Source organism: Streptomyces sp. NPDC056480, from assembly GCF_042795405.1.
GTDB lineage: Bacteria > Actinomycetota > Actinomycetes > Streptomycetales > Streptomycetaceae > Streptomyces.
On sequence record NZ_JBHTSA010000009.1, the window covers coordinates 56,012 to 113,682 of the forward strand.

A 57,671-nucleotide genomic window follows, 5' to 3' on the forward strand; every position below is an offset into this window, starting at 1 on the left:
TGTGGCTCCCGGGGTTAGGCTAGGGGCGACACACGCACGATCGCGTGTGCCGCCCTTCCGTACAACGGACAACGGCGCTGTCTACCGCCCGTTGAACGCGTCCTTCAACCGCGAGAACAGCCCCTGCTGCCCCGGCTGACTGTGCTGACCCGGGGGGCCGACCCCCGGACCCCCAGCAGAGCGCCTACCGCCCGTTGAACGCGTCCTTCAACCGCGAGAACAGCCCCTGCTGCCCCGGCTGACTGTGCTGACCCGGGGGGCGACCCCCGGACCCCCAGCAGAGCGCCTACCGCCCGTTGAACGCATCCTTCAACCGCGAGAACAGCCCCTGCTGCCCCGGCTGGAACTGCCCCGTGGGCCGCTCCTCGCCGCGCAGCTTGGCCAGTTCGCGCAGGAGGCGCTCCTGCTCCGCGTCGAGCTTGCCCGGGGTCTGCACCTCGACGTGCACGATCAGGTCGCCCCGGCCGTTGCCGCGCAGATGCGTGACGCCGCGGCCGTGCAGCGGGATCGACTGGCCGGACTGCGTGCCCGGCCGGACGTCGATCTCCTCGAGCCCGTCGAGGGTCTGCAGCTGCACCTTGGTGCCGAGCGCGGCCGCCGTCATCGGGAGGGTGACCGTGCAGTGCAGGTCGTCGCCGCGCCGCTGGAAGGTCTCGTGCGGGGTCTCGTGGATCTCGACGTACAGGTCGCCGGCGGGGCCGCCGCCGGGGCCGACCTCGCCCTCGCCCGCGAGCTGGATCCGGGTGCCGTTGTCGACACCGGCCGGGATCTTGACCGTGAGGGTCCGGCGGGACCGGACCCGGCCGTCGCCCGCGCACTCGGGGCACGGGGTCGGGACGACGGTGCCGAAGCCCTGGCACTGCGGGCAGGGGCGCGAGGTCATGACCTGGCCCAGGAAGGACCGGGTGACCTGCGAGACCTCGCCGCGGCCGCGGCACATGTCACAGGTCTGCGCGGAGGTGCCGGGAGCGGCACCCTCGCCCGAGCAGGTCGTACAGACGACCGCCGTGTCGACCTGGATGTCCTTGGTGGTGCCGAAGGCCGCCTCGTTGAGGTCGATCTCCAGACGGATCATGGCGTCCTGGCCGCGGCGGGTCCGCGAGCGCGGGCCGCGCTGCTGGGACGTGCCGAAGAAGGCGTCCATGATGTCGGAGAAGTTGCCGAAGCCACCGGCCCCGAAGCCGCCCGCGCCGCCACCGCCGGAGGCCGAGAGCGGGTCGCCGCCCAGGTCGTAGACCTGCTTCTTCTGCGGGTCCGAGAGGACCTCGTAGGCGGCGTTGATCTCCTTGAAGCGTTCCTGCGTCTTCGGATCGGGATTCACATCCGGGTGCAGCTCGCGCGCGAGCCTCCGGAAGGCCTTCTTGATCTCGTCCTGGGAAGCGTCGCGGCGCACGCCGAGTACGGCGTAGTAGTCCGTGGCCACTTACGACTCCGCCAGGATCTGTCCGACGTAACGTGCCACTGCGCGTACCGCTCCCATCGTTCCGGGGTAGTCCATGCGGGTCGGTCCGACCACGCCGAGTTTGGCGACTGCCTCGCCGCCCGAACCGTAGCCGACCGAGACCACGGACGTGGAGCTCAGCCCCTCGTGGGCGTTCTCGTGCCCGATGCGTACGGTCATGCCCGATTCCTTGGCCTCGCCGAGCAGCTTGAGGAGCACGACCTGCTCCTCCAGAGCCTCCAGGACGGGCCTGATCATCAGGGGGAAGTCGGGTCCGAAGCGGGTGAGATTGGCGGTGCCGCCGATCATCAGCCGCTCCTCGTGCTCCTCGACGAGGGTTTCGAGGAGGGTCGCGAGCACGGTCGAGACCGTGGCGCGGTCCTCGAGCTCCTCGAAGGATTCGGGGAGGTCCTGCACCAGCTGCGGCACGTCGGCGAACCGGCGGCCGACGACCCGGCTGTTGAGCCGGGCCCGCAGGTCGGCGAGCGAGGTCTCGCCGAAGGGCGCGGGGCAGTCGATGACCCGCTGCTCGACCCGGCCGGTGTCCGTGATGAGCACCAGCATCAGGCGGGCGGGGGCCAGCGAGAGCAGCTCCACGTGCCGGACGGTCGAGCGGGTCAGCGAGGGGTACTGGACGACGGCGACCTGACGGGTCAGCTGGGCGAGCAGCCGGACCGTACGGCCGACGACGTCGTCCAGGTCGACCGCGCCGTCGAGGAAGTTGTGGATGGCCCGGCGCTCGGGCGTCGACAGCGGCTTGACGCCGGCGAGCCGGTCGACGAAGAGGCGGTAGCCCTTGTCGGTCGGGATCCGGCCGGCGCTGGTGTGAGGCTGGGCGATGAAGCCCTCCTCCTCCAGGACGGCCATGTCGTTGCGCACGGTGGCGGGCGAGACGCCGAGCTTGTGGCGCTCGGTGAGCGCCTTGGAGCCGACGGGCTCCTCCGTCCCGACGTAGTCCTGGACGATGGCGCGCAGGACTTCGAGTCTGCGTTCGCTGAGCATCGTGCGCACCTCCAGCTGTCGTCGTCGTTCCGGTTGCTCCGCTTTTGGCACTCGCCCTGTTCGAGTGCCAGCGATCCCCCGGCCAGTGTACGGCGGCGGGCGTCGCTCCTGGCAAGGTGGCGACGCCTCCACCGGCTAGCGTCGCGGCATGGACGTGGATTGGGAAGCGTACGGATGGGAGCGGCTCGCGGACGGGGTGGGCCGGCGACGGCTGCCCGGGTGGGACGCCACGGTCGGCCTGGTACTGGGTGAACGGGCGGTGCTGCTGTACGACACGGGCTCCTCGCTCGCGGAGGGCGCCGAGCTGCGGACGGGGATCGCGGACCTCACGGGCGGCCGCAGAGTGACGCACATCGCATTGAGCCACCCGCATTTCGACCACGTTCTCGGCACTGCGGCGTTCTCGGGGGCGGAGGTCTTCGGCGCGGTCGGCTCGGACGAGCTCCTCGGCCGGGTGCGGGACCGGGAGGCGCTGCGCGCGGACGCGGTACGGCACGGGCTCGACGAGGCGGCGGCGACGGAGGCGGTGGACGTCCTGGTGGCCCCGCGGCACGTGGTCTCCGGCGAGTGGACGCTCGACCTGGGAGGCCGGCAGGTCCTCCTGGCGAACGTCGGCCCCGGCCACACGGGCCACGACCTGGTGCTCCTGGTGCCGGGTGAGCGCGAGGTGGTCTTCTGCGGCGACCTGGTCGAGGAGTCGGGCGAGCCGCAGGCGGGCCCGGACGCGATCCCCTCCCGCTGGCCGGACGCGCTCGACCGGCTGCTGCGGCTCGGCGGCGAGGACGCGGTGTACGTGCCGGGGCACGGGGCGGTGGTGGACGCCACGTTCGTACGACTCCAGCGGGAGGAACTGGCAACGCGCTTCTCCGTCGCATAACGTCGCCCGAATGCGCAGCTACAACCCGGACTTGACGCCCCCTTGACCGCATCTCCCGGGGGGCGACCCCCGGACCCCCGGCAGTACCCCCCGACACCGCGCCGCCCTGGACAGGATCGAGCCCATGCGCAGCTACAACCCGGACTTGACGCCCCCTTGGAAGCGCTCGGCGCCCGTTCCCGAGGTCCCGGCCGACCGTGATCTGGTCGTCGAGGAGGTCACGACGGGCTTCTGCGGGGCGGTGATCCGCTGCGAGGCGGGCACGGTGACCCTGGAGGACCGCTTCGGCAAGCACCGCGTGTTCCCGCTGGATCCGCGGGGCTTCCTCCTGGAGGGCCGGGTGGTGACCCTGGTCCGCCCGTCGGCCGGTCCCGCCCGCCCCATCCGTACGGCGTCGGGCTCCGTCGCGGTCCCCGGGGCGCGGGCCCGGGTGGCGCGCGCGGGCCGGATCTACGTGGAGGGCCGCCACGACGCGGAGCTGGTGGAGCGGGTCTGGGGCGACGACCTCCGCATCGAGGGTGTGGTCGTGGAGTACCTGGAGGGCGTCGACGACCTCCCGTCGATCGTCGCGGAGTTCGCCCCCGCCCCGGACGCCCGTCTGGGCGTCCTGGTGGACCATCTGGTCCCGGGTTCGAAGGAGTCGAGGATCGCGGCCCAGGTGACCTCGCCGGACGTGCTGGTCGTCGGCCACCCGTACATCGACGTCTGGGAGGCGGTGAAACCGGCGTCGGTGGGCATCCGGGCCTGGCCGAAGGTTCCCAGGGGCCAGGACTGGAAGACGGGCGTGTGCGAGGCCTTGGGCTGGCCGCCGAACACCGGCGCCGCCTGGCAGCACATCCTGTCGAGGGTGACGACGTACAAGGACCTGGAGCCGGAGCTGCTGGGCCGGGTGGAGGAACTGATCGACTTCGTGACGGCGCCGTAGGGGCGTTCCGCTCCTGGTGACGGGGTGCCCCGGCGGGACGCGGTCCGGTAGCGTGCGCGGCATGTCGAGCCCCGAGTCGGACACGTCGGGGGCTTTCGGTCACGCCGTCAGCCCCCTGGACCCCCGAGTTCTCACGGACCACTGAGTCCGCTCCGTACGGCCCTCCCTGTGGTCGTACGGGCCACTGGTTCGCTCCGTACGGCCCCTGCGGTCGTACGGACCGCCGGGTTCGCTCCGTACGGCCCTCGCGGTCGTACGGATCGCTGGGTTCGAAGTCCCTGCCGCCCTGCCCGCCCGCCGCCCCTCCGCGGCCGGACGCGTGGGCCCGTGGGTGCTGACCGCGGTGACGAGATGCCTCTGTCGTCGTTTCCTCACCCCGGAGCCACTCGATGCCCCTCCCGCTTCTTCTGCTCGCCCTGGCGGTCTTCGCCATGGGCACATCCGAGTTCATGCTCGCCGGCCTCGTGCCGGACATCGCCTCCGACCTCGGCGTCACGGTCGGGAGCGCGGGTCTGCTCACCTCGGCCTTCGCCGTCGGAATGATCGTCGGCGCGCCGCTCCTGGCCGCGCTCGCCCGCGCCTGGCCGGTCCGGGCGAGCCTGCTCGGGTTCGTCCTCGTGTTCGCCGCGGCGCACGTCCTGGGCGCCGTCACCGGCAGCTTCGCCGTCCTGTTCGCCACCAGGGTGGTCGCGGCCCTCGCGAACGCCGGGTTCCTCGCCGTCGCCCTGACCACCGCCACCCGGCTCGTGCCGCCGGACCGGAAGGGGCGCGCGCTCGCCGTGCTGCTGTCGGGCACGACGCTGGCCACCATCGCCGGAGTCCCCGCGGGGTCGCTGCTCGGCACGCTGATCGACTGGCGGGCCACGTTCTGGGCCGTCGCCGCCCTCTGCCTGCCCGCGGCCCTCGGCGTGCTCCGGGGCATCCCGGCGCGGCCCGCGCGGGAGGGCACGGCCGAGGGGCCGGACCTGCGCGCGGAGCTGGCGCGGCTCAGGCGTCCGCGGCTGCTCCTGGTGATGCTGCTCGGCGCCCTGGTGAACGCGGCGACCTTCGCGAGCTTCACCTTCCTGGCGCCCGTCGTGACCGGCACCGCCGGGCTCGGCGAGCTGTGGGTCCCGGTGGCCCTGGTCCTCTTCGGGCTCGGCTCCTTCGCCGGGATCACCCTCGCGGGGCGGTGGTCCGACCGCTACCCGGGCCTGGTGGTCGCGGTGGGCGGTCCGCTGCTGCTCGTCGGCTGGCCGGCCCTGGCCGTGCTGGCCGAGCAGCCGGCCGCGCTGCTGGGCCTCGTGTTCCTGCAGGGCATGGCGTCGTTCGCGCTGGGCGGCACGCTGATCGCCCGGGTGCTCTACGAGGCCGCGGGAGCCCCCACCATGGCCGGCTCCTACGCGACCGCCGCGCTCAACGCCGGGGCCGCGACGGGACCGCTCGTCGCCGCCCTCGCCCTCCGGACCGGAGCGGGCACGCTCGGCCCGCTGTGGGCGAGCGGCCTCCTGGTCCTGGGCGCGCTGCTCGTCGCCCTGCCGTCCCGCAGGGTGCTCACGGCGTCCTAGGGGTGTCCGGCCGGGGTCCGGTGCGATCCGCGCCGGACTAGTCCACGAGGTCCCGCACCACCGCGTCCGCGAGCAGCCGTCCGCGCAGGGTCAGGACCGCCCGCCCCGCAGCGTACGGCCCGGCGTCGAGCAGCCCGTCGGCGAGGGCCTTGCGGGCGGCGGCGAGGCCCGCCGGCTTGAGGAGGGACAGCTCGACGCCCTCCTTGAGCCGCAGCTCCAGGAGCACGCGCTCGACTCTGCGGTCCTCGTCGGAGAGCAGCTCCCGTCCGGCCCCCGGCGACCTCCCCGCGGCCAGCGCGGCGGCGTACGCACCGGGATGCTTCACGTTCCACCAGCGGACGCCGCCGACGTGGCTGTGGGCGCCGGGGCCCGCGCCCCACCAGTCGGCCCCGCGCCAGTACAGCTCGTTGTGGAGGCAGCGCCCGGCCTCGGAGGTGGCCCAGTTGGAGACCTCGTACCAGTCGAAGCCGGCCCCGGAGAGGACGTCCTCGGCGATCAGGTACCGGTCGGCGTGGACGTCGTCGTCGGTCATGGGGACCTCGCCGCGACGGATGCGCCGCGCCAGCTGGGTACCCTCCTCGACGATCAGGGCGTAGGCGCTGATGTGGTCGGGCCCGGCGCCGATGGCCGCGTCGAGCGAGGCCCGCCAGTCGTCGTCGGTCTCGCCGGGGGTGCCGTAGATCAGGTCGAGGTTGACGTGCTCGAACCCGGCGGCCCGCGCCTCGCCGACGCAGGCCTCGGGGCGGCCCGGGGTGTGCGTCCGGTCGAGGATCTTCAGGACGTGCTGCTTGGCGCTCTGCATGCCGAAGGAGATCCGGTTGAAGCCACCGGCCCGCAGCTCCGCCAGATAGGCCGGGTTCACCGAGTCGGGGTTGGCCTCGGTCGTCACCTCGGCGTCGTCGGCGAGCCCGAACTCCTCGCGGACGGCGCCCAGCATCCGTACGAGATCACCGGCGGCGAGCAGCGTCGGCGTGCCGCCGCCCACGAAGACGGTCCGCACCGGACGCGGGTCGTCCCCGAGCACCTTGCGGGCGAGCCGGATCTCCTCGACGACCTGCTCGGCGTAGTTGTCCCGGGAGGCGAGCACGCCACCGGTCCCCCGCAGCTCACTGGCCGTGTAGGTGTTGAAGTCGCAGTACCCGCAGCGCGTCGCGCAGTACGGCACGTGCAGATAGAACCCGAGCGGCCGCTCCCCCGCCCCTTCGAGGGCGTGCGGGGGCAGCGCCCCGTCGTCGGGAACGGACTCACCATCGGGCAGTACGGAAGGCATGAGCCCCATTGTCCCGTACTGCCCGAGGTGAACGCCCGGCCTGTGGACAACCTCTCCACAGGGGCGAGGGCCGCGTCCGCGGCGGCGGGGGTCAGGACTCCCGCGACCCCGCGTACATCTCCTCGATGAGCCCCTTGTACTCGCGCTCCACCACCGGCCGCTTCAGCTTCAGGGACGGGGTCAGCTCGCCGTGCTCGATGTCGAGGTCGCGCGGCAGCAGGCGGAACTTCTTGATCGTCTGCCAGCGCTGGAGACCCTCGTTGAGGCGGTCGACGTAGCCCTGGACCATCGCGACGGTCTGCGGGGCCGCGACGACCTCGGCGTACGGCTTGCCCGCGAGGTCGTGCTCGGCGGCCCAGCCGAGGAGGGTGGGCTCGTCGAGGGCGATCAGAGCGGTGCAGAAGTTCCGGTCGGCGCCGTGGACGAGGATGTTCGAGACGAACGGGCAGACGGCCTTGAACTGGCCCTCGACCTCGGCCGGCGCGATGTACTTGCCGCCGGACGTCTTGATCAGGTCCTTCTTGCGGTCGGTGATCCGCAGGTAGCCGTCGGCGGACAGCTCGCCGATGTCACCGGTGTGGAACCAGCCGTCGGACTCCAGGACCTCGCTCGTCTTCTCCGGCAGGCCGTGGTAGCCCTCCATGACGCCGGGGCCGCGGAGCAGGATCTCGCCGTCGTCGGCGATCCGGACCTCGGTGCCGGGGAGCGGCTTGCCGACGGTGCCGGTGCGGTAGGCCTCGCCGGGGTTGACGAAGGAGGCGGCGGACGTCTCGGTGAGTCCGTAGCCCTCCAGGATGTGGATGCCGGCGCCGGCGAAGAAGTAGCCGATCTCGGGGGCGAGCGCGGCGGATCCGGAGATGCACGCGCGCAGGTTGCCGCCGAAGGCCTCGCGGATCTTGGCGTAGACGAGGGCGTCGGCGACCTTGTGCTTGGCGGTGAGGCCGAAGGGCGCGGAGGCGGTCCCGGTGCGGCGGAAGTTGTCCTGGCTGGCCTTGGCGTAGTCGCGGGAGACGCCGGCCGCCCACTGGAAGATCTTGTACTTGGCTCCGCCGGCGGCGCGGGCCTTGGCGGCGACGCCGTTGTAGACCTTCTCGAAGATGCGGGGCACGGCCGCCATGTAGGTCGGCTGGACGACCGGCAGGTTCTCGATGATCTTGTCGACGCGGCCGTCGACCGCGGTGACGTGCCCGACCTCGATCTGGCCCGAGGTGAGGACCTTGCCGAAGACGTGGGCGAGCGGCAGCCACAGGTACTGGACGTCGGCCTGGGTGACGAGACCGGTGGCGGCGATGGCCTTGGCCATGTACGACCAGTTGTCGTGCGGGAGGCGGACGCCCTTGGGGCGGCCCGTGGTGCCCGAGGTGTAGATGAGGGTGGCGAGCTGCGTGGCGGTGATCGCCGCGACCCGCTCCTTGACGGCCTCGGGGTGCTTCTCCAGATAGGCCTTGCCGCGCGTCTCCAGCTCGGCGAGCGTGAGGACGAACTCGCCGTCGCTCTCCACGCCGGTGGCGTCGATGACGACGACATGGCGGAGGTTCGGCAGCTCGGCGCGGCGCTCGACGGCCTTCGCGAGCTGGGCGGCGTCCTCGGCGATCAGGACCCGCGACTCGGAGTCGGAGAGGATGAACGCCGACTCCTCGGCGTTGGTCTGCGGGTAGACCGTGGTGGTCGCGGCGCCCGCGCACATGACACCGAGGTCGGCGAGGATCCACTCGACCCGGGTGGCGGACGCGAGGGCGACCCGCTCCTCGGACTCGACGCCGAGGTCGACGAGGCCGGCGGCGATCGCGTAGACGCGCTCGGCGGCCTGCCCCCAGCTGAGCGACTTCCAGTCGTCCGGGCCGGTGCCGGAGGCGGCGGGCACCGGGTACCGGTACGCCTCCGCATCCGGAGTCCGCTCGACGCGCTCAAGGAAGAGGGACGCCACGGAGGGCGGCCGGTTCTCGATCTGGGTCTGTGTGTCGCTCACGACGTCCTCCGGGCGGCGGCGGTGCCTTCTGGTGGTTCGTAACTAACTGGCGAGTAACCTTCGAGCCGGGATCAGAGTAAAGGCCCGAGGTCCGGCGCGTAAGGGCCTACGGGGCGCCGCTTCATAACGAACGGGCCCACGCGCACCTGGCGCGTGGACCCGTTGCATGCACAGGACAGCTACGTGGGGCGCCCTGCTCTACTTCTTCTTGCCGGAGGACTCGTCGCTCGACAGAACGGCGATGAAGGCCTCCTGGGGCACCTCCACCGAGCCGACCATCTTCATGCGCTTCTTGCCTTCCTTCTGCTTCTCGAGCAGCTTCCGCTTACGGGAGATGTCACCGCCGTAGCACTTGGCGAGGACGTCCTTGCGGATGGCGCGAATGGTCTCGCGGGCGATCACCCGGGAGCCGATCGCGGCCTGGATCGGCACCTCGAAGGCCTGCCGCGGGATGAGCTCGCGCAGCTTGGCGACGAGCCGCACGCCGTAGGCGTACGCGGCGTCCTTGTGGGTGACGGCCGAGAAGGCGTCGACCTTGTCGCCGTGCAGCAGGATGTCGACCTTGACCAGGCTGGACGCCTGCTCGCCGGTGGGCTCGTAGTCGAGGGAGGCGTAACCGCGCGTCTTGGACTTCAGCTGGTCGAAGAAGTCGAAGACGATCTCGGCGAGGGGCAGGGTGTAGCGGATCTCGACCCGGTCCTCGGAGAGGTAGTCCATGCCGATCAGGGTGCCGCGACGGGTCTGGCACAGCTCCATGATCGCGCCGATGAACTCACTGGGGGCGAGGATCGTGGCGCGTACGACGGGCTCGTACACATCGTTGATCTTGCCCTCGGGGAACTCGCTCGGGTTGGTGACCGTGTGCTCGCTGCCGTCCTCCATGACCACGCGGTAGACCACGTTGGGGGCGGTGGCGATGAGGTCGAGGCCGAACTCGCGCTCGAGCCGCTCGCGGATGACGTCGAGGTGGAGCAGACCGAGGAAGCCGACGCGGAAGCCGAAGCCCAGCGCGGCGGAGGTCTCCGGCTCGTAGACCAGCGCGGCGTCGTTGAGCTGCAGCTTGTCGAGGGCCTCGCGGAGGTCCGGGTACTCCGAGCCGTCCAGCGGGTAGAGGCCCGAGAAGACCATCGGCTTCGGGTCCTTGTAACCGCCGAGAGCCTCGGTGGCGCCCTTGTTCAGGGAGGTGATCGTGTCACCGACCTTGGACTGGCGGACGTCCTTCACGCCGGTGATGAGGTAGCCCACCTCACCGACGCCGAGACCGTCGGAGGGCGTCATCTCCGGAGACGAGACACCGATCTCGAGCAGCTCGTGGGTGGCGCCGGTCGACATCATCTTGATGCGCTCGCGCTTGTTCAGCTGACCGTCGACCACTCGCACATAGGTCACGACACCGCGGTACGAGTCGTACACGGAGTCGAAGATCATCGCGCGGGCGGGCGCGTCGGCCACACCGACAGGGGCGGGAACGTCCCGGACGACCCGGTCGAGCAGCGCGTCGACACCGACGCCGGTCTTCGCGGAGACCTTGAGGACGTCCTCCGGCTGGCAGCCGATGAGGTTGGCCAGCTCCTCGGAGAACTTCTCCGGCTGGGCGGCCGGCAGGTCGATCTTGTTCAGCACGGGAACGATCGTGAGGTCGTTCTCCATGGCCAGGTAGAGGTTGGCCAGCGTCTGCGCCTCGATGCCCTGGGCCGCGTCGACCAGCAGGACCGTGCCCTCACAGGCGGCGAGCGACCGGGACACCTCATAGGTGAAGTCGACGTGCCCAGGGGTGTCGATCATGTTCAGGATGTGCGTGTCGCCCTGACCCGGACCCTCGGTCGGCGCCCACGGCAGCCGGACCGCCTGGGACTTGATCGTGATGCCGCGCTCCCGCTCGATGTCCATGCGGTCGAGGTACTGGGCACGCATCTGCCGCTGGTCGACCACACCGGTCAGCTGGAGCATCCGGTCGGCGAGCGTGGACTTGCCGTGGTCGATGTGCGCGATGATGCAGAAGTTGCGGATCAGAGCCGGGTCGGTACGGCTCGGCTCGGGCACGTTGGTAGGAGTCGCGGGCACGCAGGGTCTCGTCTCGGGGCGATGTCGGATCGATACGTAGGCTCCATGGTCCCATGCCCGTCGCCCTGCGCCCGGTTTGGGCGGGCACGAGAGTGGCTGATACTGTGGACAGCTGTGTCTCGTGTGCCCTCTCAGCCTGCGAGACGCATCCAGAAGGAACATCGAACCTGTAAAGGCTCTTTTCGTGGCGAACATCAAGTCCCAGATCAAGCGGAACAAGACGAACGAGAAGGCGCGCCTGCGCAACAAGGCCGTCAAGTCCTCGCTCAAGACCGCGATCCGCAAGGCCCGCGAGGCCGTCGCCGCGGGTGACGTCGAGAAGGCCACCGTGGCTTCCCGCGCCGCCTCCCGCGCGCTCGACAAGGCTGTCTCGAAGGGCGTCATCCACAAGAACGCCGCCGCCAACAAGAAGTCGGCGCTGGCCACCAAGGTTGCCGCTCTCCAGGGCTGAGCTCTGATGTAACCGGCCGCACGGGACCCAGCGGGCCCTCTCTCCCGCTCCCACCCGGCCACCAGGACTCGCACGCGGACGCGTTCGCCACGCGGGTGCGAGCCCACCAGCTCGAACACCGAAGGCCCCACCACCTCCTTCCCCAGGAGTGGCGGGGCCTTCGGCATACCCCAGCACACGAGACGCCCCCGCCCCCGGCCCGTGGAACACCCGACGACGGGCCAACGGACTACAAGAACACAAGCCCCAGAAGCCCAGAGACGCAGCCTGAAACGAGGCCCGGGCGCGAAGCTTCAGAGGACATCCGAGGCGGGGGGCGAAGCACAGCCCCCGCAGGGGGTCCGGGGGCCGGATCCCCAGGGGGGTTCGAGGGCCGAGGCCCGAGGGGGCTAGGGCGGGCCCCCGGCGGGGTCCGGCCGGGGGCACAGCCCCAGGCGGGTCTGGGGACGCAGCCCCAGGCAAGGTCCGGGGCGGAGCGCCAAGGCGGGTCCCGGGCCGCAGTCCCAAGGCGGGTCCAGGGGCACAGTCCCAGACAAGGTCCGGGGGCGGAGCGGCGGCCGGGTCCGGGGGCGAAGCGCCACGCGGGGTCCAGGGGCGGAGCCCCGAGGGGGTCCAGGGGCGCAGCCCCAGGCGGGGTCCGGGGGCGCAGCCCCAGGCGGGGTCCGGGGGCGCAGCCCCAGGCGGGGTCCGGGGGCGCAGCCCCAGGCGGGGTCCGGGGGCGGAGCCCCCGGGAGTCTCTTCCTCACCCACCACCAGCCCCCGGCAGGGTTTCGGGAAGGGGTGGGGTGGGGGATTCCGCCCCGGCACCAGCCACCGGCCACCCCGCACGCACAACCGGCCCCCGACCCCCAGCACGGCCCCCACGCAGCCCGCCCGACCACGGGCACGGGCGCACGGACACAGGCACGGTCACGGGCACGGGGCACAGGCACAGGCCAACGCCCCGCCACCCCCACCCCCAACCGCTACCCGCCCGCCCGCATCCTCGCCGCCCGGGCCACCGCGACCACCGCCTTCTCCAGGGCGTACTCGGGATCGTCCCCGCCGCCCTTCACCCCCGCGTCCGCCTCCGCGATCGCCCGCAGCGCGAGCGACACCCCGTCGGGGGTCCAGCCCCGCATCTGCTGCCGTACGCGGTCGATCTTCCACGGCGGCATACCCAGCTCCCGCGCCAGATCCGCCGGCCGCCCGCCCCGCGCCGACGACAGCTTGCCGATCGCCCGTACGCCCTGCGCCAACGCGCTCGTGACGAGCACCGGCGCGACCCCGGTCGAGAGCGACCACCGCAGGGCCTCGAGGGCCTCCGCCGCACGTCCCTCGACCGCGCGGTCCGCGATGTTGAAGGAGGAGGCCTCGGCACGGCCGGTGTAGTACCGCCCGACGACGGCCTCGTCGATCGTCCCGTCCACGTCGGACGTGAGCTGCGTGACCGCGGACGCGAGCTCCCGCAGATCACTGCCGATGGAGTCGACGAGCGCCTGACAGGCCTCGGGCGTGGCCGAACGCCCCAGCGTCCGGAACTCCTGCCGTACGAACGTCAGCCGCTCCGCCGGCTTCGTCGTCTTCGGGCAGGCCACCTCCCGCGCCCCCGCCTTGCGCGCCGCGTCGAGCAGCCCCTTGCCCTTGGCGCCGCCGGCGTGGAGCAGGACGAGTGAGATGTCCTCGACCGGGTCGTCGAGATACGCCTTGACGTCCTTGATCGTGTCGGCGGACAGGTCCTGGGCGTTCCGCACGACCAGCACCTTGCGCTCGGCGAACAGCGAGGGGCTGGTGAGCTCCGCCAGCGAACCGGGCTGGAGCTGGTCGGGCGCGAGGTCGCGCACGTCCGTGTCGGCGTCGGCGGCACGCGCGGCCGCCACCACCGCCTGGACGACACGGTCGAGGAGCAGGTCCTCCTGCCCCACGGCGAGCGTCACGGGGCCGAGGAGGTCGTCGGGGGAAGTCTTTCTGGTGGCCATCGCGGTCCAGCATCCCACGGACCACTGACAGGACGGCGATGCCCGAGAATGGCGGGGTGAGTGAACGACACGTACTGGTACTCCCCGACCGCGACGCCGCCGAGGAGGTCGCCGGGGAACTCCCCGACCGTTTCGGCGTCGCCGAGGAACCCCAGCTCGTACGGGACTCCCTGGCCGGGGAGGACGACGCCGAGGACGCCCAGTGGCTGGTGGTCGTCGAGGACCCGGACGGCAGGCTCGACCCGACGGCACTGGACTCCCTCGCGGCGGAGTACGAGGGCTGGCTGGAAGCCCCGTAGGCGCGGCTGGGCGAGGCTGAGCCCAACCGAGCCCAGCCAGCCGGCCGGCCCAGGCCTGCCCCGGCCTACGCCCCGCCGCAGGGGCGACCCCTCAGCCCCTCCCCGCCTTGGGCACGATCTGCACGTCCAGATCGATGCTGATGCTCGAACCCACCGCCGCGATCCCCCGCGCCAGCAGCGTCTGCCAGGTGAGCGTGAAGTCCTCCCGGTGCAGCTCGGTGGTGGCCCGGCAGGCGCACCGGGTCTCGCCCTCCAGGCCGCTCCCGAGGCCCAGGTACTGGGTGTCGAGGGTGACCGTGCGGCTCACCCCGTGGAGGGTGAGCGCCCCGGTGACGGCCCAACGGCTGCCGCCCTTGTGCGTGAAGCGCTCACTGAAGAACTCCAGCGTCGGGTACGCGCCGACGTCGAGGAAGTCGCCGGACCGCAGATGGTCGTCGCGCATCTGCACCCCGGTGTCGATGGAGGCCGCGTCGATGACGACGTGCATCGCGGAGCGCTCCACGCGGTCGCCGATCCGGACCGCGCCTGCGAAGCTGTTGAACCGGCCGTGGATCCGCGCGAGCCCGATGTGGCGGGCGGTGAAGCCGATCTGGGAGTGCGTCGGGTCGATCTCCCAGTCGCCGGGCTCGGGGAGCTGCGGCTGCGGGGCGATCTGGAGCAGCACGTCGTCGAGGCCGGTGTGGCCGCCCTCGGTGACGACGGCCCTGCCGTGGTGCGGCGTGTAGCCCTCGGCGGTGACCGCGAGCCGGTACTCGCCCGCCGGCACGGTCGCGAGCGCCGTGCCGTACGGGTCGGTCTCACCGGCGATCACCTTGCGTCCGGCGGCGTCGCTGAGGACGAACTCGGCCTGACGGACCGGTTCGTGCACGGGGTCGAGCACCCGGCAGCTCAGCATCCCCGCCGAGGCGGGGACGGTGAGACCGGCGAGCGGGCCGCCCCGTACAGCGCCCGCCGCCCGCTTCCCGAAGAGACGATCGAACATTCTTCACGCACCCCCGTGCGACTCGTTCACTATGCAACGAAGTCGTATTCGATCACCGTGGGTGCGTTCGACGCAAACCGGTCATGAGGTGGACAAGCGTTACCGAGGGTTTGAATCGGAAATTCCACCGCGAACCACCGGCAGCGCGTCGAGCTCGATCCCGAAGAGATCCCGGTACGCGCCCCGCACCTCGTCCTCGCTCTCGAGGATCCGCTCGTCACGCTCGCCCTTGGCCCGCGTGATCAGCTTCCGGTCGCTGAGGGTGATCCGGCCCTCCTCGGTGAGCAGGGAACAGACGAGACCGCGCGGGAAGTGCGAGTCGGGCGAGGTCTGGTGGTACCAGGCACCGGCCGTGAAGTCGGCTAGCCGGCGCGGCCGGAGCTCGATCCGGTACTGCGGCTTCCCGTCCCGCAGCACGTCCACGTCGCCCTCGGCGGTGTCCACGAGCCGGAAGACCCCGCCCGGGTCCGTCTGGTCGCCTCGTTCTTCGTAGCGGAGCGGGAAGTGGCTGTGGTCACCGAAGCCGACGTCGGCGAGCCACCGCTCCCCGTCCACCGTCTCCACGAGCAGCGCCATGTGGTCGTACGGGATGCCCGGCTTCCCCTCCGGCCCGAAGACCCGCGCCTGAAGCAGCGACACCCGGTAGCCGAGCCCCCGCAGCAGAACGGCGAACGCCGTGTTGACCTCGTAGCAGAACCCTCCCCGGTGCGCGCCGATCACCTTGCCGAGCAGCGCCTTCTCCTCCAGGACGATGTCCTCGCCGAGGTGGATCGAGAGGTTCTCGAACGGCACGGTGCGCAGATGACGCAGATGAAGATCGCGCAGTGCCTCGGCGTCCGCCCGGTCCGGCCGCTCCGCGTCGATGCGCCGCAGATAGGCCGCGACGTCCCCCGGCGTGGGGGCGAAGGACTCGGAGGGAACGGGAGACCCGGAAGAAACGGAGGGCTCGGAGAGAACAGAGGGTTCGGAAGGAACGGGGGGCTCGGCGGGAACGGGAGCCGTCGGTCGCGTCGTCATGCCGTCAGTCTGCCCGGTCAGCCCTGCCCTCCCCCCGGCTGTCCGACCGGCTCCGACTCCTCCTTCGGAGAGGGCAGTTCCCGCATCCGCGGCAACGGCGAGGGCAGCACCCACAGCACGGCGAACACGGCCCCGACGGTGGCGATCCACAGCGTCGGGCGCAGCCCGATCGCGGTCCCGAGGAATCCGCCGACGAGCGCGCCGAGCGGACGGAATCCGTGGTTGAGCGTCCGGAAGGCGCCCATGACCCTGGCCCGCACGGCGTCGGGTATCAGCGCCATCTGGAACGATCCCGCCGCGATGTCGACGATCATCACGCCGACGCAGGAGAGGAACTCGGCCAGGAACAGCACGAACACCACGAGCGCCACGGGACCGTCGGCCAGGGGTATCAGGATCAGGGGCAGGGTGAATCCGAGGAAGCCGGCGACGAGCGAGCCCCCGATGCCGATCCGCCGGACGACCGCCCCGCTGACGACCGCCCCGAGGAGGCCGCCCACGGCTCCCGCCCCGAGGATCAGGCCGAGCAGCCCGGCGCTGAGGCCGAGTTCGGTGGTCACGTAGAGCACGAAGAGGGTGTGGAACATGTAGTTGAAGAACTGGACCGTGCCGGAGGCGGCGAACAGCGCCCGCATCGAGCGCTCCCGGACCACCCAGCGCAGCCCTTCGGTGAAGTGTCCCTTGGCCACAGGCGCCGGCGGGGGCTCGACCGGCTTGATCCGGGCCAGGTACCCCGCCGACACGAGATAGGTCAGGGCGTCAGCGACCAGGGCGAAGGGGGCGGTCAGGAACTGCACGAGCAGTCCGCCGATCCCGGGCCCAGCCAGCCAGGCCGTCGAACGGCTGCCGTTCACCAGCGAGTTCGCCTGCACATAGCGCTCGGTGGGCACCAGTGCCACGAAGAGCGTGGTGTTGCAGACCTCGAAGAGCACGGTGAGCGCGCCGATCCCGAAGGCCACCACGTACAGCTGGGTGAGCGTCAGCACGTCGAGCAGATAGGCCACGGGAAGGGTCAGGACCAGCGCCGCCCGCCCGATGTCGGCCGCGATCATCGCCCGTCTGCGATTGGCCTGCCGGTCGGCCCACGCGCCGAACGGCAGGTTGAGCAGGAGCGCGGGAAGGAGCTCGGCGGCCTTGAGCCAGCCCATCGCCGCGGCGTCCGCGCCGAGGACGAGGACGGCGGCGAGCGGAATCGCCATGAGGGATATCTGGTCCCCGGCGAGGGAGATGGTCTGCCCGGTCCAGTAGCGGCGGAAGGTCCGCTCACGCAGGAGCGCCGGTACGCGTTCGACGAGAGCCATCCCGCTCACTCCTTCTCGCTGTCGGGGACGTCCAGATCCAGGTACGCGATCCGCAGGACGCTGACGGGCCTGGCGCCCTCCGGGCGGAGGGACGGGTCGGAGGACCGGGCCTCGTAGGGCCGGAACAGCGCGTCGACGCGCGCGCCGAGGTCGGCGAGCTCCTCGTGGGTGAGATGGAGCAGCGAGTCGCCGAACTGCTCGGCCTCCTGCCACTCCCTCGGCAGCCGGTGCCGGTTCGCCATGGCCCGGGCGACCCGCTCGAAGTACCGCTCGGCGACGGCGGCGCTCAGCGCGTCGGCCGCCTGGGCGATCGACGGGTCCTCGCTGTACTCCGGCCACTCCGTGTACCGGGCCGTGGCCTGCCACGGCTTCTCCCGTCCCCGGCCGCCCGGCGCCTCCTCCACGAGCCCGTACTTGGCGAGTATCCGCAGGTGGTAGGAGCAGCTGGCCACGGACTCGCCGGTCAGTTCGGCGGCCCGGGTGGCGGTGAAGGGGCCGCTGCTCCGCAGCAGCCCCACCAGCGACATCCGCAGAGGGTGGGCGTAGGCGCGCAGGGCGCGCGGGTCGGTGAGTCGGATACTGCGGGGCTGCTCGCCCTCGGGCTGCGGGTCGATGATCTCCTCCGGCATGATGAAAAGGTATCTTTAGAAAGACTTCTTTACAAGAGTTCTCTTCGTCGGCGGGTCACCCTCCCCCCGGCACGGCCGCGAGTCCCGGCCCCGCCCCGACGACCGCGATCGCACCGTCACGGTCCGTCCGCAGCACCCGCGCCCCACCGGCCCGCAACGACTCCACCGTCCGGGGCGAGGGATGCCCGTACGGGTTGTCCCGCCCCGTCGACACCAGCGCGAGCCGCGGCCGCACGGCCCGTATCAGCCCCGGGTCCTGATGCGCGGAGCCATGGTGGGCGACCTTGAGCACGTCCACCGGACCGAGCCCCGGATGAGCCCGCAGCAGCCCCCGCTGGGCCGGCGGCTCCAGATCACCGAGCAGCAACAGCGTCAGCCCACCGGCGGCCCTGACGAGCAGCGCGACACTGGCGTCGTTCGCCCCACCTGAGCCCGCCGCCGCCCGCCCGCCCCCGGCCGCCCCGCCGACGGCCCCACCGACGCCGGCCACCGCCCCACCTGACGTCGGCCAGAGCACGGTCCACTCCAGCCCGCCGATCCTGCGCCGCTCCCCCGGCCCCGCGCGGATCAGCGGCACCCCCGCGGCCGCCGCCGTCCTCCGTACGAACGCCGCCTGGGCCGGCGGTTCCTCGAGAACCGTCGTCTGGATCGCCCCCACCGACCGCCCCCGCAACACCCCGGGCAACCCGGCCACATGGTCCGCGTGGAAGTGGGTCAGCACCAGCAACGGCACCCTGCGCACCCCGAGCTCCCGCAGACACCGGTCCACCGGTACGGGGTCGGGGCCCGCGTCCACCACGACCGCCGCGTCCCCGCCCGCCGCGAGGACCGTCGCATCCCCCTGCCCGACCTCACACATCGCGAACACCCAGCCCCGCGGCGGCCATCCGGTGACCCACCGCGTCAGCGGCACCGGCCGCACCACCACGAGCAGCAGCAGTACGACGACGAGTCCGGCGACCGGCCTCCGGTACGGCAGTCCGCGTGCTGCGAGGACCACCACCCCGGTCACCAGGGCGAGAGCGAACCCGCCCCACCACCCACCGGGCCAGCCCAGCTCAGCCCCCGGCAGCTCGGCACCCGTACGGGCCACCCGCGCGATCCACCCGGCCGGCCACCCCGCCACCCACGCCAGCCCCTCCGCGGCCGGCATCCAGACCGCCGCCACGGCGAGCGCGGCGAAGCCGAACACCGTCGCGGGCGCCACCGCGAACTCGGCGAACAGGTTCGCCGGGATCGCCACCAGGCTCACCCGCGCCGCGAAGACCACCACGATAGGGGCGCACACCGCCTGCGCCGCCAGGGACGCCGCCAACGCCTCCGCCAGACGGTCGGGCACCCCACGCCGCCGCAGCGCCTCGCTCCAGCGTGGTGCCAGCGTCAGCAGTGCCCCGGTGGCGAGGACCGAGAGCAGGAATCCGTAACTCCGCGCGAGCCACGGGTCGTACAGCACCAGGAGCAGTACGGCGGCTGCCAGCGCGGGGATCAGCGATCTCCGCCGGCCGGTGGCGATGGCGAGCAGCACGACAAGCCCGCAGGCCGCGGCGCGCAGCACACTCGGGTCGGGCCGGCAGACCACCACGAAGGCGAGCGTGAGCGCTCCCCCGGCCACCGCCGTGACCCGCAGCGACATCCCCAGCCTGGGCGCGAGCCCACCGCGCTCCACCTGATGCGCCCGCCCGGGACGGCCGACCAGCAGAAGCAGGACGACGGACAGATTGCTTCCCGAGACGGCGAGCAGGTGGGTGAGATCGGTGGCCACGAAAGCGTCCCGCAGGTCGGCCCCGATCCGCGAGGTGTCCCCGACGACCAGACCGGGCAACAGGGCCCGCGCGTCCGGATCGAGGCCGTCCGTCGCCCGCCGCAGGCCGGCGCGCAGCTCCCCCGCCGTCCGCTGCAGCGCGCTCGGCGGGCCGACGATCCGAGGCGGTCCCCCACCGCCGACCTTGAGCACCGCCGCGAAGGGATCGCCGGGGTGCGAGGGCGGCGCGAGCCGGGCACCCACCCTCAGCCGCGTGGAGGGCAGCAGCCGCAGCCACTCCGCCCGCCCCTCCCCGGGCGGCACGATCAGCAGCACCGGCGCCCTCGTCCGGTGGACGGTCCCGTCCGCCCGCTCGGCGCGGGTCACCTCGCCGTCCAGGACGACGGTGACCGGCACCGTCTCGCTGCCCCGCACCCGGGGCCGGGTCAGCCGGGGATCCGAGGTCACCGTCACCTCCAGCTCCGCCCGCGCGTACTCCCGTGCCAGCGCCGGTACGGGACCGCGCCGCAGATCCGCCGTGTGCAGCCCGGCCGACGCGGCCCCGGCGGCGGCACAGAGCAGGACCCCGGCGAACGCCGTTGCCCGTAACCGCCACCCCGGTGTCCCCCGCCAGGTCGGCGCTTCCGTCGCCTCGGCCCTCTCGCCGGGCCAGGCGGTCCCGCCGAACCAGCGCGCCACCACGGGCGTCAGGAGGAGACCGCCTCCCACCAGACAGACCACGACTCCCGCCACCGTCCACCACCCGGGAACCCCCACCGCGATCGCCGCCGCCACCCACACGGCCACCGCGAGCGGCACGAGCCGAAGATCGGCCGGCCCCTCCTCCCCCACGGGCGCCCGCACTCCACGCCCGTCCGCCGCCTGCTCGTCCGCCGCCGTCCCGCCCGACATCGGTTCGTCCGACGTCGGTTCGTCCGACATCGCCTCGTCCGCCGCCGTCCCGCCCGGCTTCACGGCCGCACCAGCCGTTCGAGTTCGGCGAACCGCCGCTCCCCGATGCCGTTGACCTCCCGCAGCTCACCGACCGACCTGAAACCGCCGTGCTCCGCACGATGGTCGACGATGTGCCGGGCAAGGACCGGACCCACGCCCGGCAGCGTGTCGAGCTGCTCGACCGTGGCCGTGCTGAGGCTCAACGGCACCGCCGGCAGACCCCCGCCGGCGCCACCACCCGAACCCGATCCGCCGCCGGAGCCGAGACCTGAGCCCCCGGCCGGCATCCCCGGCAGCCCGACGAGAATTTGCTCGCCGTCGAACAGCACACGGGCCCGGTTGAGTCCGGTGAGATCGGCGTCGGGCTTCGCCCCGCCCGCGGCCCGCAGGGCGTCCGCCACCCGCGAGCCGGCCGGCAACGTCAGCACTCCCGGCCTGCGCACCTTGCCCCCGACATCCACGATCACCCGCGCCCCACCAGCGCCAGATCCCGGACCGGCCCCCGGACCGGACCGCGTCCCGGACCCCACGGGTACGGCGGGTGCGGCGGCGATCGGCGCGGCTCGAACGAGCTCCGGGGCACGCACCGGCTCCGGCCGCCCCGTCCAGAAGTAGCCGCCCGCGAGACCCGCGGCCACGACCAGCACCACCGTCAGCGCGGCCAGCGCCCTCGGTTCGAGACCGATCCGCGTCTGCACCCACACCGGGGTCCGGTCACGCAGCACAGCCGCGAACCGCGCCCGCGCCCCGGGCGGCGAACCCCGATCCCGTACCCCCGACGGAGAACCCCGCTCCTCCGGATCCGCACCCTCGTGCGCCTCCGCCGCGGCCGCCTCCTCCGCTGACGCCGCCACCCCTGTCGCCGCAGCCGGGAACAGCTCGTCCCCACGCCGCCGTACGACAGCCTCGGGAACCGCCTCGGCCCTCCTCACCCGGGTGCGCCTCCTGACCCGCCCAGGAGGCGCACCACGCGCTCCGGGACGGCTCCTCCCGTCGGAGCCCGGCGTCCTGCCGGGGCCGCTGGTCGGAGCGCCCGTCGTGCCGAGAGCGCCGGAGGTCGTCGATGAGATACGTGGACGAAGAGTCATGCGGACGACGGTAGGAATCACCGCCGCACCGTGCGGGACTCACCCACGTTCCGTGGACAGGGCCCACGCTGTGGAGAACTCCGTCACTCCTCCGGGGGACAGCCCCGGATGACGGACCCGTGTTCGGACTCAGCGCGGCGAGACGACGACCGCGAGCAGCCCGGGCCCCGTATGGGCCCCGATGACCGCTCCCACCTCGCTGACATGCAGCTCAGCCACTCCGGGCACCCGCTCCTTCAGCCGGTCGGCGAGCGCGGCGGCCCGCTCGGGCGCGGAGAGATGGTGGACGGCGATGTCGACGGGGCCGGAGCCGGCGCGTTCCACGGCGATCTCCTCGAGCCGGGCGATGGCCTTCGAGGCCGTCCGCACCTTCTCCCGCAGCTCGATCCGTCCGCCGTCGAGTTCGAGGAGCGGCTTCACCGCGAGCGCGGAGCCGAGCAGCGCCTGCGCGGCGCCGATGCGCCCGCCGCGGCGCAGATAGTCCAGGGTGTCGACGTAGAAGTAGGCGGAGGTGCCCGCGGCGCGCTTCTCGGCGGCCGCGACGGCCTCGTCGAGCGATCCGCCGGCCTCGGCGACCTGGGCCGCCGCGAGGGCGCAGAAGCCCAGCGCCATGCCCATCATCCGGGTGTCGACGACCCGCACGGGCACCGGAGCGTCCTTCGCGGCGAGCACGGCCGCGTCGTAGGTCCCGGAGACCTCGGCGGAGAGGTGGAGGGAGACGACGCCCTCCGCGCCGGCTTCCGCGGCCTCGCGGTAGGCCTCGGCGAAGATCTCGGGACTGGGCCGCGAGGTGGTGACGGCCCGCTTCTTCTGCAGGGCCTCGACGAGCGCCTTGGCCGAGACCTCGGTGCCCTCCTCGAGGGCGCGGTCGCCGATGACGACGGTCAGCGGGACCGTGGTGATGGCGTGCCGCTCCCTGGTCTGGTGTGGCAGGTAGGCCGTGGAATCGGTGACGATCGCGACATGCCGGGACATGAGCGGGAGGTTACCCGCCGAGACCGGCGCGCGGCAGCCCGGCCCCCGTCGTGAGCACTCGGACACCACCGAGCGCCCGGCCCGGCCGGAGCCCGGCCGGGCCTCCTCGTCCGCGTCTCCGTCAGGTGGTGGTCTCCGGGCGGGCGGACTTCTCCCACGGATAGGAGGTCAGCCGGGGGTCGGGCGCCGTGATCGCGGGCGGCTCGCCGCCGGCTGCCGACCGCGAACTCCCGGAGGCGGCACCCTGACCACCCGGTACCGAGCTCCCGGAAGCCGCCCCGGGCACCGTCCCCGACACGCCGCCGGTCCCGGAGGTCCCGGGGGTGGTCTCCGGATCCGTCGTCGTCCAGTGCCGCAGCGCACCCGCCTCGACGTCGATCTGGGCGCTGAGCGACGACAGGTCGTCCTCGGCGAACCTGAGGGCCCGCTCCCGGGCCGCCCTGCGCAGTGCGTCGGCCGAGCTGGTGATCCGCTCGGTCCGCGCGGTGAGTTCGGTGAGCTGTCCGGCCACCCAGGACCGGTCGGGCTCCCGCTCGAGACGCTTGAGGTCCTCGTCCAGTTCGAGCCCGTGCGCGCTGAGCCGGTGGAACAGCTCGAGCGACTCCTTCAGCGACGCGTCCTCGCCCACCCCGGCCTGCAGGGCCTCCTGGGTGGCGCGCATCGAGGTGCGCAGCGAGAGCCGCAGTCGGGCCAGCTCGCCCGCCGTCCCGGTCTGGCCGAAGCTCTTGGCCCGCAGCGTGGTGTCCTCGACGGTGCGGCGTGCCTGGTCGATGGTGCGGTCCACGCCGCGCTTGGCGGCCTTGACCGTCTTCACCGTGGCGTAGACCCCCAGCGCCACGAAGGACAAGAAGAGCAGCGCCATGATCGTGATAATCGCGGCTTCCATGTGCGCCCCTCCGGCGTCCGTCCGGTCCCCACGGATGTGGTTCCTCCACGGTAAACGGAACGGGCAGGCCAGGGGTTCCATCGGAACCCCCAACCTGCCCGTAGGGGAAATCCCTATGTGCGTCAGCCGGCGACGATGTTGACCAGCTTCGGCGCCCGCACGATCACCTTGCGGATCTCCGCGCCGCCCAGTGCCGCGACCACGTGCGGGTCGGCCAGCGCCAGCGTCTCGAGCTCCGCGTCGGTGATCGACGGGGCGACCTCCAGGCGGGCCTTGACCTTGCCCTTGATCTGCACGACGCAGGTCACGGTCTCGTCGACGACGTACGCCGGGTCGGCGACCGGGAAGCCCTGGTGGACCACCGAGTCGCTGTGGCCCAGCCTGCGCCACAGCTCCTCCGCGATGTGCGGGGCCAGCGGGGCGACCAGCAGGACCAGCTGCTCGGCGACCGACCGGGAGAGCGCACCGCCGGACTTCGTCAGGTGGTTGTTCAGCTCGGTGATCTTGGCGATGGCGGTGTTGAAGCGCATCGCGACCATGTCCTGGGCGACGCCGTCGATCGCCTTGTGCAGGGCGCGCAGCGTGTCCTCGTCGGCCTCGGTGTCGACGACGGTGACCTCGCCGGTCGACTCGTCGACGATGTTGCGCCACAGCCGCTGCAGCAGCCGGTACTGGCCGATCACCGCGCGCGTGTCCCAGGGACGCGACACGTCCAGCGGGCCCATCGCCATCTCGTACAGGCGCAGGGTGTCGGCGCCGTACTCGGAGCAGATCTCGTCCGGCGTCACGGCGTTCTTCAGGGACTTGCCCATCTTGCCCAGGACGCGGCTGACCTTCTCGCCCTGGTACCAGAAGCCGCCGTCGCGCTCCTCGACCTCGGCCGCCGGGACGGCGATGCCGCGCTCGTCGCGGTAGACGAAGGCCTGGATCATGCCCTGGTTGTAGAGCTTGTGGAACGGCTCGGCCGAGGAGATGTGGCCCAGGTCGAACAGCATCTTGGACCAGAACCGGGCGTACAGCAGGTGCAGCACGGCGTGCTCGGCGCCGCCGACGTACAGGTCGACGCCGCCGGTGGGCATGCCCTCGCGCGGGCCCATCCAGTACTGCTCGACGGCGGGGTCGACCAGCTGCTCGGAGTTGCGCGGGTCCAGGTAGCGCAGCTCGTACCAGCAGGAACCGGCCCAGTTGGGCATGGTGTTGGTCTCGCGGCGGTACGGGCGCGGGCCGGCGCCGTCACCGAGGTCCAGGGTCACGTTGACCCAGTCCTCGTTGCGGGACAGCGGGGTCTCCGGGCGGGTGTCCGCGTCGTTAGGGTCGAAGGTGCGCGGGGAGTAGTCCTCGACCTCCGGCAGCTCCAGCGGCAGCATCGACTCGGGCAGCGAGTGGGCGACGCCGTCCTCGTCGTAGACGATCGGGAAGGGCTCGCCCCAGTAGCGCTGGCGGCTGAACAGCCAGTCGCGCAGCCGGAAGTTGACGGTGCCCTCGCCGATGCCGCGCTCGGCCAGCCAGTCGGTGATCCTGGCCTTGGCGTCGACGACGCCCAGGCCGTCGAGCGCCACGTCCCCGTTGGAGGAGTTGACCAGCTTGGCCTCGTACGAGGAGAAGGCGTCGTCCCAGGTCGACGGGTCGGTGCCGCGCTCGTCGCTCGGTTCGACGACACACCGCATCGGCAGCTCGAAGGCGCGCGCGAAGGCGAAGTCGCGGCTGTCGTGCGCGGGGACGGCCATGATGGCGCCGGTGCCGTAGCCCATCAGGACGTAGTCGGCGATGAAGACCGGTACCTGCTCGCCGCTGACCGGGTTGGTCGCGTACGCGCCGGTGAAGACGCCGGTCTTCTCCTTGGCGTCGGCCTGCCGCTCGACGTCGGACTTGGAGGCGGCCTGCTTGCGGTAGGCGTCGACGGCCTCGGACGGGGTGGCGTGTCCGCCGGTCCACACGTCGTGGGTGCCTTCGGGCCAGCCGGCCGGGACGATCTTCTCGACCAGGTCGTGCTCGGGGGCCAGGACCATGTAGGTGGCGCCGAACAGGGTGTCCTGGCGGGTGGTGAAGACGGTGATGGCGCCGGTGCCGCCGACCTGGAAGTCGACGCGGGCGCCCTCGGAGCGGCCGATCCAGTTCCGCTGCTGCAGCTTGATGGCCTCGGGCCAGTCCAGCGCGTCCAGGTCGTCGAGCAGGCGGTCCGCGTAGGCGGTGATCCGCATGTTCCACTGGCGCAGCTTGGACTTGAAGACGGGGAAGTTGCCGCGCTCGGAGCGGCCGTCGGCGGTGACCTCCTCGTTGGCCAGGACCGTGCCCAGGCCGGGGCACCAGTTGACGGGCGCGTCGGAGGCGTACGCCAGGCGGTACTCGCCCAGGACGTCGGAGCGCTCGGCGGCGGTCAGCTCGCTCCACGCGCGCGTGGTGCCGGGAACCTCACGCGTTCCGTTCTCGAACTGCGCGATCAGCTCGGCGATCGGACGGGCCTTGCCGGCCTCGCCGTCGTACCAGGAGTTGAAGATCTGCAGGAAGATCCACTGGGTCCACTTGTAGTACTCCGGGTCGATCGTGGCGAACGACCGGCGCTTGTCGTGGCCCAGGCCCAGCCGGCGCAGCTGGACCTTCATGTTTTCCATGTTGGCCTCGGTGGACACACGCGGGTGCGTGCCCGTCTGCACGGCGTACTGCTCGGCCGGCAGGCCGAAGGCGTCGAAGCCCAGGGTGTGCAGCACGTTGTGGCCGGTCATGCGCGCGTGGCGGGCGAAGACGTCCGTGGCGATGTAGCCGAGCGGGTGGCCGACGTGCAGGCCCGCACCCGAGGGGTACGGGAACATGTCCATGATGAACTTCTTGGGCCGGGCGGCGATCGCGGGGTCGCCCGCCAGGTCACCGGTGGGGTTCGGGGCCTCGTACGTGCCCTCGGCGTCCCAGAAGTCCTGCCAGCGTGCCTCGATGTCGGCGGCCATGGCCGCCGTGTAGCGATGCGGGGCCGCCGTCTCGGCGGCCGTATTGATCTCGGTCATGGTCCTTGAAGCTCCATCGATCGTCTCTGCCCACTGCCACGGACTGCCGTGAAATGAAAAAACCCCTCGCACAGGAGGGGACGCCGCGCCGACTCCGGCGGATGTCTGTCATCCGCCGGGACTGATCAGCGCGGCTCGGTAAGCAGAAGGCGTACGGCACGCATGGCGCCAGGGTACCGCAGGGCCCGAGCGGGCCGCACCGACGTTCCACGGAGCGGAGTCGCGGCGAGTGCAGCCGGACGCGGAAGCCGGACGTAGACGCCTGAAGCCTGACGCCTGAAGCCTGACGCAGAAGCCGGACAACGAAGAAGCGGGCCACCCGATCCGGGTGACCCGCTTCTTCTCTGTGGAGCTAAGGAGAATTGAACTCCTGACCTCCTGCATGCCATGCAGGCGCTCTACCAACTGAGCTATAGCCCCTTGCTTGTTTCCGTCTCCGTTTCGGTTTCCCTCGCGGCGACAGACAGAACATTAACCGGCTCCCCGGCAGATCTCCAAATCGATTCTCGGAGCCCTCCTGACCTGCCGGGTAGGGTCGCCGACTGTGTCCGTCTCCGTGCTCTCCAAGACCCGCGCCCGGCCCTGGCCCCTGGCCACCGCCGCGGCGATATGCCTGCTCTCGTTCGTGGCCTTCTGGGTGGCGCAACGCCTCGCCCACGTGAACATGCTCGACGTGATGGTCTACCGGGCCGAGGGCGAGACGGTCCGCGCGGGCGGTGATCTGTACGCGATGCGCGCGACCTCGGCGAACCTCGGCATGACCTACCCGCCCTTCGCGGCCCTGCTGTTCGTCCCGCTGACCCTGGTGAGCGTGCCCGTGATGCGGACGCTCGCCACCGCGGGGAACCTGCTCCTGGTGGTCGCGCTGGTGCAGCTGTCACTCCAGCTGGTCCGCCCCACGCTGTCGCGTACGGACCTGTGGCGTACGACACTGTGGGTCTCCGCGGTGGTGGTCTGGTGCGAGCCGGTGTGGACGACCCTGCGGTACGGCCAGATCAACCTGCTGATAGCGGTGGCGGTGCTCTGGGATCTCACCCGGCGCCGGGACAGCCGCTGGGCCGGCCTGGGCATCGGCCTGGCGACCGCGGTGAAGCTCACACCGGGGCTCTTCGTGGTCCTGCTGCTCGTCGCGGGCGTACTGCTGTGGCGCCGGGACCGGAGCTGGAACACCTGGCTGCGCACGGCGGTCACGGCGACCGGGGTGTTCCTGGCGACGACGCTGGCCGTGGCGCTCGTGCTGCCGGCGGACTCGAAGCGGTTCTGGACGGAGACGCTGTTCGAGACCGGCCGGGTGGGCTTCGCCGAGGAGACCGCCAACCAGTCGATCCGCGGGGTCCTGGCCCGGATGATGCACACCGACGACCCGGGCCTGTGGTGGGCGGTGACGGCGGCCGTCCTGGGCGGCGTGGCGATGGTCCTCGCGGTGCGGGCCGCGGTGCGCGGGGACAAGGCGGTGGCGGTGATCGTCTGCGCGTTCACGGCGCTGATGATCAGCCCGATCTCCTGGTCCCACCACTGGGTCTGGTGTGTGCCCCTGCTGATCCTGCTCGCGGACCGCGCCACGCGCACGTGGCCGGTGACGGGGGCGGTGGCCCTGGCCTTCGCCTCGTTCGCGCTGTGGTGGGTTCCGCACGACCCGGGCCGTCCGGAACTGGACCAGAACGCCGGTCAGATGGTGCTGTCCGCTGTCTATCCGCTGACGACCCTGGCCCTGCTCGTGGGGTACGTGCTGACGCTGCGGCGTCAGGCCGTGGCGAAGGAGTAGAACCGCTTGAGGGTGCAGTGCTCGTCGAGGAGCCGGCCGTAGATCGGCTCCCCCTCCAGCTCGCGGTACGTCTCGATGGGGTCGCCTTTTATGATCAGCGCCCGCGCGCACTCCTCGCACCAGTACTGGAACCCCGTGTTGACGGGGTCCATGTCGCGCACGATGGGCGTGCCGCTGCCGCACCAGTCGCATTTCCGCCTGTGTGCACCCATCAGTCAGCTCCAGCTGTGGCCGCAGGCCGTGCACCCATAGGACACCCCGCCGTTGTCGCCGAGCACTTGGGCCACCCTCCCGTCCGGATCCTCGTCCCCCTCCGGCCGTCCGATTCTGCCATGGCCCCGCAAGGGGGTCAGCGTGCTCGACGCCACGGTCCGGCCACCGCGCCGGCGAGGGCGGCGACGGCCAGGGCGATCATGGTCGTCCACAGCGCGTCGGCGGAGTTCTGTGCTCCGGATCCGTCCGCCGCGGCGAGGAAGAGGGTCCCGAACGCGGCGACCCCGATGAGCTGGCCGAGCTGGGTGACGGTGGCGAGCAGCCCGCTCGCGTCGGCCGCGTCCTCCGGTCGTACGGTGGCCAGCGCGCCGGTCAGGGCGGGGCTGAAGGCCAGCGAGATCCCGGCGCCGAGCGCCCCCAGGGCCGGATAGAGCCCCCAGCCGCCTGCCCCGCCGTCCGCGAGCAGCCCGCCGACGCCGAGGGCTCCCGCGGCGGCGAGCAGGAATCCGCCCGGGATCAGCGCGCGGTGGAGCCGGGCCGGCCAGCGCCGCCAGGTCAGTCCGACAGCGCCGAAGACGACGGCGGCGGGACCGAAGGTGAGCCCGGCGCGCAGCGCGCTGTGGCCGAGCCCGCCCTGCAGATGCAGGGTGAGGGTGAACAGGAAGCCGGCGTTGACTCCCATCGACACCGCGATCCAGAGGACGGCCCGTCCCATGCCCGGGAGCCGAAGGACGCGCGGGGCGATGAGCGGGGCGCCGCCGCGGCGGGCGAGCCGCGCCTCGTACGTGCCGAAGAGGGCGAGGAGCACCAGGGAGCCGCCGAGCGAGAGCCAGGACCACAGGGGCCAGTCCTGTTCCTGGCCGAGGACCAGGGGGACGGTCAGCAGGGACACGGCGCCGGCGAGCAGGACGAGGCCCGGCAGATCGAGGGCACGCGCGCGTGTGGCCCCGGTCCGGGCGTCACGGGGCAGGACCCGGGCGCCGAGCACGAGCAGGGCGATGCCGATGGGGACGTTGACGAGGAAGACGGGTCGCCAGCCGGTGCCGAAGAGGTCGGCGCTCACCAGGATCCCGCCGACGACCTGCCCGGCGGCGGCGCCGGTGGCCAGGACCGCGGAGTAGGCGCTGAGCGCCTTCACGCGGCGCTCGCCGGCGAACTCGCGCTGGATGAGGCTCAGGACCTGAGGGATCATCAGGGCGGCGCCCGCGCCCTGCGCGAGCCGGAAGGCGATCAACTGGCCGGTTCCGGAGGCGAGTCCGCAGGCGAGGGAGGCCGCGGTGAAGAGGGCGAGGCCGCCGAGGTACATCCGGCGGTGCCCGACGAGGGCGCCCAGGCGGGCGCCGGTGATCAGCAACACCGCGTAGGCGATGGTGTATCCGGCGACGACGAGCTGGAGCGCGGCTCCGGACGCGGAGAGCTCGACACGGATCGTGGGCGCGGCGACGTTGACGATGAAGACGTCGAGGAGCGCCATGAACTGGGCGGCGAGGACCACGCCGAGCAACAGTCCGGGGCGGTTGTCGGTGCCACCGTCTTTACTGAGTACGGGACGTGTTGTGGTCGAGGTCATACGCCGAGCGTGACCTCGATCGGATACGGGTAACGAGAGCCCGCTGATGCTGGTACTGACACCACCTGGCAGCGGCGGCACGGGGACTCGACCATGGGGGTGTGACGATCGTGGCAGCGGTACCGACACAGCGACGCCGACGACCGGAGCTGGCCGCGTTCCTGCGCAGCCGCCGGGCCAGGGTGACACCGGAGGACGTGGGGATGCCCCCGGGGCTCCGCCGCCGCACGCCCGGGCTGCGCCGCGAGGAGGTCGCCCAGCTCTCGGGCGTCGGCGTCACCTGGTACACGTGGCTGGAACAGGGGCGCCCGATCAACGCCTCGGCGCAGGTGCTCGACGCGGTGGCCAGGACGCTCCGCCTCGACCGGCCCGAGCGCGAGCACCTGTACCACCTGGCCGAGGTGCCGTACGCGCCGGAGAGATCGGGTTCGGACGTGGCGGTGGTCAGCCCGGAGATCCAGGGCATCCTCGACGCCCTGGACCCGCACCCGGCGGTTCTCTACAACGCGCGGTACGACGTGCTCGCGACCAACGCCATGTACGAGCTGCTCTTCTTCCGGCAGGGCCGGAACGACCTGGACACGGGTCCGTTCGGCATACGCAACGTGCTGTGGGCGCTGTTCAGCGACACCGGCCCCACCTGCCCGGTGGTCGACCGGAAGCGGGAGCTGCCGCTGATGGTGGCCCAGCTGCGGGGTGCGTACGGCAGGCATGTCGGCGAGCCGGCCTGGGAGGAGTTCGTACGGGCCCTGGCGGAGGCCAGTCCGGAGTTCGCCCGGCTGTGGCGCAGCGGCGACGTGGTCCCGCCGGGGACGCGGGTGAAGACCTTCCGGCACGCCATGACCGGCGAGGTCCGGCTGACCTCGGTCTCCCTCTCGGTGAACGGGATGCCGGAGTGCCGGATCGTGGCCTACACGCCGAACGACGAGGAGAGCCGCCACGGACTCGTGTCCCTGCGGGAGATGACGGAACGACGGACCCCGTAGAACGACGGACCCCGCGGAACGGCCGATCCCACCTCCCGACGGACCTCATCGACCGACGGGCCCCGGGAACGACGAATCCCGCCCCCTGCTGGGGACGGGATCCGGTGATTGTGGAGCTAAGGAGAATTGAACTCCTGACCTCCTGCATGCCATGCAGGCGCTCTACCAACTGAGCTATAGCCCCTCGTGTTCTTCACGCTCTGCGCTGCGAACAAGAAGAACTTTAGCCTGTGACCTGCCGGAAAGTGAAATCCGGGTCCGGCAGGCCGGTCGTGGGGCTCAGTCGTCGTCGCCGAGGACCGGCTCGGGCAGCGTGCCCGCGTTGTGCTCCATCAGACGCCAGCCGCGCGCGCCCTCGCCGAGCACCGACCAGCAGCAGTTCGAGAGGCCGCCCAGGCTCTCCCAGTGCTGGGACTCCAGACCGAGGAGCCGTCCGATGGTGGTGCGGATGGTGCCGCCGTGGCTGACCACGACGAGCGTGCCGTCCTCGGGAAGCTTGTCGGCGTGCTCCAGGACCACCGGGGCGGCCCGGTCGGCCACCTCGGTCTCCAGCTCGCCGCCGCCCCGGCGCACCGGCTCGCCGCGCTTCCACGCGGCGTACTGCTCGCCGTACCGCGCCACGATCTCGTCGTGGGTCAGTCCCTGCCACTCCCCCGCGTACGTCTCGCGCAGCGCGGAGTCGTGGGAGACGGCGTGGCCGGTGAGCACGGCGAGCTCGGCAGCGGTGGCAGCCGCCCGCTTCAGGTCGGAGGCCACGATGACGTCCGGCTTCAGCGCGGCGAGCAGCCGGGCTGCGCGGCGCGCCTGGGCGACGCCGGTCTCCGTGAGCTCGATGTCCGTCGAGCCCTGGAAACGGCGCTCCAGGTTCCATGAGGTCTGGCCGTGACGCCAGAGAACGATGCGGCGGCCAGTGCCGCCCTTGGTGGTGCTCAGCTCAGCTCACCGTCCGGTCCGTCGGGCAGCCCGGCGGCGTGCTCGGAGAGGTCGACACCCGTCAGGGCGGCGTGCTCGGCGCCCTTGCCGCGGGTCTTCGCCGCGTCCTCGGGGAGCTCGAGCTCGGGGCAGTCCTTCCACAGGCGCTCGAGCGCGTAGAAGACGCGCTCCTCGCTGTGCTGGACGTGGACGACGATGTCGACGTAGTCCAGGAGGATCCAGCGCGCGTCGCGGTCGCCCTCACGGCGGACCGGCTTGGCGCCGAGGTCCTTGTTGAGGCGCTCCTCGATCTCGTCGACGATCGACTTGACCTGGCGGTCGTTGGGCGCGGAGGCGAGCAGGAAGGCGTCGGTGATCGACAGCACATCGCTGACGTCGTACGCGATGATGTCGTGCGCGAGCCGGTCGGCGGCCGCCTGAGCGGCGGCGTTGACGAGCTCGATGGAACGATCCGTGGCGGTCACAAGCAGGCTTTCGTCGGCGGTCCAGTACCCCTCCAGGGTCTCACGGACCGCCGACGGCCCCGCCAACGTTTTCCGGAGCGCCGTTACGGGCCCTCCGGCACCTTGTAGTCCTGGCCCAGAATCACGGTCACCGTGGCCGCTCCCGAGGTCTTGCCCTTGGTGACCGAGCCGGCCGGCAGACCCAGCGTCTCGGCCACCTCGGCCGCCGTCGCCTTCTGGAGTTCGTCACCGTAGACGACCTGCGACTTCTCCTGCGTGGCCGCGTCGCCGCCGCCCACGAAGGTGTAGCCGCCGTTGATCAGGACGATCCGGGCCGCCTCGGTCGCCTTCTTGCCGGAGCCGTCCCGCAGCGAGACCCGGGGCACGTCGCCCGCCTCGGGGGCGGTGACCTTTCCGCCCAGGATGTCCTTCACCACACTGTCGCTCGCGCCCTCGGTCAGCGTGCCGTCCTGGCCCACCGGCAGCAGGGCCGTCTTGTAGTCGCCGACCTTGGCGTGCTCGGCGAGCTTGGCCAGGGCGGCGCCCAGGTCCTTCTCGGAGAGCGAGGGGTCGAAGATCTGGGTGAGGCTCTCGACGGTCATCGTGGCGGACTCGGGATTGTCCGAGATCTTGCGCAGCACCGCGAACATGACCTGGCCGAAGCGCTGGAGCTGCTTGGTCTCGGCCTCTCCGGGACCCCGGTAGGTCGCGTAGGCGACGGCGGCGCGGCCGTTCAGGGACTGCTTCTCGCCCTTCCTGACCAGCGGATCGGCGCCCTTCTTCGGGTCGGGCACGTCGGTGTCGGTGTCCGTCTCGATACCGCTGACGAGGTCGACGAGGGTGTCCAGGTACGGCGTGTCCAGACGCCAGGTGCCGGTGATCGGTGCGCCGAGGAGGTTGCCGATCGCCTCACGCGTCCCGCTGGACCCGTCGTCCTCGACCGACTTGCCGAGGGTGGTCGCGGCGCCCTCTCCGTCGGCGACGACGACGGAGTTGGGGATCAGCACCGAGGTGCCCTGGCGGGTGGTGGTGTTGTTGACGAGGAGGACGGTGGAGGTCCCGCCTCCCGCGGTGTCGTGGAGGTGGACGACGATCGTGTCGCGCTTCTGCGGACCGGTCGCGGTGCCCCCCTTCTGCTGCTCCTCGGACGCCCCGGGAAGCATTCCCGCGGACCAGAGGTAGCCGACGCCGCCCACGACCGCGAGGACGAGCACGACGACGAGGGCGATGATCCGGTTGCGGCCCCGGCGCCTGGCCTCCTCGCGCCGCTCGGAACGGCTCTCGGTGAACTTCAGCCAGTCGATGACGTCCTCGGAGTCCTCGTCCGGCTCCTCGATGAACGAGAACTGCTCGGTGCGGTACTCACGGTCGTCGTCGGGGGCGGGCCGGGCCGGCGCGGAGCGCTCGGAGGCGGGGCGCTGGCCGGGGACCCCGGCGGGCGCCGCGACGGGCGCGGCCGGTGCCACGGGAGGCGCGGCCTGCGCCACGGGGGGTGCGGCCGGCGCGACGGGTGCGGCGGCCTCGGGCTGGGCGGCCCACTGCTGCCCCGTGTCGTAGGAGGGGTAGCTGTAGCCCTGCTGTCCGTACGGGTCGTACTGCGGCTCGTGGGACGGCTGGGGCTGCTGGGGCTGCCCCTGGTACTGCGAGGGCTGCTCCTGGTACTGCTGCTGCTCCGGATACTGCTGCTGGGCGTACGGGTCGTACCCGTACCCCTGCTGTGGCTGCTGGTACACCGGCTGCCCGTACTCGTCGTAGCCGATGATCTGCGGCTGCGGATAGTACGGGTCGTACGGATGCTGCTGGTCGTTCACCGGTGGCCCTCCCCGAAGCTCACTCGCCGCGGTACAACTGGCGCTTGTCGATGTAGCGCACCACGCCGTCCGGGACCAGGTACCAGACGGGATCGCCCTGTGCGACCCTCGCCCGGCAGTCGGTGGAGGAGATGGCGAGCGCGGGCACCTCGACCAGCGAGACGCCGCCCTTGGGCAGTCCGTCGTCGGTGAGGTCGTGGCCCGGCCGGGTGACGCCGATGAAGTGCGCGAGCGAGAAGAGTTCCTCGGCGTCGCGCCAGGTGAGGATCTGCGACAGCGCGTCGGCCCCGGTGATGAAGAAGAGGTCCGCGTCGCTGTTGAGGGAGCGCAGGTCCCGCAGGGTGTCGATGGTGTAGGTCGCGCCGCCGCGGTCGATGTCGATCCGGCTGACCGAGAACTGCGGGTTGGAGGCCGTCGCGATGACCGTCATCAGGTAACGGTCCTCGGCCGCCGACACGGCGCGGTCGCTCTTCTGCCACGGCTGCCCGGTCGGCACGAACACGACCTCGTCCAGGTGGAACAGGGCGGCGACCTCGCTGGCCGCCACCAGGTGTCCGTGGTGGATCGGGTCGAAGGTTCCGCCCATCACGCCGAGTCGGCGCTTCCCGCGCCCGCCAGTAGGCATTTCCTGCTCTCCCATGCGTGCAGAGCCTACTGGCACGGCAGCGGACGCCTGATCAGGGTCGCCGGTTCAGCGGTCGCGGTTGAAGCGAGTGGTGATCCACAGCAGCAGGAGCAGGGCACCGAAGGCGCCGAAGCCGGTGAGGTAGGGGCTGAGGCTGTCGTGGTTGCCGCCGTGCTCGGCGCCCTCGGCGAGAGTGACCAGGTTGGCGGCGGTGCTGTGGAGGCTCATCTTCGGCAGACCTATCGATCGGGGATGGGAGCGGAGACTTCGCGCACATCGTATGCGGGCGGTCCGGACGGGCTCACGCCGACTCAGGCACTCGCGTCACGGTCCGTGTTGCCGCCCGGGCCGCCTTCGGTGCCTCCGGCGGCACCGTCGCCGGTGCCGGCGTCGCCCGAGTCGTCGGTGCGGTAGCCGCGCAGCAGGAACCAGGCGAGCAGCGCGCCGCCCACGATCGAGACCAGCAGCACGATGCGGAGCGTGTCACCCGGCCCCTCCTGCGCGGCGGCCGCGAGCAGGGTGGCGGCGGTGTCGACGGTGTCCGGCATGTCGGTCGTGCTCCTCGGTCGTCCTCGGTGCCCGAGTTATCCACAGGCCCCGGCACACGGTAGCGCCAGCACCTAGGCTGGGGTTCGTCAGGGGGACGAGCACCGACTCGTACGAACAGGGGGCATCCATGACCGAGAACGACCAGGGGAACGTGCCGAGCAGGCAGCGGAAGCGGTTCCCCGGCATCTCCTCGCGGGCCTACGAACATCCGGCAGACCGCTCGGCGCTGGTGGCGCTGCGCAAGCTCAGCGGCTTCGACACGGTCTTCAAGGCACTCAGCGGACTGCTGCCGGAGCGCAGTCTGCGACTTCTCTTCCTCTCGGACTCCGTCCGGGTGAGCGACGCGCAGTTCAGCCATCTCAACGACATGCTGCGGGACGCCTGTTACATCCTGGACCTGGAGAAGGTCCCGCCGATGTACGTGACGCAGGACCCGAAGCCCAACGCGATGTGCATCGGCCTGGACGAGCCGATCATCGTCGTCACGACCGGCCTGGTGGAGCTCCTCGACGAGGAGGAGATGCGCGCGGTCGTCGGCCACGAGGTCGGCCACGCGCTGTCCGGGCACTCCGTGTACCGCACGGTGCTGCTCTTCCTCACCGGTCTCGCGCTCAAGATCGCCTGGATCCCGCTGGGGAACGTCGCGATCATGGCCATCGTCACGGCGCTGCGCGAGTGGTTCCGCAAGTCGGAACTCTCCGCCGACCGGGCCGGGCTCCTCGTCGGGCAGGACGTGCAGGCCTCGATGCGCGGTCTGATGAAGATCGCCGGCGGCAACCACCTCCACGAGATGAACGTGGACGCGTTCCTCGCCCAGGCCGACGAGTACGAGAAGGCCGGGGACCTGCGGGACTCGGTCCTCAAGATCCTCAACGTGCTGCCGCGCACGCACCCCTTCACCACCGTCCGGGCGGCGGAGCTGAAGAAGTGGTCGGAGAGCCGCGACTTCCAGCGGATCATGGACGGCCACTACCCGAAGCGCTCGGAGGACAAGGACACCTCGGTCACGGACTCCTTCCGCGAGTCGGCGGGGCACTACGCCGACACCGTGCGGACCAGCAAGGATCCGCTGCTGAAGCTGGTCGGCGACATAGCCGGCGGCGCCGGCGACCTGGCGGGCGACCTGGGCGGGAAGCTGCGCAACGCCTTCGGCGGCGGCCAGGGCCCGAAGAAGCCGGACGCGGCGGGGAGCGACGAAGCCACCGGGACCACCGGGACCACCGGGGACGGCAAGAGCGGCCCCGACAGCGGCACCGGAGACGCCCAGTAGCGAGAACGGGGCGCTCGCACCCTCCAGACGGGGACAGAGGGCTCAGGGACTCAGAGGGAGGGCTGGGCGCTCGGTGCCAGCGCTCCGCACAGTGAGGGGGCGGCGGGCCGGGCCGTGGCGTACGGGTCGGTGACCGGCGGTCCGCCGCCCGCCTCGGCGGCCCGTGCTCCGGCCAGGAGCGGCTTCAGGGAGCCGGTGGTGTCCGCTCCGCACGCCTGCGGCCCCGCTTCGACGGTGCTGGTCACCAGCTCGGCCCGGTGCATGCGCAGGTCCTCGCGGTCGAAGCGGAAGTGCACCTCGCGGTGGACCGTGAAGAGCGAGGCCTGAGCGACCGGTCCCGCGCCCTGGGCGGCCGGGCGGAGGGCGTAGGTGTACGTGTGGTCCGCGGTGACGTCCAGGGTGTCGGGTCCGGTCTCCTCGAAGCGGAGAGTGCCCTGGACGCGGGCCGAGGGGTCCGCGAGGACGGCCTGGCGCGGGTCGAAGCGGACCAGCCAGGCGGCGAGGGCGTGCCGGCCGTCGTCGGCGGGCGCCTCCATGCTCCGGTCGAACTGTTCCAGCTGGTCGGGGTCGAGCAGCAGGCGGGCGGGCCGCACGGTGGCCCCGGACAGGACGTCGGGTTCCAGGGACGAGGCCACCAGATAGTCCTTGGCGATGCTCAGGGCGGTGACGACCTGGCTCTCGGCGAAGTGGGTGGTGCGCCCGGCGACGGGGAGATTGATGCCGGCGGCCCCCGTGCGGTACTCGGCAACCGGGCTGTGGTCGAAGAGCCGGTCGGGTGCACCGCCGACGACGGGGCCCTGCGGGGCGAGCGGGACCACGGTGGTCCGCAGTGGCTCGGCCCGCTGGTCGGCAGGCGGCTGGTAGGGGTTGCGGACGCCCAGATAGATGGCCGTACCGAAGGCGAGGAGGATCAGCAGGACCAGCATGAGGGCCTGGCGGGAGCCGCTCCGGCCCTCCCAGGACGACGGGCGGCTGCGGACGGCCTCGGTGTGCTCGCCCATCCGCTCCCGGGCCGAGAACTCCTGGAGGTGGGCAGCACGGACGAACGCCTCGTCGAAGACGACGGACCTGTACTCGTCCTCACCACCGGGGAGACCCTCGGGTGTCCCCTCAGGCGGGTCGCCACGCCCTGCCATACCTTCAGGGTAGGTCCGCGGGGGCTTCGGTAAACGCCCAGGTACACGACAAGTTCGGAAGAATTCCGCCGTCAGGGTGTGTGCGCGCCACCGTGGAGCCGTGCGGCTCGGCCGCCCGGGGGACGCGGACCGCGCCGGGACGGCGGCGGACCGTGCCACGGGGGACGCGGAGTGTCCCCGCCGGGGCTACGGGAACGGGCCTGCCGGGATGCGGAACGGGCCCGCCGGGGAGATGTGGAGCCGCCTACTTGGTGGGGGACGCGGAGCGTGCCGCAGGCGCGTGGGCGGCCGGCGGGGCCGGGTTCGGGTTCGGCGTGTCGACGCCGGTCGTGGCCGGCGGCGGGACCTGGTCCTGGCGGTTGGCGGCCGCGCCCCGGTAGACGGCGCTGAACGCCAGGGCGACCATCCCGATCCCCATGACGAGGGCGAGGACCCAGGCGACGGGCCGGTGCCAGCGGGCGCTGCCCCGGTAGGGGCGCAGGGCGCCGCCGTGGCGGCCGTAGGGGCTTGCGTCGTCGCCGACGTCGTCCGGCTCGTAGGTGAGGGCCGAGGAGTCGTGGAAGTCCTCGTAGAGGTCGTCGTCGCTCGATCCGCCGCCGGCGCGGGCGCGGGCCGACTCGGCCTCCGCGCGGGCCTGGGCGGCGGCGAGGAGCCGCTCGACGGCGGTGGGTTCGTGGACGGTCGCGGCCCGCACGAAGTCCTCGTCGAACACCACGTCGGCGTAGACCTCGTCGGCGCCTCCGCGGTCGACAGAGTCCTCAGGGTCCCCGCCGTCATGGAACGGCGTGCCCCCCACGTCGTCCGGCACGGATTCAGAGTAGACCCGCGAGGTGGTTTTGGGCAGGGAGAGTGCGAACCCTCCCCGCCCGTACCGAAAGGAGTGGTTACCGCACGTGACCGTCGCCGGTGACGATGTACTTGGTCGAGGTGAGCTCCGGAAGGCCCATGGGGCCCCTGGCGTGCAGCTTCTGGGTGGAGATGCCGATCTCCGCGCCGAAGCCGAACTGACCGCCGTCCGTGAACCGGGTGGAGGCGTTCACGGTGACCGTGGTGGAGTCGACCAGCTGGGTGAAGCGGCGCGCCGCGGCCTGCGAGGTGGTCACGATCGCCTCGGTGTGACCGGAGGACCAGGTCCGGATGTGCTCGACGGCCCTGTCGAGGGAGTCGACGACGGCGGCGGCGATGTCGTACGAGAGGTACTCGGTCTCCCAGTCCTCCGGCGTGGCCGGGACGACGGTGGCCTTGGATCCCTCGGCGAAGGCGATGACCCGCTCGTCGGCGTGGACGGTGACGCCGGCCTCGGCGAGCGCGTCGAGGGCCCTGGGCAGGAAGGCCGCGGCGATGTCCTGGTGGACGAGGAGGGTCTCGGCCGCGTTGCAGACGCTGACCCGGTGGGCCTTGGAGTTGATCAGGATGTCGACGGCCATGTCGAGGTCCGTCTGGGCGTCGACGTAGACGTGGCAGTTGCCGGTGCCGGTCTCGATGACGGGGACGGTGGACTCCTCGACGACCGTCCGGATCAGGGACGCTCCGCCGCGCGGGATGAGGACGTCGACCAGGCCGCGGGCGCGCATCAGCTCGCGGACCGATTCGCGGGACTCGCCGGGGACGAGCTGGATGGCGTCCGCGGGCAGTCCGGCGCCGCCTACGGCGTCGCGCAGGACCTTCACCAGGGCGCTGTTGGAGGCGTAGGCGGAGGACGAGCCGCGGAGCAGGACGGCGTTGCCGGACTTGAGGCAGAGGGCGGCGGCGTCGACGGTGACGTTGGGGCGGGCCTCGTAGATGATGCCGACGACGCCGAGCGGGACGCGGACCTGGCGCAGGTCGATGCCGTTGGGCAGTGTCGAGCCGCGGACGACCTCGCCGACGGGGTCGGGCAGCGCGGCCACGTCGCGGACGTCGGCGGCGATGGCCCGGACGCGCTCGGGGGTGAGGGTGAGCCGGTCGATGATCGCCTCGCTGGTCCCGGCCGCGCGGGCCCTGGCGATGTCCTCGGCGTTGGCCTCGACGATTTCGGCGGTGCGCACTTCGAGGGCGTCCGCGATCGCCAGCAGGGCGTCGTCCTTGGTCGCGCGCGGGAGTGGCGCGATTTCGGCGGCGGCGCCACGGGCCCGGTAGGCGGCCCGGGTGACCGGGGACAGGTTGTCGAGGGGCGTGAGCGAGGTCATGCCCGCAGGGTACTGGCACCCCTGCGGACATCCCTCACGTATCCCGCACTCCGAGACGTAGCCGGGCGGTTCCGAGACGCCCCCGCGTGCGGAGGCGTCCGGAACGCGCCCCCGTTCAGTACGGGTGGACGCCGACCGGGGCGGCCGGCGGTGGGCCGTAGCCCTCCGCGATCCGCTGGTGGTAGGTCTCGCGGTCGATGACCTCGAGGCCGACGATCTCCCACGGCGGCAGCTTGGCGGTCTGCCGGTGCTCGCCCCAGAGGCGCAGGGCGACGGCAGCGGCGTCGTGCAGGTCGCGGGCCTCCTCCCAGTACCGGATCTCGGCGTGGTCGTTGGCATACCTGCTGGTCAGCAGGAAGGGGTGGTCGTGGGCCAGTTGTTCGAGCCCGCGGCGCACCTCCTTCAGCGGTGACTCCGCACCCGACACGCTGAGCGTGATGTGCCAGAGTTTGGACACGGGCTGTTCCTTGGCGCGTGCCTCACGTGCCTCGCGAACCTCGCGTGTCTCGGTGGTGGTCTCGGTCTTGGTGTCCGTGGACCTGTCCCGTGCCTCGTCGAAGTCGGCTCCGGCCTCGACACTGGTCAGGGCGCGTTCGGCAGTCCCTCGGGGCGGTGCCCCTGGGCGCGCTCGTCTCACCGGCGGCCTCCTGTGTGATGCGTGTGGTGCTGTAACCCGCCCCTGCTCTCTTACCCCCGAGACAAAGTTGACCAGCCCGAGGCGGCACTTGGGGCGGTTTTGGTAAACGTCCCTTCCGGATGGCCGCACTTTCAGCCGTTTCGGGAGGGGCGTGAGGGTCAGCGGATGACGACCAGGTCGTCGCGGTGGACGACCTCGCGCTCGTACTCGGGGCCGAGCTCCTTGGCGAGTTCGGGGGTGGAGCGCCCGAGCATCCGGGGCATCTCCTTGGCGTCGAAGTTGACGAGGCCGCGGGCGACGGCCCGGCCTGCGGTGTCGCGCAGTTCGACCGGGTCGCCCGCGACGAAGTCGCCCTCGATGCCCGCGACACCGGCCGCGAGCAGGGACTTCTTTCCCTCGACGACGGCTCGTACGGCTCCGTCGTCCAGGGTGAGGGAGCCCTGCGGGGTGGAGGCGTGTGCCAGCCACAGAAGCCGGTCGGCGGAGCGACGGCCGGTGCGGTGGAAGTACGTACCGGTGTCGCGTCCGGCGAGGGCGTCGGCGGCGCGGCTCGCGGAGGTGAGGACGACGGGGATGCCGGCGGCGGCGGCGATCCGGGCGGCTTCGACCTTGGTGACCATGCCGCCGGTGCCGACGCCCGCCTTCCCGGCGGAGCCGATCTCCACGTGGGCGATGTCGTCGGGGCCCGCGACCTGGGCGATCCTCGACGTGCCGGGCTTGGACGGATCGCCGTCGTAGAGGCCGTCGACGTCGGAGAGCAGGACGAGCAGGTCGGCGCGGACGAGATGGGCGACGAGGGCGGCGAGCCGGTCGTTGTCGCCGAAGCGGATCTCGTCGGTGGCGACGGTGTCGTTCTCGTTGACGACCGGCAGCGCGCCCATGGCGAGGAGCTGGTCGAGGGTTCGGTAGGCGTTCCGGTAGTGGGCGCGCCTGCTGGTGTCGTCGGTGGTGAGGAGGACCTGTCCGACGCGGACGCCGTAGCGGGCGAAGGAGGCGGTGTACCGGGCGACGAGGAGGCCCTGGCCGACGCTGGCGGCGGCCTGCTGCCGGGCGAGGTCCTTGGGGCGGCGGGTGAGGCCGAGCGGTGCGAGTCCTGCGGCGATCGCGCCGGAGGAGACGAGGACGATCTCCTTCTCGCCGCCGCTGCGGACCTTGGCGAGCACGTCGACGAGGGCGTCGACGCGGTCCGCGTCGAGGCCTCCGGAGGCGGTGGTGAGGGAGGAGGAGCCGACCTTGATGACGATCCTGCGGGCCTCCGTCACATATCGCCTCGCGTCGCCCGTCTCTCCGGTCATCTGCGTCGTCACCTGTGCCGCCACCTGCGTCGTCCTCACTCGGCTGTCCCACGCGCCGCGTGTTTCCCGCCGCGACTGCCAGGCAATCTACGCGAGCCGGGAGGGCTGCCGCTCGTCCGTTTCGCTCCCTGGACCGGAGTCGTCGGTGTCCTGTCCGTTGTTCCGGGGGACGAGGATCCGCTGGGAGATCAGGTAGGTGAAGGGGATGGCGACGACGGCGGCGACGAGTGGCGCGATCCTGTCGTCCATTCCGGCCCAGGTGACGAGCGCGTACAGACCGACGCTCTGCACCAGGTAGTTGGTGACGTTGGTGAGCGGGAAGAGGGCGAACTTCTTCCAGGTCGGCCGGGTGCGGTAGGTGAAGTACGTGTTGAGGAAGAAGGAGCCGATCATGCTGAGGACGAAGGCGAGGGAGTACGCGGCGAAGTACGGCATCCACGGGTGGAGCAGCAGGTAACAGCCGAAGAAGGTACCGGTGTTGACGCCGCCGACGAGCGCGAAGCGGAAGATCTCGGCGAGCCGTCCGCGCCCCGCGGCGGGAGAGCCGGCTCCCATCAGTGCTCTCCCTCGGTGGCCGCGACGCGGATCCGCTCGGCGGCGGTGCGCTCGGACGCGCCGCGGCCGAAGGAGCGGTGGGTCTCCTTGACGAGGAAGTGCGGCCGGCGCTTCGTCTCGTAGTAGATCCGGCCGATGTACTCGCCGATCAGCCCCAGCATCACCATCTGCACGCCTCCGAGTCCCGCGATGATCGCGACCAGGGTGACGTATCCGGGGGCGGTGACGCCCTGGGTGAGGGCGGCGACGACGACCCAGGCCGCGTAGAGGGCGGCGAGGCCCGTCAGTGTCATGCCGAGCCAGAGGGCGATGCGGAGGGGACGGTTGTTGAAGGAGATCAGCCCGTCCATGCCGTAGTTGATCAGGGAGCTGAACTTCCACTTCGTCTCACCGCCTTCGCGTGCGGCGTTCTGGTAGTCGAAGGTGACGGTGTCGAAGCCGATCCAGGAGAACAGGCCCTTGGAGAAGCGGTTGTACTCGGGCAGCGAGAGCAGCGCGTCGACGGCGGGCCGGGACAGGAGGCGGAAGTCGCCGACGCCGTCGGTGAGTTCCACGTCGACCCAGCGGTTGACCGCCCGGTAGTACATCCGGCTGAGCGCGGAGCGGAGCTTCTTGTCGCCTTCGCGGGTCCGGCGCGCGATGACCTGGTCGTGCCCCTGGTGGTGCAGGTCCAGCATGCGCGCGAGGAGCTCGGGCGGGTGCTGGAGGTCGGCGTCCATGATGACCACGGCGTCGCCGGTGGACTTGCGCAGGCCGGCGAGCATCGCGGCCTCCTTGCCGAAGTTGCGGCTGAAGGAGGCGTACTGGGTGCGGTGCGGGTGCCGGGCGGCGATCTCGCGCAGCTTGTCCAGGGTTCCGTCGGAGCTGCCGTCGTCGACGTAGCAGATCTCGTAACCGACGGGGAGCGTGTCGAGCACCTGCCGCATCCGCGCGTCGAAGCGCTCGACGACGTCCTCCTCGTTGAAGCAGGGGACGACGACGGAAAGCCTGGTCATGAACGGTCACTCCAGAGGGATGGGCAAGAGTACGTCCTGAGGGACCGCCACCGAACTCGCCTTCGAGCAGCGCGGCCACGGTACGAAACGGCGGTGACCGTTCGGCGTCGGCCGGGTGGCCGTCCCCGGTCGGCATGTCGTCCATGCGGCAAAGCATGCGGGGAAGATACTGCTACACGTGGCGTTTTCTTGCCTTTTGTCACTCGAAGAGACCCGTTGTACCGATACCTTGGCGACGCCACGGAGGCGGCGCCCTCGTGCCACGGAACTCGGTCCCCTGGAGCAAAGCCCCGTGAGTAGAACGACCCTGTCGGACCTCGGTGACGCGCGGATGTCGGACGACGATGAAGAGCACACCGACCCGGCGCGCGGACTCCGGCAGGTACTCCCCCGGATCGCGCTGGTCATCGCCACCGGAGCGGGCGCGCTGCTCGCGGTCGGCGCCTTCCTCGGTCTGTACGTACGCCCCACGTCGGACGACTGGTGCGCCCTGTGGAAGACCCGGGACCTGGGGGTCCTCGGCATCACGTCGGACTTCTACCTCACCCAGAACGGCCGCGTCACCAACGCCTTTCTGACCGGGCTGCTCTACTCCGACGGCATGCGGGGGCCGAAGCTGCTGCCCGCCTTCCTGGTGGTCGCGCTCGGCTCGGGGCTGTTCCTCCTCGCCCGCGCCGCCCTGCGCTCCCTGGACCACGCGACGGGCGCGGGCGGCGAGCCCGCCGCCTCCACCGAGCTCCGCACCGGGCTGCCCGTCCTCCCGCTCGTGGCCGCGGTGACGCTCCTCTCCGCGCTGCTGTTCTTCGCGGGCACCCGCTCGTACCAGGTGCTGCTCTGGGCGCCCGCCACCATCTCCCACACCCTGCCGAGTGTGATCGGCCTCTGGACCGTGCTCGGCGCCGTGCGGGCCGCGCGCAGCGGCGTGCGGTGGGCCAGGGTCGCGGCGGTGGGGGCGGCGCTCCTGACCGGAGCGGCGCTCGGCATGCTGAGCGAACCGTTCACGCTGGTGGCCGGCCTGCTCGCGGCCACCGTCGGGATCCTCTGTCTGCCCTCGTTCGGCTGGGCGGCGAACCGATACGTCTCCACCTGGTGCGCGGCGGCGTGTCTGGGGCTCCTCCTCGGGCTCGTCCTGCTCTACACGTCACCCGGCGCACGCTGGCGGCGCGCCCAGCACCCGCAGGAGCCGCTGTCGGCGGCCGAGCTCGGAGCGACGTTCCACGACTGGTGGCGCCTCTGGCAGACGGTCGGCGGCCAGTGGGCGTACCTGGGGGCGCTCGCCGCCGGAGCGCTGCTCGGCCTGGCACTGGCCGCCGCCCCCCGGCAGGACGGCGGCGCCGTCCCCCGGGACGCGTCGGGGCTCCCGCCCCACAGGCTGTTCCTGGTCGCGGTGCTGCTGCCGCTGCCGGTGATCGCCGTCGCCTCGCTGGCCGTGGTCTTCGGACTGCGCAGCGGCTACGGCGATGTCGGCTGGACCTACGGCCGGACCTGGACGAGCTTCCTGCTGCCGACGCTGCTCGTGCTCTGCGCCTACGGAGCGTGGGGCGGTCACGCGTGGGGGCGACGCCTGCTGCGTTCGGCGCGGCCCGCGGGACGCGCCGCCGCGCTCGTGGCGATCGGCGCGGTGGCCGTCGGCAGCGCGGCCGCCCTGGTGCAGCCGGTCTACGCGCTGACCACGGACACGGTGGTACGCGCCGCCGCCTGGGACCGTCAGAACGCCCGCATCCGGGCGGAGGCGGCATCGGGCGCCCGCGATGTCGCGTACGAGCCGCTGCTCATCGGCGGTCTCACCGAACCCCTCTTCGCCTCCTCGTACGAGCGGGACTGGGCGGCGCAGTGCACGGCCACGTACTACGGAGTGGACCGCATCCACCGGCCCTGAGGCATCCGCGCCCGCCGCGGGGGCGGGCACGCGAAAGCGGGGTGCCCCACCAGGGGCACCCCGCTGTGCGGAAACGCTCGCGTCAGACCGTCGCGCGGACCGCGCGGTTCGCGCCCCAGCCCTCCCAGGCGGAGCTGATCATGGAGCGGACGTCGTGCTGCGCCTTCCAGCCCAGCTGCGACTCGATGCGCTCCGCCGAGGCGACCACGCGGGCCGGGTCGCCGGGCCGACGCGGAGTGACCAGGGGCTCGATGCTGTGACCGGTGATCTCGTTGATCAGGTCCACCATCTCGCGCACCGACACGCCCTCGCCGCGCCCGATGTTCAGGGTCAGCGCGGCCGTCTCGCCGGCCTCGCCCGCCGCGACGAGCGCGCGGGCCGCGGCGAGGTGCGCGTCCGCGATGTCGGCGACGTGGATGTAGTCACGGATGCAGGTGCCGTCCGGCGTCGGGTAGTCGTCGCCGAAGATGCGCGGCGACTCGCCGGCGTCGAGGCGCTCGAAGACCATCGGCACCAGGTTGAAGACGCCGGTGTCGGCGAGCTCCGGGGCGGCGGCGCCCGCCACGTTGAAGTACCGCAGGCAGGCCGTGGAGAGGCCGTGGGCCTGGCCGACGGCGCGCGCCATCCACTCGCCGACGAGCTTGGTCTCGCCGTACGGGCTGAGGGGCAGGCACTCGGTGTCCTCGGTGACCAGGTCCACGTCGGGCATGCCGTACACGGAGGCGGAGGAGGAGAAGAGGAAGCTCTTCACGCCCGCCGCGGCGGCCGCGTCGAGGATGGTCTGCAGACCCGTCACGTTCTCGTGGTAGTAGAACAGCGGCTTCTCGACGGACTCGCCGACCTGCTTCTTGCCGGCCAGGTGGACGATGCCCTTGATCTGGTGCTCGCGCAGCACCCGGTCCAGGAACGGGCGGTCGAGGACCGTGCCCTGCTCCAGGACGATGCCCTCGGGGACGCGCGCGGGGTTGCCGGTGCTGAGGTCGTCGACCACGACGACGTGCTCGCCGCCCTCGGTCATTGCTTTGACGACGTGGGAACCGATGTAACCGGCGCCGCCGGTGATGAGCCAGGTCATTCCGACAGTGTAGCCACAGCGTCCGGGGCCTCCGGTGGCTCCGGAAGTGGCCTCGGACACCCGACCCGGGCACATGGCCCGACACGCGCGGAAGGCCCGGCCGGGCACGTGGCCGGGCGCGCGGAGCCCCGCCGGGACACGTCTGCCGACACGCGGAAGCCCCGTCCCGGCGCGTGGTCGGGGCTTCCGCGGTCGTCCGTGGTCGTCAGCGGTCGTCCGTGACGGGACGTCCTCCGTCGGGCCTAGCGCTCGATCTCCTCGAACGCCGCCTCCCACTGGTCGAGGACGTGCGGCAGCGCCAGGTGCGCGACGTGCTCGCGGCCCGCCCTGCCGTACCGCAGGCGCATGGCGTCGTCGTCCATCAGCTCGCCGAGCGCGGCGGCGAGACCCGGCACGTCGGCCGGCGGCACCAGGGTGCCGGAGACGCCGTCCGCGACGAGCTCCCGGACACCGCCGGAGACGTCGAAGCTGACGCACGGCACACCGCAGGCGGCGGCCTCGGCCAGCGCCATCGGACGGCCCTCGCGCTCACTGCTGATCGCGACGACGGACAGCTCGCGGTAGGCGGCGGCCATGTCCTGCGCCGTCCCCCGGAAGACGACCTGCTCGGCCACGCCGAGGTCCTCGGCGCGCATCCGGAGCTCGCCCTCGAGCGGCCCCTCGCCGAAGAGGTGCAGCTCCCAGCCGTCGCGGCCCTTGTGGGCCTGGGCGAAGGCCTCGATCATCCGGTCGTACCGCTTGATCGGGTCGAGCCGGCCGACCGCGCCGATCTTGCGGGTGTCGAGCGGGGCCAGCTCGTCCGGGAAGAACGGCAGCGGGTTCGGCATGACCCGGACGTTCGGCACGCGCTGGTTGACGAACTCGACCGCGTCGCCCTCGGAGAGCACCAGGGTCTGCTCGAGCGCCGGGTAGTGACGCCGGATCAGGCCCAGGTTGGCACTCCGCTTCGCCTGCGCGAAGGACTCGTGGTACTGCCCGATGCCCTTGAGGTGGCGCCACTTCAGCGGCATGACCCAGTCCACCGCCCACGGCGAGCCGAAGACGATGTAGCCGTCCTCGACCTCCGCGAGCTTGCGCTCGAACTCCGCCCGCGCGGTGTCGCGGTCGGAGCGGGCCCGGCGCGCGTCGGCGCGGCGCGCCAGGCTCATCCGGTCGCCGACCGTGCGCACGGGCGGCTTGGGCTCCGACGGGGCCGGGTAGAGCGTCGAGTGCCGGTACGCGCGCGTGGCGTTGTACGGGAACGGCTCCGGGCTCGGCCGGATGCCGATCAGCTCGACGCGGTGACCACGCTCCCCCATGCCCTGGGCGAGGGTGTGCAGCACCCGCTGGGATCCACCCATCGAGTCGACGTCGATACCGACGAAGAACACGTTGCGGACAGGGGAGGCCTCAGTCATGGGTGCCGCCTTCGAAAAAAGCATCGACCACCATCTTGCTGGCGTGGCCGGTCTCGTACGAGCAGAACATTTCCTGGAACCGCGCGTAGCGCTGCGCGTGGCGCTCCTGGGTGCCCTCCAGGTCCCGCACGGCGGCGGCGAGGTCCTCGGTGGTCGTCACCATCGGCCCGGGCGCGATGTCCTCGAGGTCGTAGTACGTGCCGCGGTCGCCGCCCTTGTACGCCTCGTAGTCGTCCGTGTAGAGGATGATCGGGCGGCCGGTGTTGGCGTAGTCGAACATCAGCGACGAGTAGTCCGTGAGGACCGCGTCCGAGGCCAGCATCGCGTCGTTGATGTCGGCGAACGAGGAGCCGTCGCGCAGGAAGTGGCCCAGCTCCGGGGTGATCTTGAACCGGTCGTACGGGTGGGTCCGCACGACGATGATCCACTCGTCGGAGAGGTGCGGGGCCAGCTCCTCGAAGTCCACGCGGACCGAACGGCCGGTGCGGCGGGCCGCGTCCCGGAAGGTCGGGGCGTAGAGCAGGACCTTCTTGTCGGCCGGGATGTTCAGGGAAGCGCGGGCCGCGGCGGCCCTCGCCTGCTGCTCGGGCTCGGCCCAGCGCACCAGCACGTCGTTGCGCGGGTAGCCGGAGCGGATGAGGTCGGCGGTCACCTCGAAGGCCGGGACGAAGGTCTTCTCGAATTCGGCGCTCGGGCAGACGAGCGCGTCCCAGCGGCCGACGGCGGAGCGGAAGCGCCCCTTCTCGATCTCCGACGCGCCCCGCAGCGAGGGCACGTCGAAGCCCATCGCCTTGAAGGTCTGGCCGTGCCAGGTCTGCAGGTACCGGGTGCCCTTGGGCTTCGGGTACAGGTACGGCAGGTTGTGCGAGTCGACCCAGTAGGTGGCGCGGGCCAGCGCGCGACCGTAGGCGAAGCTGCCGCGGCGGACCAGGGTGACGTCGTCCGGGAAGGACGAGCGGTCGCCGGAGTACGACCAGACCACGTCGATCGGCAGGTTGCGGCGCTTGAGCTCCTCGTAGATGTAGCGCGGGCTGTCCGCGTAGCCGCGGCCCTCTATCGCCTCGAACACGGCGAGGCTGCGCTTGCGCGGGAGCTTGGACACGGCGTCGTAGGCGGTGGCCTTGCCCTCGTTGCCCGCGAGGATCTTCCTGACCTTGCCGACCTTGCCCTTGGCCTTGCGGGCGTAGGGGCCGAGCGGTTCGAGGGACTTCAGGACGCCGGACCGCTCCCAGGTCACCTCGAGACGGCCGGCACCCTTCTGCTCCGCCTTGATGCGGAGGTGGTGGATGCCGAACTTGTTGTAGGTGACCGTGGCACGGAAGTCGGGCTGGTCGTGCTCGGCCAGCAGGATGTCCGTGCGGCGGGCTCCGTCGCGCTCCAGCGCGACCACCGGGTGGCGGCGGGTCGCCACGCCGGCGCGGCCGACGGGCACCCTGCGGAAGTCGATCTCGGCCTTGGAGACGTACTGTCCGTCGCCCTCCGGGCGCAGGGTCAGCGGCACCGTGAGCGGCGTCTTGTGGGCGGCCAGCTTCACCGAGGCCTTGGTGTCCTCGGCGATCAGGCCCACCGGGTCGTACGTGCGGATCTCCAGGTGCAGGACCGGGCCGCGCATCGACACGGAGGTCAGCTCGTGCCGGATGCGGCCGGTGGCGAGCGTCTGCTCGCGCATGTGCCACTCGCTGATGTCCAGCGCGTCACGGCTCGCGTCGTCGGCGGGGGCGACGGCGCCCCAGTAGGGGGTCTCGCCCTCCTCGGTCACGAAGCGCGGCGCGAGCTGCGGCCGGCCCAGCTGGCGGGCGGCGACCTTGAGGTCCTCCAGCCGGCCGGTGCGGAGCAGGTGGATGCAGATGCGCTCTTCGCGGGAGAGCCGGGCGTAGGTCTCGTCGGAGATCTCGGCCAGGTACGGGTTCACCACATCGGCGAACTCGGCGACCCATTCGAGGTCGCGGAACGGCAGGTCGCCCAGGTAGAGGCGGAAGTCGTGGCGGAGGAACTTGTAGTCCTTCTCCGCGCGCAGCTCGGCGCGGCCGTTCTCCTCGAACCAGGTGTCGATGAGCCGGGCCACACCGATGCGGTCCGCGACGTTCTGGATCTTGTGACGGCTGGAGGAGATGGAGACGCTCTCCGGGGCGAGGCGCCAGGTGTAGACCGACCACGGGACGACGGCGAAGGTCTCCGCGAGCGAGAACGCCTGCGCGGAGAACAGCTGGTCCTCGTAGTGGATGCCCTCGGGGAAGGTGAGCTCGTTCTCCCGGATGAAGCCGGTCCGGTAGAGCTTGTTCGTCGACAGGTGGTCGAAGAAGTACTCGGGGCTCTCGGCGATGCCGTTGACGACCCGCTTCTCGGTGAAGAGGTGCGGGTACCAGAAGCCGGTGGTGTTCGACTCCTCGAAGAGGCGGGTCACCTCACCGGTGACGAAGTCGACCCCGGTCTCCTCGGCGACGAGGAGCAGGCTCTTGCAGGCGTGACGGGGCAGCTCGTCGTCGCTGTCGAGGAACATGATGTACGGCGCGCGCGCGACCGCGATGCCGCGGTTGCGGGGCGCGCTGCAGCCACCGCTGTTCTGCTCGAGGCGCACGTAGCGCACGCGCGGGTCGGATGCCTCCAGGGCACGTGCCACGCGCTCGGTGCCATCGGTCGAACAGTCGTCGGCGATGATCACTTCGAGGTTGTTCAGGGTCTGGTCGAGAAGTGACCGAACCGCTCGCGGGAGCCGTTCCTCATCGTTGTAGACGATGACGACGACGCTCACATCAGGGACGTCGCTAGTCGGCATCCAAGTCCTCTCACAAGTGCGGGCGGCAACATCTGGCGTGTCTCGGCCAGGCGCGGCACTGCCTGCGCCATGGTCAATGGCGCACTACTGCCTTCAGGGGTGAAGGGTGTCGTCCCGCTTGTTCGACGAGCGCCACCCGGCGACCGGAAAGATTACCCGGCAGGAGGAATTGTTCCATACCTGATCTCCCAGACCTTCGGTGATGTTCACCGCATCGCAAACAGTCTCTTGAAACGGCCGGACATGACCTGCCGAGCGCCCACCGCGCCGCCCGCGAACCGCAGGACGAGGCCCCGGCGCGCCGAGGCCACCACCTGGACGAGCAGCACCCGGCCCAGTCGGCCGAGGACCATGCCTCGTCGGCCGGCGAACCCCTGCGGGGCCCTGACCTCGGCTTTCGTCGTCGATCCGTCGGCGTACCGCAGCTCGGCGTGGAGCGACCAGGCGGCGAGGCGGCCCGCGCGGAGCAGCTTCGCGGTGGGGAGTGTCACGGTGGCGGTCCAGCCCCCGTCCGTCGGGAGCAGCGGGGCCTCGGCCGGCAGCTCGGCCGCGGAGACCCGCTCGGTGAACACCACGCGGACGGCGGCGGGGCCCAGCGCGCCGACCCGGCCGTACAGGTCGTGGACGGTCACCGTCAGCCGCGTCGACGCTCCGACGGTCACGGAACCGTCGACCGCCACCGGAAGCGCGGCGGGAGCCAGCTCCGCGAGACCCTCCAGGGGTACGTCGGCGGGCGCGGCGGCCAGGACGGGGGTGCCGTCCTCGGCGCGCGGGTACGGCGGGACCAGCCGGGGCCGGGGCGCGGCCAGCTCGACGAACCGCGTCAGCTCGCGGCCCTCGGGCACGGCGGCGAGCGCGACGAGCGCGGAGTGCAGCCAGCGGGACGGGGCCTGGGCGTCGGCGACCGCGGCGGGCTCGAAGCCGGCCAGGTGGGCGCGGGTCACCGTCCACCAGTCGGCCCGGTAGGCGGCGGTCCGCTGCGGAAGCTCGCGCAGGTACATGGGGAGGTCGTAGTCGAGGAACTTCGTCTGCGCGGAACGGGCGAGCGCGGGTCGTCCCGCTTCGCGGAACACGTCGACGACGGCGGCGTGCGCGGCGATCCGGTGCTCCCAGTTCGCCAGGGAGGCCCGGCGCAGCGAGATCGAGAGGGTCGCGGCCTGGCGCCGGACGTGCCACACGTACACGGGCACGTCGGTGACGGCGAGCCGGGGGGCGGCGGCCTGGACGCGGGCGCTGAAGACGAAGTCCTCGTAGTGGAAGGCGCCGTCGGGGAAGCGGATGGCGTGCCGGTCGAGGAAGTCACGGCGGTAGAGCTTGTTCACGGAGAGGGTGTCGAGGACGAACTCGGGGTTCTTCTCGACGCCGTCGAGGACGGTGCCGGGCAGGGTGGCGCCCTGGGACACGTCGTACAGCGAGGGGGCCCAGACGGTCTCCCGCCCCTCGGGAAGCTCGCGCCGCACGCAGATCCCGGCGACCACGTCGGCGTCCTGCTCGGCGGCGACGGCGAGCAGCCCGTCGACGGCGCCGGGCAGCAGCAGGTCGTCGCTGTCGAGGAAGAGGACGTAGGGGTGGACGGCGGCACCGATGCCGTCGTTGCGGGGGGTGCCGCAGCCGCCGCTGTTCTCGGTCCGGATCAGCGGCCTGACCCGCGGGTCGTCGGCGAATCCGGCGAGCACGTCGGGTGTGGTGTCCCCGGAGGCGTCGTCGACGACGACGACCTCTCCGACCGCCTCGCCCTGGGCGAGAGCGGAGCGGATGGCGTCGGCGACGTGCGCGGCGTCGTTGTACGCGATGACGACGACGCTGACACGCGCGGGGTCCTGCGGCCGGGGGATCTCACTCACCCGTGAATCCTACGTGTCCCCCGTACGGCCGACGGATGCCGGAGGAACGACGAAACCGGCCGGACACCCCGAGGGGCACCCGACCGGCGAAGATCAACATCCGGAACGGCCGGGACGGTGGGCAGAGCCCGCTACCGGCCGACCTCGCACGGCTCGGCCCCGAGGGGCCTCACCGGCATCGGGCGGCTGCGCCGGACCCCGTCCGGCGACCGGCGCACCGCCCCTCCCCGCTAGAACGGGTCGAACTCGTCGAACTCCCGCTGCGCGTCGTCCCGCTCGGCCTCACGATCACGCCGCCGCTGCGCCGCCGGACGCGGAGCCTCGAGACGGTGGTCCTCGCCTCGGCGGCCGAGCATCTCGGCGCCGGCCATCATCGTGGGCTCCCAGTCGAAGACGACCGCGTTCTCCAGGGAGCCGATCGCGACGCCGTCGCCCGCGCGGGCGCCGGCCTTCATCAGCTGGTCCTCGACGCCGAGGCGGTTGAGGCGGTCGGCCAGGTAGCCCACGGCCTCGTCGTTGTTGAAGTCGGTCTGGCGGACCCAGCGCTCCGGCTTCTCGCCGCGCACCCGGTACACGTCCTCGGCCTCGTCGTACGTGACGGTGAAGCCCGCGTCGTCGACGGCCTTCGGGCGGATGACGATACGGGTCGCCTCCTCCTTCGGCTTCGACGCGCGCGCCTCGGCGACGATGCCGGCGAGGGCGAAGGAGAGCTCCTTGAGGCCGAGGCGGGCCACGGCGGAGACCTCGAACACCTGGTACCCGCGGGCCTCCAGGTCCGGGCGGATCATGTCCGCGAGGTCCTGGCCGTCGGGGATGTCGACCTTGTTGAGGACGACGATGCGGGGCCGGTCCTCGAGGCCGCCGTACTGCCGCAGCTCCTCCTCGATGATGTCGAGGTCGGTGACCGGGTCACGGTCCGACTCGAGGGTCGCGGTGTCCAGCACGTGCACCAGGACCGAGCAGCGCTCGACGTGACGCAGGAACTCCAGGCCCAGGCCGCGGCCCTGGCTGGCGCCCGGGATCAGGCCCGGCACGTCGGCGATCGTGTAGACGGTCGATCCGGCCGTGACGACGCCCAGGTTCGGGACGAGCGTGGTGAAGGGGTAGTCCGCGATCTTCGGCTTGGCGGCCGAGAGGACCGAGATGAGCGAGGACTTGCCGGCGCTCGGGTAGCCGACGAGCGCCACGTCGGCGACGGTCTTCAGCTCCAGGACGATGTCCCGGGCCTCGCCGGGCTCGCCGAGGAGCGCGAAGCCGGGGGCCTTGCGGCGCGCGGAGGACAGCGCCGCGTTGCCGAGGCCGCCGCGGCCGCCCTGGCCCGCGACGAAGGTGGTGCCCTGTCCGACGAGGTCGGCGAGCACGTTGCCCTCCTTGTCGAGGACGACGGTGCCGTCGGGCACGTTCAGGACGAGGTCCTGGCCGTCCTTGCCGGAGCGGTTGTCACCGGCGCCGGGCTGACCGTTGGTCGCCTTGCGGTGCGGCGAGTGGTGGTACTCGAGGAGCGTGGTGATCGCCTGGTCGACGATCAGGGTCACATCTCCGCCACGGCCGCCGTTGCCGCCGTCGGGTCCGCCGAGCGGCTTGAACTTCTCCCGGTGAACGGAGGCGCAGCCGTGGCCTCCGTTACCCGCGGCGACATGCAGCTCGACGCGGTCCACGAAGGTGGTCATGGTTGTGCCTCCATCTGAATACGTGCGGAATGTCTATCTAGTAACACGCGAAAGGCGGACCCGCTTCCCGACCGGGAAGTGAGGTCCGCCTCCGCAAAATGAACCGATCAGGCGACCGGAACGATGTTCACGACCTTGCGGCCACGGTGGGTGCCGAACTGCACCGAACCGGCCTGCAGGGCGAACAGCGTGTCGTCGCCGCCACGGCCGACGCCGGAGCCCGGGTGGAAGTGGGTGCCACGCTGGCGGATCAGGATCTCACCCGCGTTGACGACCTGACCGCCGAAGCGCTTCACGCCGAGCCGCTGGGCATTGGAGTCGCGCCCGTTCCGGGTGGACGATGCGCCCTTCTTGTGTGCCATGTCTCAGTCCCTCTTACTTCGCAGCCGCGGGGATACCGGTGACCTTGATCGCCGTGTACTGCTGGCGGTGACCCTGGCGACGGCGGTAGCCGGTCTTGTTCTTGTAGCGCAGGATGTCGATCTTGGCGCCCTTGTGGTGGTCCACGATCTCGGCCTGAACCTTGATCCCGGCCAGGACCCACGGGTCGCTGGTCACGGCGTCGCCGTCGACAACGAGCAGGGTCGAGAGCTCGACCGTGTCGCCAACCTTGGCAGTGGGAATCTTGTCAACCTCAACGATGTCGCCGACAGCAACCTTGTGCTGGCGACCACCGCTGCGCACGATGGCGTACACGCGGATCTCTCTCTCACTCGGAATCGAAACCTCTGAAGCCAGCCGCTCACACGGACCCGAGGGCCCGCGGCGTTCCGGAATCGGACGAGCGGCCTCTCCCGACGAACGGGAGGGAAGTGCTCAGAGGCGCGACGCATCGATAGACACGCCGACGGTCTAGGTTACGGGCGGCTGCCTCGGAGGGTCAAATTCGCCCGTTCGGTACGGGCCGCCCCCGGTGAGGGGGCGGCCCGTACCCACCGGTCAGTCCTGGGCCGGGGCGGCGGTCTTCTCCGCCGCCTTCTTGGCCGGGGCCTTCTTGGTGGTCGTCTTCTTCGCCGCGGTCTTCTTGGTCGCCGCCGTCTTCTTGGTGGCGGCCTTCTTGGCCGTGGTCTTCTTCGCCGCGGTCTTGCGCGCCGCCGTCTTCTTGACGGGGGCGGGCTCGGCCTCGGCGTCGGCGGCCTGCGGAGCCGCCTCGGTGGCCTCGGCCGGGGCCGCGGTCACCACGACGACGGCCGCCTCCTCGGCGCCCGAGGGCGAACCGGCGGGAGCCGTGGCCTTACGGACCACCCGGCGGCGGGCCCGCGGCGGGGCGGCCACGGGGGCCTCCTCGACGACGGGCTCGGCGACCGGCTCGGCGACGGCCTCGGCGACCGGCGCCGCGACGGGCTCCGGCTCCGGGGCGGTCTCGACGACCGGCTCGACGACGGTCGGCGCGGCGGCCGGCTCCGTGGTCGAGACGACCGGGGAGGTCACGCGGCGGGTGGCACGGCGGCGGCCGCGCGGGGCCGGGGCGGCGGTCTCCTCGACCACCGGCTCGGCGACGGCCTCGGCGACCGGCGCCACGACGGGCTCCGGCTCGACGACCGGCTCCGGCGCGGCCACGGGCTCCGGCTTCGGCTCGGCCTTCGGCTTCGCCTCGAACTCGACGGCCTCGGTCTCCACGACCGGCCGCGCGGCGGCCGGCGCGGACACCCGGCGGGTCGCCCGACGACGGCCGCGACCGCGGGTCGCGGCGGCCTCCGCCTCGGCGATGGAGCCGTACAGCTCCTCGTCCGCGGCGATCGGCTCGGGCAGGGCCACCGGGGCGGCCAGCTCGGCGGCGACCTCGGCCTCGGTCTCGACCTCGGCGGTCTCGCCGTCCGTCTCGGCGGCCTCGGTGACCTCGGCGTGCTCGTGCTCGTGGACGTGCTCGGCGCCACCGCGGCCGCGCTTCTTCGAGCGCTTGCCGCCGCCACCGCCACCGGCGGTGCTCGGCTGCTCCATGTGCACGATGACACCGCGGCCGTTGCAGTGGACGCAGGTCTCGGAGAAGGACTCCAGGAGGCCCTGGCCGACCCGCTTGCGGGTCATCTGCACCAGGCCGAGCGAGGTGACCTCGGCCACCTGGTGCTTGGTCCGGTCCCGGCCCAGGCACTCCAGGAGGCGGCGCAGCACCAGGTCGCGGTTGGACTCCAGGACCATGTCGATGAAGTCGATGACGACGATGCCGCCGAGGTCGCGCAGCCGGAGCTGGCGCACGATCTCCTCGGCCGCTTCGAGGTTGTTCCTCGTCACGGTCTCTTCGAGGTTGCCGCCCTGGCCGGTGAACTTGCCGGTGTTGACGTCGACGACGATCATCGCCTCGGTCTTGTCGATCACCAGCGAGCCGCCGCTGGGCAGCCAGACCTTGCGGTCGAGCGCCTTCATGAGCTGCTCGTCGATCCGGTACGTCGCGAAGACGTCGACCTCGCTCGTCCACTTGGACAGGCGGTCGGTCAGGTCCGGGGCGACGTGGTGCACGTAGCCGTGGATGGTCTCCCACGCCTCGTCACCGCTGACGATGACCTTGGAGAAGTCCTCGTTGAAGATGTCGCGGACGACCCGGACGGTCATGTCCGGCTCGCCGTAGAGCAGCGTCGGGGCGTTGCCGCTCTTCGCCTTCTTCTGGATGTCCTCCCACTGCGCCTGCAGTCGCTCGACGTCGCGGCGCAGCTCGTCCTCGCTCGCGCCCTCGGCGGCGGTGCGCACGATGACGCCCGCGTCCTCGGGGACGATCTTCTTGAGGATGGTCTTGAGGCGGGCGCGCTCGGTGTCCGGGAGCTTGCGGCTGATGCCGGTCATCGAGCCCTCGGGGACGTACACGAGGTAGCGGCCGGGCAGCGAGACCTGGCTGGTCAGACGGGCGCCCTTGTGACCGATCGGGTCCTTCGTCACCTGGACGAGGACCGACTGGCCGGACTTGAGGGCGGTCTCGATGCGACGCGGGCCGTTGCCCATGCCGAGCGCCTCGAAGTTGACCTCGCCGGCGTACAGGACGGCGTTGCGGCCCTTGCCGATGTCGACGAAGGCGGCCTCCATGGACGGCAGGACGTTCTGGACCTTGCCCAGGTAGACGTTGCCGACGTACGAGGTGGCCTGCTCCTTGTTGACGTAGTGCTCGACGAGCACGTTGTCCTCGAGGACGCCGATCTGGGTGCGCTCGCCGCTCTGGCGGACGACCATGACGCGCTCGACGGCCTCACGGCGGGCCAGGAACTCGGCTTCGGTGATGATCGGGACGCGGCGGCGGCCCTGCTCGCGGCCCTCGCGACGGCGCTGCTTCTTGGCCTCCAGACGGGTCGAGCCCTTGATGGACTGGACCTCGTCGGCGCCGGTGCCGGGCTCGGCCTTCTCGCGGGCCGGGCGGGGCTCGCGGACCTTGACGACCGTACGGACGCCCTCCTCGTCGGTGCCCTCGGCGTCGGCGGAGGCGTCCCCGCTGCGACGGCGGCGACGACGGCGGCGACGGGAGCTGCTGGAGCCGCCGGCGAAGGCCTCGGCCTCGTCGTGCTCCTCCTCGCCGTCCTCGGACTCCTCGGTCTCGTCGGAGTCGTCGGAGCGCGGCTCCTCGCCCTCCTCGGACTCCTCGACCTCGGTGAGCTCACCGCGACGGCGGCGACGGCCGCCGCGGCGGCGGCGACGGGACGGGCGGTCCTCGTACTCGTCGGTCTCCTCGGCCTCGTCGGCCTCCTCGACCTCGTCGGCGGCGGCCTCGACCTCGGGCTCGT

Annotated in this window: 47 protein-coding genes and 2 tRNA genes (1 of these 49 cut by a window edge); 9 read left to right on the plus strand and 40 right to left on the minus strand. The window is 71.8% G+C overall.

Annotated elements, in window-relative coordinates:
* Positions 1–286: 286 nt before the first annotated feature.
* Positions 287–1,423 (minus strand): molecular chaperone DnaJ, encoded by a 1,137-nt coding sequence (dnaJ, locus tag ACFQ79_RS07045; RefSeq protein ID WP_030317496.1) that lies wholly within the window; start codon positions 1,421–1,423, stop codon positions 287–289.
* Entirely contained in the window at positions 1,424–2,443 is a 1,020-nt protein-coding gene (gene hrcA, locus ACFQ79_RS07050) for a heat-inducible transcriptional repressor HrcA (RefSeq protein ID WP_383579909.1), read from the minus strand.
* A gap of 148 nt (positions 2,444–2,591) precedes the next feature.
* Here hrcA and ACFQ79_RS07055 point away from each other — a divergent pair, with 148 nt between their 5' ends.
* From ACFQ79_RS07055 to ACFQ79_RS07065, 3 genes are all read left to right on the plus strand, one after another.
* A complete protein-coding gene (locus ACFQ79_RS07055; protein WP_383579911.1) occupies positions 2,592–3,320 on the plus strand; it encodes an MBL fold metallo-hydrolase in 729 nt (242 codons plus the stop codon).
* A 124-nt stretch (positions 3,321–3,444) separates the two neighbouring features.
* Positions 3,445–4,245, plus strand: a complete 801-nt coding sequence (locus ACFQ79_RS07060) for a DUF3097 domain-containing protein (RefSeq protein WP_383579913.1) — start codon at positions 3,445–3,447, stop codon at positions 4,243–4,245.
* 389 nt (positions 4,246–4,634) lie between these two features.
* The gene (locus tag ACFQ79_RS07065) at positions 4,635–5,792 is read left to right on the plus strand and encodes a Cmx/CmrA family chloramphenicol efflux MFS transporter (protein WP_383579915.1); all 1,158 of its coding nucleotides are present in this window, start codon (positions 4,635–4,637) and stop codon (positions 5,790–5,792) included.
* A 37-nt stretch (positions 5,793–5,829) separates the two neighbouring features.
* Here the strand turns inward: ACFQ79_RS07065 and hemW are convergent, their stop codons facing one another.
* The 3 genes from hemW to lepA form a co-directional block, all read right to left on the minus strand.
* Positions 5,830–7,071, minus strand: a complete 1,242-nt coding sequence (gene hemW / locus ACFQ79_RS07070) for a radical SAM family heme chaperone HemW (protein ID WP_383579917.1) — start codon at positions 7,069–7,071, stop codon at positions 5,830–5,832.
* 82 nt (positions 7,072–7,153) lie between these two features.
* Positions 7,154–9,031 (minus strand): AMP-dependent synthetase/ligase, encoded by a 1,878-nt coding sequence (locus tag ACFQ79_RS07075; RefSeq protein ID WP_383579919.1) that lies wholly within the window; start codon positions 9,029–9,031, stop codon positions 7,154–7,156.
* 198 nt (positions 9,032–9,229) lie between these two features.
* Positions 9,230–11,095: a translation elongation factor 4 gene (lepA, locus tag ACFQ79_RS07080; protein WP_073914231.1), complete on the minus strand. Its 1,866-nt coding sequence runs from the start codon at positions 11,093–11,095 to the stop codon at positions 9,230–9,232.
* Positions 11,096–11,279: 184 nt separating this feature from the next.
* On the opposite strand from lepA, the gene rpsT reads away from it, so the two are divergent.
* Positions 11,280–11,546, plus strand: coding sequence for a 30S ribosomal protein S20 (gene rpsT / locus ACFQ79_RS07085; protein ID WP_030317512.1), 267 nt, complete (start codon positions 11,280–11,282; stop codon positions 11,544–11,546).
* A 965-nt stretch (positions 11,547–12,511) separates the two neighbouring features.
* On the opposite strand, the gene holA is transcribed toward rpsT, so the two are convergent.
* Positions 12,512–13,504 (minus strand): DNA polymerase III subunit delta, encoded by a 993-nt coding sequence (holA, locus tag ACFQ79_RS07090; protein WP_383579922.1) that lies wholly within the window; start codon positions 13,502–13,504, stop codon positions 12,512–12,514.
* A 38-nt stretch (positions 13,505–13,542) separates the two neighbouring features.
* Here holA and ACFQ79_RS07095 point away from each other — a divergent pair, with 38 nt between their 5' ends.
* Positions 13,543–13,803, plus strand: coding sequence for a hypothetical protein (locus ACFQ79_RS07095; RefSeq protein WP_245389554.1), 261 nt, complete (start codon positions 13,543–13,545; stop codon positions 13,801–13,803).
* Between the two features lie 91 nt (positions 13,804–13,894).
* Here the strand turns inward: ACFQ79_RS07095 and ACFQ79_RS07100 are convergent, their stop codons facing one another.
* The 10 genes from ACFQ79_RS07100 to ACFQ79_RS07145 form a co-directional block, all read right to left on the minus strand.
* Complete coding sequence (locus ACFQ79_RS07100; protein ID WP_383579924.1) at positions 13,895–14,785, minus strand: YceI family protein; 891 nt, start codon at positions 14,783–14,785, stop codon at positions 13,895–13,897.
* A gap of 99 nt (positions 14,786–14,884) precedes the next feature.
* Positions 14,885–15,802, minus strand: a complete 918-nt coding sequence (locus tag ACFQ79_RS07105; RefSeq protein ID WP_383579926.1) for an arylamine N-acetyltransferase — start codon at positions 15,800–15,802, stop codon at positions 14,885–14,887.
* A gap of 17 nt (positions 15,803–15,819) precedes the next feature.
* Positions 15,820–17,103, minus strand: a complete 1,284-nt coding sequence (locus ACFQ79_RS07110) for an MFS transporter (protein ID WP_383579928.1) — start codon at positions 17,101–17,103, stop codon at positions 15,820–15,822.
* A gap of 5 nt (positions 17,104–17,108) precedes the next feature.
* Complete coding sequence (locus ACFQ79_RS07115) at positions 17,109–17,732, minus strand: winged helix-turn-helix domain-containing protein (protein ID WP_383579929.1); 624 nt, start codon at positions 17,730–17,732, stop codon at positions 17,109–17,111.
* A gap of 55 nt (positions 17,733–17,787) precedes the next feature.
* Positions 17,788–20,415: a ComEC/Rec2 family competence protein gene (locus ACFQ79_RS07120; protein ID WP_383579931.1), complete on the minus strand. Its 2,628-nt coding sequence runs from the start codon at positions 20,413–20,415 to the stop codon at positions 17,788–17,790.
* 29 nt (positions 20,416–20,444) lie between these two features.
* Positions 20,445–21,152: a helix-hairpin-helix domain-containing protein gene (locus ACFQ79_RS07125; RefSeq protein WP_383579933.1), complete on the minus strand. Its 708-nt coding sequence runs from the start codon at positions 21,150–21,152 to the stop codon at positions 20,445–20,447.
* 492 nt (positions 21,153–21,644) lie between these two features.
* Positions 21,645–22,490 (minus strand): DegV family protein, encoded by an 846-nt coding sequence (locus ACFQ79_RS07130; protein WP_383579935.1) that lies wholly within the window; start codon positions 22,488–22,490, stop codon positions 21,645–21,647.
* 121 nt (positions 22,491–22,611) lie between these two features.
* Positions 22,612–23,376, minus strand: a complete 765-nt coding sequence (locus tag ACFQ79_RS07135) for a hypothetical protein (RefSeq protein ID WP_383579937.1) — start codon at positions 23,374–23,376, stop codon at positions 22,612–22,614.
* A 122-nt stretch (positions 23,377–23,498) separates the two neighbouring features.
* Positions 23,499–26,375, minus strand: a complete 2,877-nt coding sequence (gene leuS, locus ACFQ79_RS07140) for a leucine--tRNA ligase (RefSeq protein ID WP_383579939.1) — start codon at positions 26,373–26,375, stop codon at positions 23,499–23,501.
* A 347-nt stretch (positions 26,376–26,722) separates the two neighbouring features.
* A tRNA-Ala gene (locus ACFQ79_RS07145) sits at positions 26,723–26,795 on the minus strand.
* Between the two features lie 124 nt (positions 26,796–26,919).
* Here ACFQ79_RS07145 and ACFQ79_RS07150 point away from each other — a divergent pair.
* Complete coding sequence (locus ACFQ79_RS07150) at positions 26,920–28,140, plus strand: glycosyltransferase 87 family protein (RefSeq protein ID WP_383579940.1); 1,221 nt, start codon at positions 26,920–26,922, stop codon at positions 28,138–28,140.
* Here ACFQ79_RS07150 and ACFQ79_RS07155 read toward each other — a convergent pair.
* On the minus strand, positions 28,119–28,352 hold the full coding sequence (locus ACFQ79_RS07155) for a hypothetical protein (RefSeq protein ID WP_017239283.1): 234 nt from the start codon (positions 28,350–28,352) through the stop codon (positions 28,119–28,121). The two genes, ACFQ79_RS07150 and ACFQ79_RS07155, sit on opposite strands and share 22 nt — an antisense overlap.
* Before the next feature lie 137 nt (positions 28,353–28,489).
* Positions 28,490–29,923, minus strand: a complete 1,434-nt coding sequence (locus ACFQ79_RS07160) for an MFS transporter (RefSeq protein ID WP_383579942.1) — start codon at positions 29,921–29,923, stop codon at positions 28,490–28,492.
* A gap of 101 nt (positions 29,924–30,024) precedes the next feature.
* Between ACFQ79_RS07160 and ACFQ79_RS07165 the strand changes: the two genes are divergently transcribed.
* Positions 30,025–30,909, plus strand: coding sequence for a helix-turn-helix transcriptional regulator (locus tag ACFQ79_RS07165; protein ID WP_383579943.1), 885 nt, complete (start codon positions 30,025–30,027; stop codon positions 30,907–30,909).
* A 111-nt stretch (positions 30,910–31,020) separates the two neighbouring features.
* On the opposite strand, the gene ACFQ79_RS07170 is transcribed toward ACFQ79_RS07165, so the two are convergent.
* The 7 genes from ACFQ79_RS07170 to ACFQ79_RS07200 form a co-directional block, all read right to left on the minus strand.
* A tRNA-Ala gene (locus ACFQ79_RS07170) sits at positions 31,021–31,093 on the minus strand.
* A gap of 95 nt (positions 31,094–31,188) precedes the next feature.
* Positions 31,189–31,842, minus strand: a complete 654-nt coding sequence (locus ACFQ79_RS07175; RefSeq protein ID WP_383579980.1) for a histidine phosphatase family protein — start codon at positions 31,840–31,842, stop codon at positions 31,189–31,191.
* A complete protein-coding gene (rsfS, locus tag ACFQ79_RS07180) occupies positions 31,839–32,306 on the minus strand; it encodes a ribosome silencing factor (protein ID WP_037638129.1) in 468 nt (155 codons plus the stop codon). Before rsfS ends, ACFQ79_RS07175 begins: the two co-directional genes overlap by 4 nt.
* 83 nt (positions 32,307–32,389) lie before the next feature.
* On the minus strand, positions 32,390–34,096 hold the full coding sequence (locus tag ACFQ79_RS07185; protein ID WP_383579944.1) for an LCP family protein: 1,707 nt from the start codon (positions 34,094–34,096) through the stop codon (positions 32,390–32,392).
* 19 nt (positions 34,097–34,115) lie between these two features.
* Positions 34,116–34,736, minus strand: a complete 621-nt coding sequence (gene nadD / locus ACFQ79_RS07190) for a nicotinate-nucleotide adenylyltransferase (protein ID WP_361856380.1) — start codon at positions 34,734–34,736, stop codon at positions 34,116–34,118.
* A 51-nt stretch (positions 34,737–34,787) separates the two neighbouring features.
* Positions 34,788–34,949, minus strand: coding sequence for a hypothetical protein (locus ACFQ79_RS07195; RefSeq protein WP_015033566.1), 162 nt, complete (start codon positions 34,947–34,949; stop codon positions 34,788–34,790).
* A gap of 83 nt (positions 34,950–35,032) precedes the next feature.
* A complete protein-coding gene (locus ACFQ79_RS07200; protein WP_383579983.1) occupies positions 35,033–35,269 on the minus strand; it encodes a hypothetical protein in 237 nt (78 codons plus the stop codon).
* Positions 35,270–35,397: 128 nt separating this feature from the next.
* On the opposite strand from ACFQ79_RS07200, the gene ACFQ79_RS07205 reads away from it, so the two are divergent.
* Positions 35,398–36,540, plus strand: coding sequence for a M48 family metallopeptidase (locus ACFQ79_RS07205; protein WP_383579945.1), 1,143 nt, complete (start codon positions 35,398–35,400; stop codon positions 36,538–36,540).
* A gap of 50 nt (positions 36,541–36,590) precedes the next feature.
* On the opposite strand, the gene ACFQ79_RS07210 is transcribed toward ACFQ79_RS07205, so the two are convergent.
* From ACFQ79_RS07210 to ACFQ79_RS07240, 7 genes are all read right to left on the minus strand, one after another.
* Complete coding sequence (locus ACFQ79_RS07210) at positions 36,591–37,676, minus strand: hypothetical protein (protein WP_383579946.1); 1,086 nt, start codon at positions 37,674–37,676, stop codon at positions 36,591–36,593.
* Between the two features lie 244 nt (positions 37,677–37,920).
* Positions 37,921–38,484, minus strand: a complete 564-nt coding sequence (locus ACFQ79_RS07215; RefSeq protein ID WP_383579947.1) for a hypothetical protein — start codon at positions 38,482–38,484, stop codon at positions 37,921–37,923.
* A 76-nt stretch (positions 38,485–38,560) separates the two neighbouring features.
* Complete coding sequence (locus tag ACFQ79_RS07220; RefSeq protein WP_383579948.1) at positions 38,561–39,844, minus strand: glutamate-5-semialdehyde dehydrogenase; 1,284 nt, start codon at positions 39,842–39,844, stop codon at positions 38,561–38,563.
* A gap of 115 nt (positions 39,845–39,959) precedes the next feature.
* The gene (locus tag ACFQ79_RS07225; protein ID WP_383579949.1) at positions 39,960–40,481 is read right to left on the minus strand and encodes a hypothetical protein; all 522 of its coding nucleotides are present in this window, start codon (positions 40,479–40,481) and stop codon (positions 39,960–39,962) included.
* A gap of 158 nt (positions 40,482–40,639) precedes the next feature.
* Positions 40,640–41,776, minus strand: coding sequence for a glutamate 5-kinase (proB, locus tag ACFQ79_RS07230; RefSeq protein WP_383579951.1), 1,137 nt, complete (start codon positions 41,774–41,776; stop codon positions 40,640–40,642).
* A gap of 87 nt (positions 41,777–41,863) precedes the next feature.
* Positions 41,864–42,331 (minus strand): GtrA family protein, encoded by a 468-nt coding sequence (locus ACFQ79_RS07235; RefSeq protein ID WP_383579952.1) that lies wholly within the window; start codon positions 42,329–42,331, stop codon positions 41,864–41,866.
* Positions 42,331–43,326, minus strand: coding sequence for a glycosyltransferase family 2 protein (locus tag ACFQ79_RS07240; protein WP_383579954.1), 996 nt, complete (start codon positions 43,324–43,326; stop codon positions 42,331–42,333). Before ACFQ79_RS07240 ends, ACFQ79_RS07235 begins: the two co-directional genes overlap by 1 nt.
* A gap of 292 nt (positions 43,327–43,618) precedes the next feature.
* Between ACFQ79_RS07240 and ACFQ79_RS07245 the strand changes: the two genes are divergently transcribed.
* Positions 43,619–45,205 (plus strand): hypothetical protein, encoded by a 1,587-nt coding sequence (locus tag ACFQ79_RS07245; protein ID WP_383579955.1) that lies wholly within the window; start codon positions 43,619–43,621, stop codon positions 45,203–45,205.
* Positions 45,206–45,287: 82 nt separating this feature from the next.
* Here ACFQ79_RS07245 and galE read toward each other — a convergent pair whose 3' ends face one another.
* The 8 genes from galE to ACFQ79_RS07285 all read right to left on the minus strand — a co-directional run.
* The gene (galE, locus tag ACFQ79_RS07250) at positions 45,288–46,280 is read right to left on the minus strand and encodes a UDP-glucose 4-epimerase GalE (protein WP_383579956.1); all 993 of its coding nucleotides are present in this window, start codon (positions 46,278–46,280) and stop codon (positions 45,288–45,290) included.
* A 242-nt stretch (positions 46,281–46,522) separates the two neighbouring features.
* Positions 46,523–47,677 (minus strand): glycosyltransferase, encoded by a 1,155-nt coding sequence (locus ACFQ79_RS07255; protein WP_383579957.1) that lies wholly within the window; start codon positions 47,675–47,677, stop codon positions 46,523–46,525.
* Positions 47,670–50,453: a CDP-glycerol:glycerophosphate glycerophosphotransferase gene (locus ACFQ79_RS07260; protein ID WP_383579958.1), complete on the minus strand. Its 2,784-nt coding sequence runs from the start codon at positions 50,451–50,453 to the stop codon at positions 47,670–47,672. The genes ACFQ79_RS07255 and ACFQ79_RS07260 overlap by 8 nt, the downstream gene beginning before the upstream one ends.
* A gap of 206 nt (positions 50,454–50,659) precedes the next feature.
* Positions 50,660–52,297, minus strand: coding sequence for a glycosyltransferase (locus ACFQ79_RS07265; RefSeq protein ID WP_383579959.1), 1,638 nt, complete (start codon positions 52,295–52,297; stop codon positions 50,660–50,662).
* 230 nt (positions 52,298–52,527) lie between these two features.
* Complete coding sequence (gene obgE / locus ACFQ79_RS07270) at positions 52,528–53,967, minus strand: GTPase ObgE (protein WP_383579960.1); 1,440 nt, start codon at positions 53,965–53,967, stop codon at positions 52,528–52,530.
* Positions 53,968–54,074: 107 nt separating this feature from the next.
* Positions 54,075–54,329: a 50S ribosomal protein L27 gene (gene rpmA, locus ACFQ79_RS07275; protein ID WP_030317577.1), complete on the minus strand. Its 255-nt coding sequence runs from the start codon at positions 54,327–54,329 to the stop codon at positions 54,075–54,077.
* Positions 54,330–54,342: 13 nt separating this feature from the next.
* A complete protein-coding gene (gene rplU / locus ACFQ79_RS07280) occupies positions 54,343–54,663 on the minus strand; it encodes a 50S ribosomal protein L21 (RefSeq protein WP_056558958.1) in 321 nt (106 codons plus the stop codon).
* A gap of 243 nt (positions 54,664–54,906) precedes the next feature.
* A protein-coding gene (locus ACFQ79_RS07285; RefSeq protein ID WP_383579962.1) for a ribonuclease E/G crosses the window boundary here: on the minus strand, positions 54,907–57,671 show its 3' portion. It continues 1,171 nt past the right edge of the window; the window shows 2,765 of its 3,936 coding nt (coding positions 1,172–3,936); the start codon falls outside the window, past its right edge; the stop codon is at positions 54,907–54,909.

Coding starts and splice junctions, on each gene's coding strand:
- hrcA (WP_383579909.1), bottom strand. CDS start 2,443: ATGCTCAGCGAACGCAGACTCGAAGTCCTGCGCGCCATCGTCCAGGAC.
- ACFQ79_RS07055 (WP_383579911.1), top strand. CDS start 2,592: ATGGACGTGGATTGGGAAGCGTACGGATGGGAGCGGCTCGCGGACGGG.
- ACFQ79_RS07060 (WP_383579913.1), top strand. CDS start 3,445: ATGCGCAGCTACAACCCGGACTTGACGCCCCCTTGGAAGCGCTCGGCG.
- ACFQ79_RS07065 (WP_383579915.1), top strand. CDS start 4,635: ATGCCCCTCCCGCTTCTTCTGCTCGCCCTGGCGGTCTTCGCCATGGGC.
- hemW (WP_383579917.1), bottom strand. CDS start 7,071: ATGGGGCTCATGCCTTCCGTACTGCCCGATGGTGAGTCCGTTCCCGAC.
- holA (WP_383579922.1), bottom strand. CDS start 13,504: ATGGCCACCAGAAAGACTTCCCCCGACGACCTCCTCGGCCCCGTGACG.
- ACFQ79_RS07095 (WP_245389554.1), top strand. CDS start 13,543: ATGCCCGAGAATGGCGGGGTGAGTGAACGACACGTACTGGTACTCCCC.
- ACFQ79_RS07100 (WP_383579924.1), bottom strand. CDS start 14,785: ATGTTCGATCGTCTCTTCGGGAAGCGGGCGGCGGGCGCTGTACGGGGC.
- ACFQ79_RS07105 (WP_383579926.1), bottom strand. CDS start 15,802: ATGACGACGCGACCGACGGCTCCCGTTCCCGCCGAGCCCCCCGTTCCT.
- ACFQ79_RS07110 (WP_383579928.1), bottom strand. CDS start 17,103: ATGGCTCTCGTCGAACGCGTACCGGCGCTCCTGCGTGAGCGGACCTTC.
- ACFQ79_RS07115 (WP_383579929.1), bottom strand. CDS start 17,732: ATGCCGGAGGAGATCATCGACCCGCAGCCCGAGGGCGAGCAGCCCCGC.
- ACFQ79_RS07120 (WP_383579931.1), bottom strand. CDS start 20,415: ATGTCGGACGAACCGACGTCGGACGAACCGATGTCGGGCGGGACGGCG.
- ACFQ79_RS07130 (WP_383579935.1), bottom strand. CDS start 22,490: ATGTCCCGGCATGTCGCGATCGTCACCGATTCCACGGCCTACCTGCCA.
- ACFQ79_RS07135 (WP_383579937.1), bottom strand. CDS start 23,376: ATGGAAGCCGCGATTATCACGATCATGGCGCTGCTCTTCTTGTCCTTC.
- leuS (WP_383579939.1), bottom strand. CDS start 26,375: ATGACCGAGATCAATACGGCCGCCGAGACGGCGGCCCCGCATCGCTAC.
- ACFQ79_RS07155 (WP_017239283.1), bottom strand. CDS start 28,352: ATGGGTGCACACAGGCGGAAATGCGACTGGTGCGGCAGCGGCACGCCC.
- ACFQ79_RS07160 (WP_383579942.1), bottom strand. CDS start 29,923: ATGACCTCGACCACAACACGTCCCGTACTCAGTAAAGACGGTGGCACC.
- nadD (WP_361856380.1), bottom strand. CDS start 34,736: ATGGGAGAGCAGGAAATGCCTACTGGCGGGCGCGGGAAGCGCCGACTC.
- ACFQ79_RS07195 (WP_015033566.1), bottom strand. CDS start 34,949: ATGAGCCTCCACAGCACCGCCGCCAACCTGGTCACTCTCGCCGAGGGC.
- ACFQ79_RS07200 (WP_383579983.1), bottom strand. CDS start 35,269: ATGCCGGACACCGTCGACACCGCCGCCACCCTGCTCGCGGCCGCCGCG.
- ACFQ79_RS07205 (WP_383579945.1), top strand. CDS start 35,398: ATGACCGAGAACGACCAGGGGAACGTGCCGAGCAGGCAGCGGAAGCGG.
- ACFQ79_RS07210 (WP_383579946.1), bottom strand. CDS start 37,676: ATGGCAGGGCGTGGCGACCCGCCTGAGGGGACACCCGAGGGTCTCCCC.
- ACFQ79_RS07220 (WP_383579948.1), bottom strand. CDS start 39,844: ATGACCTCGCTCACGCCCCTCGACAACCTGTCCCCGGTCACCCGGGCC.
- proB (WP_383579951.1), bottom strand. CDS start 41,776: ATGACCGGAGAGACGGGCGACGCGAGGCGATATGTGACGGAGGCCCGC.
- ACFQ79_RS07235 (WP_383579952.1), bottom strand. CDS start 42,331: ATGGGAGCCGGCTCTCCCGCCGCGGGGCGCGGACGGCTCGCCGAGATC.
- ACFQ79_RS07240 (WP_383579954.1), bottom strand. CDS start 43,326: ATGACCAGGCTTTCCGTCGTCGTCCCCTGCTTCAACGAGGAGGACGTC.
- galE (WP_383579956.1), bottom strand. CDS start 46,280: ATGACCTGGCTCATCACCGGCGGCGCCGGTTACATCGGTTCCCACGTC.
- ACFQ79_RS07255 (WP_383579957.1), bottom strand. CDS start 47,677: ATGACTGAGGCCTCCCCTGTCCGCAACGTGTTCTTCGTCGGTATCGAC.
- ACFQ79_RS07260 (WP_383579958.1), bottom strand. CDS start 50,453: ATGCCGACTAGCGACGTCCCTGATGTGAGCGTCGTCGTCATCGTCTAC.
- obgE (WP_383579960.1), bottom strand. CDS start 53,967: ATGACCACCTTCGTGGACCGCGTCGAGCTGCATGTCGCCGCGGGTAAC.
- rpmA (WP_030317577.1), bottom strand. CDS start 54,329: ATGGCACACAAGAAGGGCGCATCGTCCACCCGGAACGGGCGCGACTCC.